Below are 57,671 nucleotides of genomic sequence, written 5' to 3'. Positions count from 1 at the left end.
GACAGCTCGAGCGGCTGGTGCGCCGGTATGCAGTCTGAATCGCTCATTGTTCACGCCTCACGGTCGGTATGCTCATCGTCTTGTGCAGTCTGTGCTGCATTTTCAGGTCCGACCGGGAGCCAACGGCATGCGTTCAAAGCAACTCCACTCCACCTGCCCAGAGGCGCAGTCGCACTGCGTGGCGCTGCTACTCGCCGCTGGCAAAGGGCGGCGCTTTGGCAGCGACAAGCGCCAGGCGCGGCTCGCTGACGGGCAGACCCTGCTGGCCGCCAGCGTGGGCAACGCCCAGGCGCAGTTCGCCGAGGTGTGGGTGGTGATTGGCGCCGACGACGACCCACAAGCCCTGGGCTTGCCGATGTCGGTGCAGCTGGTACGCGCGCCGCGCGGCAGCGATGGCATGGGCGCCAGCCTGGCGGCGGGCATGCAGGCGCTGGCCGGCTCCCCGGCCGAGGCGGTGGCGGTGCTGTTGGGCGACATGCCGTGGATCGCCGGCGCCACCCTCGCCCGCTTGCAGCAGGCCGCAGGCGCCGAGCTCATCGTCATGCCGCACTGTCACGGGCAACGTGGCCATCCGGTGCTGTTCGGCCGCGCGTTCTGGGCAGCGCTGGGCGAAAGCTCAGGCGATCAGGGCGGGCGCCAGGTGCTGCGCGACAACGCCCATGCCTGCCGGGTGATCGAGGTCATCGATGCCGGCGTGCTGCGCGACGTCGATACCCCAGGCGATCTTTCCCCGCCCTGAGCCGACCGCACCTGGCCAGGCAATTGCCCCGCAGGCGTTTCCGAACCTGCCTGGTTTGTATTATCGTGGCGCGTGCGCATCAACCGCAGCCCGCACGCAACGGGCGCTGCAAGACAATCGAGGGTGTCATGAGCAACGAAAGCATTAACTGGGACAAGCTGGGCTTTGACTACATCAAGACCGACAAGCGCTACCTGTCCGTCTGGCGCAACGGCGAGTGGGACCACGGCACCCTGACCGAAGACAACGTGCTGCACATCAGTGAAGGCTCCACTGCCCTGCACTATGGCCAGCAATGCTTCGAGGGTCTGAAGGCCTACCGCTGCAAGGACGGCTCGATCAACCTGTTCCGCCCCGAGCAGAACGCCGCGCGCATGGCCCGCAGCTGCGCCCGCCTGTTGATGCCCCAGGTGCCCAGCGATGTCTTCGTCGAAGCCTGCAAACAGGTGGTCAAGGCCAACGAGAAGTTCGTGCCGCCCCACGGCAAAGGAGCCCTGTACCTGCGTCCGTTCGTCATCGGCACCGGTGACAACATCGGCGTGCGCACCGCCCCCGAGTTCATCTTCTCGATCTTCGCCATCCCGGTAGGCTCGTACTTCAAGGGCGGCATGAAGCCGCACAACTTCCAGATCTCCAGCTTCGACCGTGCAGCGCCGCAAGGCACCGGCGCGGCCAAGGTCGGCGGCAACTACGCAGCCAGCCTGCAGCCAGGTCTGGAGGCAAAGAAGGCCAACTTCGCCGATGCCATCTACCTCGACCCGCTGACCCACACCAAGATCGAGGAAGTCGGTTCGGCCAACTTCTTCGGCATCACCGCCAACAACGAATTCGTCACGCCGAAATCCGCCTCGGTACTGCCGGGCATCACCCGCCTGTCGCTGATGGAGCTGGCGCAATCGCGCCTGGGCCTGACGGTGATCGAAGGCGATGTGGAAATCAGCCAGCTCGACCGCTTCATCGAAGCCGGCGCCTGCGGCACCGCGGCGGTGATCACGCCGATTGGCGGCATCGAATACAACGGCAAGCTGCACGTTTTCCACGACCTGGAAAAAGTCGGCCCGGTGACTCAGAAGCTGTACAACGAGCTGACCGGCATCCAGAGCGGTGACGTCGAAGCGCCAGCGGGCTGGATCGTCAAGGTCGCCTGATTCCGCAGTGCCTGGCGGGGTGCCCTGACCATTGCCGATGCTCGCCATCGGCGGCGGTCACGGCACCCCGCGCTGCATTCGGGCAGATGAATTTTTCTTAAATCGACCAGCGGCTATTCTTTGGCACAATCGACTCTCCAACCCGTTGCCCAGGTATAAGCATGCCCCGCGTACTGACCATCGAAGACGACGCCGTCACTGCCCAGGAAATCGTCGCTGAATTGTCCAGCCACGGCCTGGAAGTCGACTGGGCCGACAACGGCCGCGAGGGGCTGTCCAAGGCCATCGGCGGCGGCTACGACCTGATCACCCTCGACCGCATGCTGCCCGAAGTCGATGGCCTGACCATCGTCACCACCCTGCGCAGCCTGAAGATCACCACGCCGATCCTGATGATCAGCGCGCTGTCGGATGTCGACGAGCGAGTGCGTGGCCTGCGTGCCGGCGGTGATGACTACCTGACCAAACCCTTCGCCTCGGACGAGATGGCCGCCCGCGTCGAGGTGCTGCTGCGCCGCAACAGCGTGCCGGTGACGCAAACTCGCCTGCAGGTCTGCGACCTGGAGCTTGACCTGATCAGCCATGAAGCACGGCGCGGCGAGCAGGCCCTGAACCTGCTGCCCACCGAATACAAGCTGCTCGAATACCTGATGCGCCACGCCGGCCAGGTGATTACCCGGATGATGATCTTCGAGGAAGTCTGGGGTTATCACTTCGACCCGGGCACCAACCTGATCGATGTGCACATCGGCCGCCTGCGCAAGAAGATCGACTCGCCCGGCCAGACACCGCTGATTCGCACGGTACGGGGTTCGGGCTATGCCATTGCCGAACCCGTCTAAGGGCTGGAGTTCGTCCACCAGCCGTCTGCTGGCGCTGTACAGCTTTCTCTTCGTGGCCTGGAGCAGCATCCTCATGGGGGTGCTCTATTTCGAGGTGTCCAGCTACCTGAACAAGCTGACCCGCCATTCCATGCTGCAACGCCAGCACCTGTTCGCGCACATGAGCGGCAAGCAGCTCGACGATGCACTGCTGGCCAGCGAGGCCTTCGAGCAGCGCTCGTTCGATGCCTACGGGCTGTTCGACGCGCAGCTGCTGCCGCTTGGCGGGCGCATTGGTGCCTTCCCTGCCGGCCTGAAACTGGACGGGCGCATCCATGAACTCAAGCAATGCCTGGTCGACACCCCGCACCTGCCGCAAGACAGCTGCGACGCGGTGGCGATCCACATCACCGACGGCCGCTGGCTGGTGCTGATCCGCGACAACGGCTCGTTGTTCGTGGTCACGCGGATCATTCTCGACGCCTTGCTCTGGGGCATTTCCCTGACCTTGATTCCAGGTTTTGCCGGCTGGTACCTGCTGCGTCGCCGCCCGCTCAAGCGCATTCGCGCGGTACAGGCCAGCGCCGAGTTGATCGTTGCCGGCGACCTCACCCACCGCCTGCCGCTGTCGGCGCGACGCGACGAACTGGACATGCTGGCAGCCATCGTCAACGCCATGCTCGACCGCATCGAGCGGCTGATGCATGAGGTAAAAGGCGTGTGCGACAACATCGCCCACGACCTGCGCACCCCGCTCACCCGCCTGCGCGCCCAGCTCTACCGCATGCGCCAGCAAAGCGGTGAAGACGACCCGCTGGCCGAACCGCTGGACCAGGCCATCGCCGACACCGACACCTTGATGGCGCGCTTCCGTGGCCTGCTGCGCATCAGCGAGCTGGAAGACCGCCGCCGCCGCGCAGGCTTCGTCGAACTCGACCCCCACGGCCTGCTGCTGGAACTGCACGATTTCTACCTGCCGCTGGCTGAAGATGGCGGCATCCAGCTCACCCTGGAACAACCCGCGAGCTTGCCGGCGCTCAACGGCGACCGCGAACTGCTGTTCGAGGCGCTGGCCAACCTGGTCGGCAACGCCATCAAATTCACCCCTGAAGGTGGCCAGGTGCGGATTCTTGCCAGCGTCGATGAACAGGCGGTCAGCGTCGCCGTGGACGACAGCGGTCCGGGCATCCCGAGCGAAGAACGCGAAGCGGTGCTCAAGCGTTTCTACCGCAGCGATGAGGGCCATCGCCACGCAGGCTTCGGCTTGGGGTTGTCGATCGTCTCGGCCATCGTCGACCTGCATGGCTACCGCCTGCTGATCGACGCCAGCCCGCTGGGCGGGGCACGCCTGATGCTGCGCTGCGCACGGCCGCTGAGCCCGGCCGCACCGGTCTGAGGCCCGGCGCCGCGGCTCACACGGCGCGGTTCAGGGCCTGTCTGATCTTGTCGAGCAAGTCGGCGATGTGGAAGGGTTTACTCAGCAGGTCCATGTCTTCCCCCAGGAACGCCTGACGGTCCAGCGCCGTTTCCGCATAACCGGTCATCAGCAGCACGGGCAGCCCTGGCCGGTAGGTGCGGGCCATGTCGGCCAGCTCCCGGCCGCTCATGGCCGGCAGGCCGACGTCGGTGAGTAGCAACTCGATGCTGGGGTTCTCGCGCAGTTGATCCAAGGCCTGCTCGATGGTTTCGGCCTGGCTGCACTGATACCCGGCGTCGAGCAGCACTTCGGCCACCGACGAGCGCACCGACGGCATGTCCTCGACGATCAGCACATGTTCACCGTGGCCAGGCTGCTCGAAACGCACAGGCGGCGTGACGCTCTCGGCAGCCTCGCCACTGGCCGGCAGCATGAGGGTCACTTCGGTGCCGCGGCCAACCAGGCTGCGCAGTGCGACATGGCCGCCCGACTGGCGCGCAAAGCCATAAATGGTCGACAGCCCCAGCCCGGTACCCTGCCCCAGCGGCTTGGTGGTGAAGAACGGGTCGAAGACCTTGTCTTGCACTGACGGCTCTATACCCAGGCCATCGTCGCGCACGCTCACCGACACGTAAGGACCGTCCTTGAGGTGCGGATCACCGGAAGCCCAGGCCGCCGAGGTGTTGACCCAGATGGTGCCGCCCTTGGGCAAGGCATCGCGGGCGTTGATCACCAGGTTGAGCACGGCGCTCTCCAGCTGCACCGGGTCGACCAGGGCGATGGCCGGGCGGCTGGACAGCGACAGCTCCAGGCGAATGCGCTCGCCGATGGTGCGGGTCAGCAGGTCTTGCAACGACAGTACGTGGCGGTTGACGTCCACCGGGCGGGTGTCGAGCGGTTGCTGACGGGCGAAGGCCAGCAGCCGGTGGGTCAGCGAAGCGGCGCTCATGGCGGAATTGAGCGCGGCATCGGTGTAGGCCGGAATCTTCTCCACGCGCCCCTCACCGACCCGTTTACGGATCAGTTCCAGGCTGGTGATGATGCCGGTCAGCAGATTGTTGAAGTCGTGGGCGATGCCGCCGGTGAGGCGGCCGAGGCCGTCCATCTTCTGCAACTGCAACAGCTGCGCTTCGGTGCGCACGCGCTCGGCGACTTCGCGCGCCAGCTGACTGTTGGCATCGTCCAGCCGCGCCAGGTGCGAACGCTCACGGTGGCGGTGCTCGGTGATGTCCTCGACGAACACCAGCGACAGCCCCGGCAGGCGATACGGCGACAGCTGCCACTCGGTTTCGCGCGGCTGGCCGTGCTGGGTCATCGCCACGGTGCCGCGCCAGCGCGCACCAGCGCTCAGGTGCACGCGCAGCTCCTGCAATACCGCGTCCTGGCCGGCGCCGAAGCACTCGTCGAGGCTATCGACGTTGCGGTTGTCCTGCACCAGGGTGGCGAAGGCGTGGTTGCATTCATGCACCTTGAGCTGGGCATCGAGCAAGGCGATGGGGGCCGAGACGTTATTGAAGATTTCGCGGAAGCTGGCCTCGCTTTCGCGCAGCGCACGCTCGCTGTCACGCACCCGCAACAGGGTACGCAAGGTCGCCAGCAGCACGTCGGGGTCGACCGGGTGGATCAAGTAGGCATCGGCGCCGTTGTCCAGGCCGGTGATGATGTCGCCGGTCTGAATCGAGGCCGCCGACACATGAATGATCGGCAGCAGCGCGGTATCGGGTGCCTGACGCAGAATGCGCACCACATCGAAGCCGCTCATGTCGGGTAGGTTGACGTCGAGAATCAGCGCGTCCACCACGGTTTCGGCTAACACCGCCAGGCCTTCGGTGCCGGTTCCGGCCTCGAGCACCTCGAAACCGTGCATGGCCAGGCGCCGGCGCAGGGCATAGCGGGTGACGACATTGTCGTCGACGACCAGTAGACGTGCGTCATTGCCCATCGCTGCCCTCCTGCTTCAGGGCCAGGGGAATGGTCACGTAGAACGACGAACCCACATTCGGCTCGCTGTGCACCCCCACTTCCCCGCCTAGCAGCTCGGCGAAGCGCTTGCATAGAGACAGCCCCAGACCGGTGCCACGCAGGCGCTTCTGCAAAGGCGAGTCGACCTGGCTGAAGTCTTCGAACAACGAGGTCAGCAACTCAGGGGCAATGCCAATGCCACTGTCGGTCACGGCGAAGCGGATGCGGTCGTCGCCGACCCGCTGCGCCGACACGCGTATCTCCCCGCGCACGGTGAACTTCAACGCGTTGGCAATGAAATTGCGCAGGATCTGCGAAAGCTTCTTGTCGTCGCTGTAAAGCTGCGGCAAGCCTTGCGGCTCTTCGAAGATCAGGTCGACCGCAGTGGCATTGACGATGGGCCGGAACATGCCACGCAGGGCCGCGAACAGGTCGAGCATGTCGAACCAGGCCGGCGAGATGGTGATGCGCCCGGCATCGATCTTGGCCAGGTCGAGCAGGTCGTCGACCATGTCCGACAGTTCACGAGTGGCGGTGCTGACGAACGCCACCTGCTTGTGCTGTTCGGCTGACAGCGGCCCGTCGAGTTCGTCGGCAAGCAGCCGGGTGATGCTCAGGATCGAACCCAGTGGTGTGCGAAATTCATGGCTCATGTAGGCCAGAAATCGGCTTTTCAGGTCTGAGGCCTGACGCAACTGCTCGGCCTGGTTATCCAGTTCGGCATACAGCGCCAGAACACCCTGGTTGGTTTCATCGAGTTCGGTACGCAAGGCCTCGGTTTCGGCCTGCAGGCGGTTGATCAGCGCCGTCTGGGCGGCGCCGTCGAGGGAAAGCGGGTCAGGCATGGCTGAACTCCAGGTCGATGACCAGCACCGTCACGTCATCGCGGCCGCGACAGAAATCGCGGTGCAACACAGCGGCGATCACGGCGGGATGGCGATGGACCAGACCGGGGTAGTTGTGCAGGTTCCAGCGCGACTGCAAGCCGTCGCTGTACATGATAAGCACGTGATGGTCGAGATGAGCGTAGTCGAACACTTGGCTCTTGCGGTATTGCCCGCCGACGATCCCCGGCAGCGAGGCCAGGCCGTGGCTGCGCTGGGCATTGGCCAGGGTGGCGCCGATGTTGCCGACGCCGATGTACTGCAGCGTGCCCTGCGCCGCGTCGAACCGGGCGATCGCAACCGCGCCGCCGCGGGTGCCGTTCATGTCCACGTGCAGTCGCTCCAGCACGGCCTGCGGCGGGTCGAACGGCGCCTCGGCAAAGCTTCGGGCGCCGGTCAGCGCGGCCTGTTCGGCCTCTGTGCCATGGCCGAGACCGTCGATCACCAACGCACTGAGCAGCGGCCCGCGAACCGCCACTTGCCAGGTGTCACCGCAGGCCGGGTCGTCGTGCAGCGAATGCTGGCTGACGCCAACGCGAACATCGTCGGCGCCCTGCCCGGCCGGATACAGCCGGGCCAGCACCACCGAGCCGTGGGCGTCGCTGTGCAGGTCGAACACCTGCGCCGAACGCGCCACGCTGCCCAGGCCGATACCTTGGGTGCCGCCGGTTGAAAACCCGTCGGTCATGCACTGCGACTGATCGAAGCCGGCAGCGCCATCGACACTCAGCAGCTCGACGCCTGCCACGCCATCGGCGCGGCGCAGCGCACGCAGGTGCAAGGCGCCGCGCTGGGCGTGCTTGAGCACGTTGCTGGCAAGCTCGGTGGCAACCAGCGCCACTCGCCCGGCATCGGCTTCAGCGAAACCCAACTGCCCGGCCAGGCGCTGGGCGATGCGCCGCGCGTGGCCGACCTGGCTGGAATCGTCGAGGGCCAGCACCTGGGTAAGGCTGGCGGTCAGGGTCATATCCATCGCGTGATCGTGATGCGCGTGCCTTGGCCAGGCGCGGTGTCCAGGTCGAACTCATCGACCAGGCGCCGCGCGCCGGTCAGGCCCAGGCCCAGGCCGGAGCCGGAGGTCCAGCCATCGGTCAGGGCCAGGCGGGTATCGGCAATGCCCGGGCCTTCATCGCGAAACAGCATGCGCAAGCCAATGCGCCCGGACTGCTCGATGACCTGCCAGTCCATGTCGCCGCCACCGCCATAGACCACGGTGTTGCGCGCCAGCTCACTGACGGCGGTGACCAGCTTGGTCAGGTCGACCAGGCGCATGCCCTGCTCGCTGGCGATCTTGCGCGCCTGCTGGCGGGCCAGCACCACATCCTGCTCGACCCGCACCGCCAGGCTGCCGCTCTGGTTGACGTTGACGTTCATCGACCGGCCACCCGCTTGCGCAGCACCTGCATGCCACGCTCGACATTGAGCGCGGTGCTGACGCCAGGCAGGGTCAGGCCCAGTTCGACCAGGGTGATGGCCACCGCAGGCTGCATGCCGACCACCATGGTTTCGGCATCCATGATGCGCGACAACCCGGAGATACTGGCGATCATGCGGCCGATGAACGAGTCGACCATGTCCAGGGCGGAAATATCGATCAGCACGCCGCGCGCCGAGGTGCGGCTGATGCGATCAGTGAGGTCTTCCTGCAGGTTGAGGGCAAGCTGGTCGTGCATGTCGACCTGAATGGTCACCAGCAGGAACTCGCCCATCTGCAGGATCGGAATACGCTCCATGGTTCAACCCCGCGCGCTGTCGCCGACATCCAGGCGTTTGATCGCCAGCTTCAGGGCATCGGCCAGGTTGGCCTTGGTGGTGATGCTGCTCAGGTCCAGGCCGAGGTGGACGATGGTCTGGGCGATCTGCGGACGCACGCCGCTGATGATGCAGTCGGCACCCATCAGGCGAATGGCGGTGACGGTCTTGAGCAAGTGCTGGGCGACCAACGTATCGACGGTGGGCACGCCGGTGATGTCGATGATGGCGATTTCCGCGCCGGTGTCGACGATGCGTTGCAGCAGCGACTCCATGACGGTCTGGCTGCGCTGCGAATCGAGGGTGCCGATCAGCGGCAGGGCCAGCACGCCGTCCCACAGTTTGACCACCGGCGTGGAGAGTTCCAGCAGCTCTTCCTGCTGACGGCGGATCACCGCTTCGCGGGTGATCTGGTAGGCGCGCACGGTGTGCATGCCCAGGCTGTCGAGCAGCTCGGAGACCACCAGCAACTGCTCGGCGAGCAGCGCCGGCTGGTCGGCATAGACGCGCTGCAGCAGGCTGAACAGCGGGCCTTTGAGGGCGAAGATGAAGTACGCGGTCTGGTGCGAATCGTGCCCCAGTTGCGCGCGCGAGGCAGACAGTTTTTCCAAAAAGCGGCGAACTTCCTCGGCATTGCCGGTAGCGTCATCGGCCTGCTGCAAGCCGTTTGCGAGCAACTGCAGGAAGCCACTGGTCTGCTGACGCAGCTCGTGCTCCTTGAGGTTGCGGGTAGCGCCGTTGCTTTCGAGGCTGTTGATCCATTGATCCAGTAGCTGGTCTTGATTGTTCTTGATCGCTTCCAACGTACTGCCCTGCAATGTCGCCATAAACCCTGTGCTCCAGAATGGAAGAAAGCCAAAAACCTTCGGCCTGCAGTGACTGACACTGGCAGGCTCGAATAGTTTGTGCAGATTCAAACAGATAATCGCAATGCGCCATCGCGGCTGCGGCTCATTCTAGGTGATCGGCAGGGTTTTGCCGAAGGTTATTGCAGGGCCGTCCATCGTGTAGGAGCGAACGGTCCGCCGCTCCAACACAGATACCGGGCTCAGAACGCCACGGTGGTCGACAGCAGCCAGGTGCGCGGCGCCGACAGGGTCAGTCCTGCCTCGCTGTCGTCGGAGGCGCCGGCCGAGGCCCAGTAGCGGTCGTTGAGCACGTTCTCGACGCTTGCGCGCAGGGTCACGTCGCGGCCTTCGACCTTGAAGGCATAGCGCGCGCCGAGGTCGTAGCGTTCCCAGCCGTCGATCTTCTTGCTGTTGGCTTGGTCGAGGTACTGCGAGCTGGAGTGAATACCACGCGCGGTCAGGGTCAGGCCCTCGACCTGCGGCACGTCCCATTCGGCACCGAGGTTGACGTTGTAGCTCGGCGTGGCCGGGGCGCGGTTGCCGTCGAAGCGGCTGTCGAGGGTGTCCTTGAGCTCGCTGTGGATGTACATCACCCCACCGAGCAGGCGCACGCCCTCGAGCGGTTCGCCGAACATGCTCAACTCAAGCCCGGTGTTCTCGCGCTTGCCATTGGGGCCGAACACCCGGGTGACGGCGTTGGTCTCGTACGCCGGCTGCTTGATGCGAAAGGCGCTGGCGGTCAGCGCGTAACGGCCAAAATCGTACTTGGCGCCCACTTCCAGCTGACGGCTGATGAACGGCGGGAAGATTTCGTCTTCGTTGCTGGCCGTACCCGGGGCGATCTTGCCCTGGCTCAGGCCCTCCATGTAGTTGGCGTACAGCGACAGTTGATCGGTGGCCTTGAACAGAATGCCGCCCGATGGCGAGAGCTTTTCTTCGTCGTAGGCGGTTTCGCCTTTGACGCCGTCTTCCCAGTCATCGACCTGCACGCGCTGCCAGCGTGCGCCGAGGGTCAGCAGCAGGCGGTCTTCGAGAAAGCCCAAGGTGTCGGACAGCGCCACCCCGGTGAAGCGGTTTTCCGTGTAGGTGGAGGAAGACGGCCGGGTCGGCACCCCGGGCTTGGGCGTTGCCACCGGGTCGTACAGGTTGCTGTTGCCGGTGGCGTAACGGGTGTCGCCGTTCTCGAAGTCCATATAGAAGTAGCTGGCCGAAAGGTTCACTTCGTGGCTGACCGAGCCGGTATCGAACCAGTTGCGCAGCCCGGCCATGCCGGTGCGCACGCTCTCGTCGCGGGTAAAGCCGCGGGGCGCGACGACGAAATCGCCGGCATCGTTGCTGATCGGTACGTTGTGGCGCAGGAAGTCGTGGTTGCTTTCCCGCGCGCCGACCGCGCCATAGACCATCAGCGAGTCGTTGACGTCGAACTCGCCGTTGATCATGCCGAAGGTGTCGTTGGTGCGCGCCTTGCTCCACTTCTGCGCGTAGTTGTGGCGCACCTTGTCGGCGTCCGGCACCTTGGCCAGGGCGCCGACCAGCACCCGCTCCTGCGGCGCGTCGGTATCGCGCTCGGTGTGGCCGAAGTCGGTCGACAGGCGCAGCCGCTCACCGCGAAAATCCAGGCCGACCACGGCCATCTGGCGGTCGACGCTCTGGTTGTCCCACGGGGTGTCCCCGGCCTGTTTGACGCCGTTGAAGCGCACCCCGAACTGGTCCTGGTCGCCAAAGCGGCGGCTGACGTCCACCGCCCCGCCAAGCTGACTGTCGGAGGCGTAGCTGGCGGTGAATTCGGTGAGAGGTGCGTCGCCTGCGTGCTTGGGCACGATGTTGATGCCGCCGCCGACGCTGCCGCGCGGCGAGATGCCGTTGATCAGCTGGCTCGGGCCTTTGATGATGTCGACGCGGTCGGCCATTTCCATGTCGATGCTGTAGGTCGGCAATACACCGAACAATCCGCCATACGACACGTCACTGTTGAACAGGCTGAAACCGCGCACGGTGAATTGCTCGAAACGCCCGCCTGCCGGGTTGGTGGTGCGCACCGACGGGTCGCTGGCGACCATGTCGCTCAGGGTCCGGGCCTGCTGCGCCTTGATCGACTCACTGCTGTAGGTGGTCATGCTGAACGGCGTGTCCATGAAGTCCCGCGAGCCGAGCAGCCCCTGGGAGCCGCGCCGCACCACCTGGCCGCCGGCATACCGCTCGCCGTCCAGCGCGGCGCCGGCTTGCAGGCTCTGGATGTTGGTCGGAGCGATTTCCAGGGCCGCGCCCTGGCTAGGCGTCGGGACCAGAGTGTAGCTGTCGGTGCCGACCGCCTGCAATTGCAGACCACTGCCCTGCAACAGACGCGCGAACCCTTCCTGCACGCTGTACTGGCCCGACAGCGCCGGGCTCTGCCGTCCTGCGACCAATGCCGGGTCCACCGACAGGCTGACCCCGGCCTGCCCGGCGAAGCGCGTCAGCGCGCTGCTCAGGCTGCCGGCAGGAATCTGGAAGCTGCGCGGCTGAGTCTCGGCCAGCGCCAGCTCAGGCACGGCGCCCAGGCCCAGAACCAGGCATAACGTGGGCATGGAAATCGAAGACGCCAGGCGCGGGCGTTGGCGCGGGAATACAGACATTGTGCGGCTCTCGTGTGGGGCTCAATTGACCTACATGACAGCCGATATGAAAAAAGGGGACACGAAAACGCTACCTTTTTTACCAACGCCACGCGAAAGCACATTCATGCACCCCGCGCGGCCCATGCCCGACGCCAGAAGCGGGCACGGCTCCTTCCCCTCAGCCACGCCCGCCCTTGTTCTTCACCGCCAGCGCGCGGTGTTGCAGCAGGCAGATATAGCCCAGGCCGAACAGGGTCAGCAGCAGCCAGCCGAGGGCCACCACCAGTTCCACCGCGTAGCGGGCGATGCTCGCCTGCAGGCCGGCGAAGGTTTCGTGCACGCGCACCTCGGTGTCGCCCTCGGCGTGGCTGATCCGCGCGCCGGCCTGGGTGATCTGCGCGTAGTCGCCGTCGAAGTAGATCCACACCCGCGCCTGGGCCTGCGGGCCGATCAGCGGGATGTCGACGCTGCTGGTCGCGGTTTCCATCAGGGTGTCGTTACCGGCCTCATCGCGCACCTGCACCAGGCCCTTGGCTGGCAAGCGGATGCGCACATCCTTCACCGGCGTGTCGCCGGCGTTGTGCAAGGTGATGAACAGGCCGGTACGGTGGTCGACCAGGCCGGCCTCGAAGGGCTTGGCGAACAGCCGCCGGTAAGGCGCCTGGGCCAGGTCGACCAGTTTGTCGAGTTGCTCATGGCTCAGCGCGTTGTCGCTGATGCTGCGCGCGTGGTCGTACAGTTGCTCGTACTTGAGCGCATCGTTGGTCTGGCTGATGCGTTCGCTGAATTGGCTGGGGTAGGTCAGCGTCTGATAGGTCAGGTCTGCCTCGAGCCGGGCATTGTCCTTGAACAGCAGGTACAAGGCGGCGATGCACAGCAGCGCGAGCAGCACGCCGGCGAGGGTCTTACCGACTTTTTCCCAGTTCAAGCGCAAGCTTCCTTCAGGTGGGTAGGTGAAACGGCGCAGCAAGCGTGCCAACTTCGGTGGGTCTGCGCAACACGCATCTGCCGCACTCCGCTATGCCAGGCACTTGGCATGCTCGTCGCCTTCACCGTACAACCCGGACGAACCACCACGGCGCAGCGCCGTCATACAGGGACACCCGGAACCGCGCAGAAGAGGACGCCCGATGTCGCACCCTGATCCGTCGTACGTGAACTGGCTCGAACAGCAATCGATGCTCAAGGTCTCGCAAGACCGCGCCCGCCAGTATTCAGGGCAGTCGCGGCTGTGGCTCAACCCCTATGCCGAAGCCCAGCCGCGGCGCGCCACGCAGATCGCCTCGGTGTGGCTGACCGTCTACCCCGACGCGATCATCGCACCCGAAGGCTGCTCGGTGCTCGCAGCGCTCGGCCATGAAGCATTGTGGAAGCGCCTGTCGGAGATCGGCGTGCAAGGCATTCACACCGGCCCGATCAAACAGTCCGGTGGCGTGCAGGGCCGCGCCTTCACGCCCAGCATCGATGGCAACTTCGACCGCATCAGTTTCGACATCGACCCACTGTACGGCACCGAACAGGAGCTGGTGCAGATGAGCCGCCTGGCCGCGGCGCACAACGCGGTGACCATCGACGACCTGATCCCGTCGCACACCGGCAAGGGCGCGGATTTTCGCTTGGCGGAAATGGGCCATGGCGCCTATCCAGGCCTGTACCACATGGTCGAGATCCGTGAGGAAGACTGGCACCTGCTGCCCGATGTGCCGCCCGGGCGCGATGCACTCAACCTGCTACCGGCGCAGTGCGACGAGCTCAAGGCGCGGCACTACATCGTCGGCCAGCTGCAACGGGTGATCTTCTTCGAGCCGGGGGTCAAGGAAACCGACTGGAGCGTCACCCCTCCGGTGACCGGCAGCGACGGCGTGACCCGGCGCTGGGTCTACCTGCATTACTTCAAGGAAGGCCAGCCTTCGCTGAACTGGCTCGACCCCAGCTTCAGCGCCCAGCAGATGATCATCGGTGATGCCCTGCACGCCCTCGACTGCCTCGGTGCGCGCGGCCTGCGCCTGGACGCCAACGGCTTTCTGGGGGTCGAGATTCGCGCCGAAGGCACCGCCTGGTCGGAAAGCCACCCACTGTCGCTGGTGGGCAACCAGCTGATCGGCGGGATGATTCGCAAGGCCGGCGGCTTCAGCTTCCAGGAACTGAACCTGACCCTCGACGACATCGCGCAGATGTCCAAAGGCGGCGCTGACCTTTCCTATGACTTCATCACCCGCCCGGCCTACCAGCACGCGTTGCTGACCGGCGACACCGAGTTCCTGCGGCTGATGTTCAATGAAATGCAGGCCTTCGATATCGACCCGGCCTCCCTGATCCACGCGCTGCAGAACCACGATGAACTGACCGTGGAGCTGGTGCACTTCTGGACCCTGCATGCCCACGACATGTACCACTACAAGGGCCAGACCCTGCCGGGCAGCATCCTGCGCGAGCACATCCGCGAAGAGATCTACGAACGGCTCTCTGGGGAGCACGCGCCGTACAACCTGCGTTTCGTGACCAACGGTATCTCCTGCACCACCGCCAGCCTGATCACCGCGGCGCTGGGCATCCGCGAGCTGGATCAGCTCAGCGCTGCCGACATCGAGCTGATTCAGAAGGTGCATTTGCTGTTGGTGATGTACAACGCCATGCAGCCTGGGGTTGTGGCGCTGTCGGGCTGGGACATGGTCGGTGCCCTGCCCTTGCCCGCCGAGGCGGTGGCCGAGCGCATGCTCGATGGCGATACCCGCTGGATTCACCGCGGCGGCTACGACCTGGCTGGCCTTGCCAGCGAGGCCGAAGAGTCGGTGCGCGGTATGCCCCGCGCCCGCGCGCTGTACGGCAGCCTGGATGAACAGCTGGACAACCCAGACTCGTTCGCCAGCAAGGTGAAAAAACTGCTGGCCGTGCGCCAGGCCTATGGCATCGCTACCAGCCGTCAAGTGCTGGTGCCGGATGTCAGCAGCCCCGGCCTGCTGGTGATGGTGCACGAGTTGCCGGCCGGACGCGGTATCCAGATCAGCGCGCTGAACTTCGGTCAGAGCGTGATCAGCGAAGAGCTGCAACTGAGCGGCTTCACCCCAGGCACCGTGGTCGACATGATCAACGAAACGGTCGAGGGCGACCTCACCGAAGATGGCCGCCTGATGATCAACCTCGACCCGTACGAGGCGCTGTGCCTGCGCATCGTCAACAGCAGCGGCCACGTTTAAGGAAAAGCGAATGCGCTGCAAACGTGCGGGAGCGTTGGAAGGGGCGCTCCCGTTTTGTTCACGCGCCGTTGTGTGCTGGAGAACGCCGTTCATCCAGTGGATACAACGACTTGGCAATCTTTTTTGAATCCCTCACACCCCCGCCAGTCAGTCATAAGGAGAGGACCACAAAGCAGAGGAGCTTTCCATGAGCCTGGCGATGATCCTTTTGAGCTTGATGAGTGCCTGGGTAGCCGTAGCACTGGCGATGTTGTGGGGTGTGATGCGCATCGTGCGCCGCCACGCGGTCAGTACAGAGCAAGCGCAGCCCGTGCGTCGTGTGTATCGCCCGATCCGTCGGCCCGTACCGTTGATCTACGCCCACGGCTGATGACGCCGCCATTCGAGCGCGCATCGATCAGACTGATTTGAATCAGGGGCGCAAGCCCCGTTCTTTTTTCCCGCCCGCCATTTTCATTCAGGCATCGACTATCGCGCTGCTAGCAGAAAGCTGCGTACCTGCTCGGTCGTGGCCTCGACGTGCTCCTGCATGAAGCAGTGCCCGCCCGGCACTTGGCGTTGCTGCACCTGCGGGTTGATCCGCGCCAAGCGCTGCGCCGAAGGGCCGACGAAGGGGTAACTGGCCTCGCCGTGCAGGATCAGGGTGGCGACGTCGATACGCTGCAAGGATGGCCACAGCCGCCGCGGCATGCTGGCGAACACATCCGCCTCACGGCTGGGCCGGCACTTGAGCACCACGCCTTCGGAACTGTCGCCCAGCGCATGCTCGACGTAGGCCTGCAAGGCCTCGTCCTGCCAGCCTTTGAAGATGCCTCGCCCGCGCAAGCCGGCCAGCGCCGCGGCGCGGTCGGGCCACTGGCTGCGGCGGCTGGCGGCCTTGCGCGCCAGGCCATGGCGACGCTCCAGGCCAAGCAGCCTGGCAGCCTTCATCAGCCCGATCATGCGCCGGCTGAACAGCACCGGATCGAGCAGCACGGCGCGCTCGAACAACTGCGGGTGAGTGGCCACGATCAGGCCGCTCAACACCCCGCCGAAGCTGTGCCCCAGGGCGTAGCGCGGCACCTGGGCATACTCGCCGCGCCCGGCCTGGAACGCCTCGACCGCCAGCGCTGCGGTGCGGTCCCAGCCACGAAACGCGCCGCCGTGGTCGCTGTCGCCATGGCCTTGCACATCGCTCAGCCACAGATCGAAATGCTCGCTCAACTGCAGCAGCAGCGGCTGGTACACCAGGCAGCAGAAGCCGTTGCCATGCAGCACGTGCAACAGCGGCTTGCCGCTGGCCGGCGAGCGCCAGCCGCGCAAGGTAAAGCCTTCAGAGCTGCGGTGGGACCAGGGGATCAAGTGCATGGCCGATGGCGCTCGTGCTCAGGAAAACGCTGATTCTACGAACAGCAGCGGATACAGCGATATCACCAGCAAGGTGGCCATCAGGACATTGAACAGCACCAGCCAGCGCGGGTTGCGCAACACGTTGCGCAAGGCGCTACCACACAGCACCCATACCCCGACGCTCGGCAGGTTGACCAGCATGAAGATCAGCCCGATCAACAGCACGTTGAGCAGATAACCCTGCGCCGGCACGTAGGTGGCGATAGCGCCCACTGCCATCACCCAGGCCTTTGGGTTGACCCACTGAAATGCCGCCGCGCCGAGAAAGCTCAGCGGCTTGCGAGTGCTGCCATCGTCGTCTGACATCGGCCCTGAGGTGGCGATCTTCCAGGCCAGGTACAGCAGGTAGGCGGCGCCGGCGTAGCGCAACACCGTGTAGAGCACCGGCCAGAGCTTGAACACTTCGCCCAGACCCAGCCCCACGGCAATCACCATGACCATGAAACCAATGCTCACCCCCAGCGCATGGGGCAGCGTGCGCCGCGCGCCGAAATTGACCCCCGAAGCCAGCAGCATGGTGTTGTTCGGGCCAGGGGTGATGGAGGAAACGAAGGCATAGAGCACGAAGGCAGTGAGCAAATCATAAGAGCCAAGCATGGCGAGGGGTCCGCGTGGGTTGTCGATGTCATGTCACAGTAACGGAGCGGCACCCCTCTCAGACATGTACAGTTACCTTATATTTCTTCAATACACATGACTGTACTGCCAGCAGAACGCCGCTATTTGCCTGCAAAGCATCGTCAGCACTGCATGGCACCGCTAGAATGGCCCGCCCGCACAGAGGAAGCCTTGCCATGTCCGTCTCGATCCGCCCGGCGCAGCGCAGTGATGCTGCACAGATTCTGGCCTTCATCATCGAACTCGCCGAATACGAGCGGGCGCGGCACGAGGTCATCGCCTCGGTGGCCGACATCGAGCGCAGTCTGTTCGATGAAGGCGGCAACGCGTGCAGCCTGATCTGCGAGCGCGACGGCGTGGCGATCGGCTATGCCGTGTACTTCTACAGTTACTCGACCTGGCTGGGGCGCCGCGGCATCTACCTCGAAGACCTGTACATCACCCCCGAGCAACGTGGCGCCGGCGCCGGCCGTGACCTGTTGCGGCACATCGCCCAAGAAGCCGTGGCCAACGACTGCGGGCGCCTTGAGTGGAGCGTGCTGGACTGGAACGCTCCGGCCATCGGCTTCTACCAGTCACTGGGCGCCGCGCCGCAGGACGAGTGGATCAAGTACCGTCTTGAAGGCGAACGCCTGCACGCCTTCGCCCAAGGCCTCAAGCCACCCAGCCAGTGAACCCGCCGCGTCGACCACCCCGCGAGCGGCGCTGAACCGCTCGCCCCCGGAGCCTGCCATGGCCTATCCCATCGAGGAAAAACTGGTGGTCGGCGTCGCCTCCAGCGCGCTATTCGACCTCACCGAATCAGACCACATCTACGCCACCGAGGGCGTCGAGGCGTATCGCCTGCACCACGAGCAGAACATCGACCAGCCCTTCGCCACCGGCGTGGCGTTCCCATTCATTCGGCGTTTTCTCAGCATCAACCAGGCGTTTCCCCAGCAGTTGCCGGTGGAAGTGGTGTTGCTCTCGCGCAACTCGCCGGAAACCGGCCTACGGGTGTTTCGCTCGATCGAGCACTATGGGCTGGACATCAGCCGCGCGGCGTTCATGTCGGGGCGCTCGCCATACGAGTACATCCCGGCGTTCAATGCGTCGCTGTTTCTCAGCGCCAACGAGAGCGATGTGCAGCGCGCCATCGATGCCGATTACCCGGCCGGGCGCGTGCTGCCCTCGCGCATCTACGACGACGCGCTGGACAACGAGCTGCGCGTGGCCTTCGACTTCGATGGGGTGATCGCCGATGACGAGGCCGAAGCAGTGTACAAGCAGGCGCTGGACTTGGTCGCCTTCCAACGCCATGAGCAGACGCGCAAGGCCATCCCGCACCAGCCCGGGCCGTTGGCCGACCTGTTCCGCAAGCTCTCGCTGATTCGCGGCCTGGAAGACCAGAAGCTTGCCGAAAATCCTGACTACCAGCGCATCCTGCGCATCGCCATCATCACCGCGCGCAACGCGCCCTCCCACGAGCGCCTGGTGACCACACTGAAAGACTGGGGCGTGTCGCCGGATGAATCCTTCTTCCTCGGCGGTATGGACAAGCGCCGGGTGCTGTCGATCCTCAAGCCGCACATGTTCTTCGACGACCAGCGCAGCCACCTGGACTCCGCCGCAGCGGACCTGCCGATGGTGCATGTACCGTTCGGGATCGCCAATCGGGTGGTGAAGGATGGGGATGTGTGAGGGTGGGGTTCGCGGGTAAACCCGCTCCTAAAGGCAGTGCACGCCTGTAGGGGCGTGCTTTAGCCGCGAACCTCACACCGGAAACACGAACGGATTCAGGCTGCTGCGGGCAAAGCCCTGCTGTTCCAGTTCGGCATCCAGCGCCAGCGACGCGAGGTCGTCGGCCACCGGGTCCACCGCCGGGTCGTGCTCGCTGTACATCACCTTCAGGTAGCTATCGCAGTCGCCGCAGCTTTCCGCTTTCACCGCACTGTCCTGCTGGTCGAGCGACCAGTAGTCGAGCTTGCCGGTGGCCTCGCAGTTGCTGCACTTGACCCGCACCATGTGCCAGCGGCTTTCGCACAGGCCGCAGTGCAGATAGCGCAGACCGGCCTGCTTGCCGCTGAGAATCACACTGGCCACCGGCGCGCTGCTGCACACCGGGCACAGCTGGCGCTGCTCGCCCACCGCTGCCTGGGCGCTGACCGGCAAGGCCGCGGCGATCTGCGTGAAGTACACCATCAACGCCGCCCACAGCAGCACCGCCTGGCCGCTGTCGACCTCGGCGTAACGGCCCTGCAACAGGTGCTCGGCACACACTTCACGCTGCCCCGCAGGCATTGCCAACAGCCCTTCAATCACCTCGCCGAGCGCGCCATTGGCATTTGCGCCGAGTTGGCCGAGCAAGTGCTCCAGTGCCATCTGCCAGTAGCCCGAGCGCTGCAGCCGATGCACGTCCAGAGGTGCGCCGTGGCCGATGTTGGCCAGCAGCGGCTGCACGCTCTCGGCACGCAGCGGCAGGCTATCGAGCAACGCTTGCTGGGCCTCGGCCACCTGCGCGGCAAAGCCCAGGTAAGCGCCGTGCTCATGGTCCTCGGCCAGTCGGCGCAGGCGTGCGGCGCGGCGCCCGTAGTGCTGACGCAGGTCAGGCAGCAGCAAGGCGGCGATGTCGCCGACGCCACCACTTGGCTGCTCGACGTTGCTGAGGGTGATGCTGCTCACTGTTCGTCACCTTTGGAGATCTGCTGGTACCAGCGGTCGTGGTGGGATTTGGCCCAGCGCCGCGAGACATAGCCGGTGACCATGCCGCGAATCGAGCCTTTGACCCAGAACGCCAGGTAGGCATGGCCAATGATCAACAGAATCAGGGAGATCCCGGCCAGGGCGTGGGTGAACAGCGCGAGGCGGATCACTGGAATGCTGAAGTAGTGGGCGAACCATGGCCGCCAGATCACCACGCCGCTGAGCAGCAGCACGCTGATCAGCGCCATGATTCCCCAGAACAGCAGCTTCTGCCCGGCGTTGTACTTGCCGATCTGCAACGGCTTGCTGTGATCGCCGGCAAGCACGCCTTTGACGTTGCGAAACCAGATCGCATCCTCGCGCTCGGGCAGGTTGTACCGCACGAACCGGGCGAAAAGGAACATCAGCACCACGAACACCACCACGCCAAGGAACGGGTGGAAGATCCGCGCCAGCTGCGGGGTGCCGAACACGCCGTTCAGCCAGTTCAGCGAGGGGAAGAACCACGACAGTCCGGACAACGCCACCAGGAAGAAACAGATCACCATGAACCAGTGGCTGGCGCGGTCGATGAAGCGGGTGCGCAGAATCAGTTTGTCCTTGTTCATCAGGCGTGCTCCTGCTGGTCTTCTTCGACCTCGTTGGGGCCGACGCCGATGTAGTGGAAAATCGTCCCGGCCAGGGTGGCGAAGAACGCCGCGGCCGCCACCGGTTTGAGCCAGCCCTTCCAGCCCTCGATGGCGCTGCTGATGCGCGGGTCGGTGTTGAGCTTGTGGTACAGCTGCGGCTTGTCGGCGTGCTGCAACACGTAGAACACGTGGGTGCCGCCCACCGCCTGCGGGTCGTAGATGCCGGCGCCGGCATAGCCGCGGCCCTGCAGCTCGGTGACGCGGCCTTCGGCCTGCACCAGCATGTCGGCCTTGCTGCCGAAGTTGATCGCACCGGTCGGGCAGGTCTTCACGCAGGCCGGCTCCTGGCCGACGCTGACGCGGTCGACGCACAGCGTGCACTTGTAGGCCTTGTTGTCCTTCTTGCTGATGCGCGGCACATCGAATGGGCAACCGGCCACGCAATAACCGCAGCCAATGCACTGCTCGGACTGGAAATCGACGATGCCGTTGGCGTACTGGATGATCGCCCCCGGTTGCGGGCAGGCCTTCAGGCACCCCGGGTCGGCGCAGTGCATGCAGCCGTCCTTGCGGATCAGCCATTCCAGCTTGCCGGCCTCGTTTTCGTGCTCGTCGAAGCGCATCAGGGTCCAGGTGTCCGGGGTCAAGTCAGCCGGGTTGTCGTATACGCCGACGTTGTGGCCGACCTCATCGCGCAGGTCATTCCATTCGTTGCAGGCGACCTGGCAGGCCTTGCAGCCGATGCAGATGCTGACATCGATCAGCTTGGCCACCTCGGCCTGATGATCACGGGCGCGCGGCGCCGGGGTGAAGGCATTCGTCGCTGAACGACGAATGATGTCTTGGGATTGCAGGGACATGTTCGGTCGCTCCTCAGGCCTTTTCCACGCTCACCAGGAACGCCTTGTATTCCGGGGTATTGGTATTCGATTCGCCGACCCCAGGGGTCAGCGTGTTGGCCAGAAAGCCCTTGCGCGTCGCCCCTTCGAAGCCCCAGTGGCAGGGAATGCCGATGGTGTCGACCGGCTGGCCGTCGATCTGCAGACGACGTATGCGCTTGGTCACCACGGCCTTGGCCTTGATGTAGCCGCGCTTGGTGCTGACCTTGACCAGATCGCCCTGGACGATGCCTTTGTCCCGGGCCAGCGCCTCGCCGATCTCGACGAACTGCTCGGGCTGAACGATGGCATTGAGCCGCGAATGCTTGGTCCAGTGGCGGAACAGTTCGGTGATCGAATAGGTGGTCGCCACGTGCGGGAACTCCTCGCGGCTGCCCATGCGCGCCCGGTCGCCGTCGTACAGCCGCGCGGTCGGGCTCTTGCTCACTGCCGGGTGCAGCGGGTTGCTCGCCAGCGGGCTTTCGGTGGGTTCGTAGTGCTCGGGGAACGGGCCATCATTCATCGCCCCCACCGAGAACAGCCGCCCTACCCCTTCGGGCAGCATGATGAACGGGCTGGTCTGGGTGCCGGGGGCGACGCCGACCGGGAAATCCGGCACATCGATGCCGCTCCAGCGCGCGCCGTCCCAGCTGATGACCTTGCGCTTGGGGTCCCACGGCTTGCCCTGCGGGTCGGCCGAGGCGCGGTTATAGAGAATGCGCCGGTTCTGCGGCCAGGCCCAGGCCCAGCCCGGGGTGCAGCCCAGGCCGCTGTCGGCGTTGTCGCGCCGGGCCATCTGGTTGCCCGCCTCGGTCCAGCAGCCGGCGAATACCCAGTTGAAGCACTGGGTGCTGCCGTCGTCGCGCAACTGGCCGAAGTTGTCCAGCAACTGGCCCTTGCGCAGGATCAGCTTGCCCTGCTCGTCATGCAGGTCGGCCAGGGCGTAGCCGTTGGATTCCTTGGCCACTTCTTCCGGGTCGGGGTCGTAGGGGTTTTTGTAGTCCCAGGCCATGTTCAGCACCTGCTCTGGGCAGGCGCCGCCCTCCTGGCGATACAGCTCGCGCAGCTTCATGAACAGATGACCGAGAATCTTGCCGTCGTGCCAGGCCTCACCGGGCGGCGCAGCGCCAGCCCAGTGCCATTGCAACCAGCGCCCGGAGTTGACGATCGAGCCGTTTTCCTCGGCGAAGCAGCTGGACGGCAGACGGAACACCTCGGTTTGGATCTGCGCCGGGTCGACATCGTTGGACTCGCCGTGGTTCTGCCAGAAACTCGAGGTTTCCGTGGCCAGCGGGTCGATGATCACCAGGAACTTGAGCTTGGCCAGGGCGGCGGCGGCCTTGTTCTTGTCGGGGAACGCCGCGATCGGGTTGAAGCCCTGGGCGATGTAGCCGTTGACCTTGCCGTCGTACATGCGGTTGGCGAAGTTCAGCACGTCGTAGCTTTCATCCCACTTGGGCAACCAGTCGAAGCCCCAGTCGTTGGCCGCAGTGGCCTTTTCGCCGTACAGGCTCTTCATCAGGCTGACGAAGAATTTGGGCGTGTGCTGGTAGTAGTTGACCTGCTCGGGCAACTGCGCCGCCGGGGTGGTCTGCGCCAGGTAGGTGGCGAGGTCACGCTGCTCGTCGGACGGCAGGTTCATGTAACCCGGCAAGCGCTGGGACAGCAGCCCAAGGTCGGTATAGCCCTGGATGTTGGAGTGGCCCCGCAGCGCGTTGACCCCACCGCCGGCCATGCCGACGTTGCCCAGCAGCAGCTGGATCATGCCTGAGCCACGGATCATCTGCGCACCGGTGGTGTGGTGAGTCCAGCCCAGGGCGTAGAGGAAGGTGGCGGTCTTGTCCGGCACGCTGGTGCTGGCCATGATCTCGCAGATTTCCAGGAAGTCCTCCACCCGCGTGCCGCACAGTTGGCTGACCATTTCCGGGGTGTAGCGGCTGACGTGCTGCTTGAGCAGGTTGAACACGCAGCGCGGGTGGCTCAGGCTCGGGTCGCGTCGGGCATGGCCCTGGGCGTCGAGCTCATAGGCCCAGGAGCTGCGGTCGTAGCGCTTGGTCTTGGCGTCGTAGCCGCTGAACAGGCCGTCGTCGAAACGGTAGTCGTCACGCACGATCAGCGAGGCGTTGGTGTAGGCGCGCACGTATTCGTGCTGGATGCGGTCGTGGGTCAGCAGGTAGTTGACCATGCCCATCAGGAAGGTGATGTCGGAGCCGGCGCGCACCGGTGCGTAGATGTCGGCCACCGAGGCGCTGCGGTTGAAGCGCGGGTCGACCACGATGACCTTGGCGCCGTTGCGAATCTTCGCCTCGATCACCCACTTGAAGCCCACCGGGTGCGCCTCGGCCGGGTTGCCGCCCATGATCAGCACGACGTTGGCGTTCTTGATGTCGACCCAGTTATTGGTCATCGCCCCGCGGCCAAAGGTCGGCGCCAGGGCCGCCACGGTCGGCGCATGGCAGACCCGCGCCTGGCTGTCGGTGCCGAGGATGCCCAGGGCGCGGGTGAAGCGCTGATCGAGGGCGCCGGTTTCACTGCTGGCGGCCGACGAGCAGAGCATGCCGGTGGACAGCCAGCGGTTTACCGTCACGCCCTTGGCATTGGTGGCGATGAAGTTGGCGTCGCGGTCGTCTTTCATCAGCCGGGCGATGCGCTCGATGGCGTAGTCCCAGGTGATGCGCTGCCAGGTGCTCGAGCCCGGCGCACGGTACTCGGGGAACAGCAGGCGCTGTTCGCTGTGGATGTAGTCCACCAAGCCCGCGCCCTTGGGGCACAACGAGCCACGGCTGACCGGATGATCCGGGTCACCCTCGATGTGGAAAATCCGCGCCTTGGCGTTCTTCGCACCGTCGCCCAGGCTGTACATGAGAATGCCGCAGCCCACCGAGCAGTAAGTGCAGTTGTTGCGCGTTTCCTTGGCCCGCAGCAGCTTGTACTGACGAGACTGGCTGGCATTGGCCACGGCTGGCGCGAAGCCTAAAGAAGCCGTGGTGGCCGCTGCCGCACCGGCGGTGCAAAGTTTGAAAAACTGTCTTCGGCCAAGTGCCATGAACCATCCCTCGTGCACACCCGTGACGTTATTCAAGTCGAACGGGCGCGGTGGCAAAAGCCACGCAATAAAGAAGTGCGAAACGTGCAGCGTGAAGTTCAAGGCTCAGTTGAAATCTTTATCAGCGGAGCAGACTGTTTATTTCACGCCGACTAAATTTTCGGGCGAACGATGCGTCAATAAGGCGCGGTCGCCATTCTAATAACCCTACGGAGAACAAGCCAATTTACAGGATCAATTAATTGATAAATAAAACTGATCGATAAAGTGATATGTATATTTTATTTGAAACTGTATTGATCCAGATCAAGTGTAACGCTTATTTATTTAAAACATTACCGAAGCAATACGACCAAGGCCGTATGCCGCTTGAAGGTGATGCACTTGCGTACTGCACTTTTGCCTGTCAGCACGGCAACGCTACGCGCTAGTCCCCTCCCCGCGTCATCTTCCGGTAAATTGCCTGGCAGGCCTCGCCTGCTACTCGGCTGCGCTCAAGCGCTGCCGCGAGACTTCCCGCCATTCGGTCAGCGTCTTCAAGCAATTGCCCGAGCACCACGACGGCAGTGGCGCCTGCCGGGCGCTGCTGGGCAGTGATGGCAGCGCAGGTAGCGCTGCGTCCGGCGCGCAGTCGGGCGATTTCCCCGCGCAGGCCGTCAGCAGCAGACTCAGCAGTAGCGGCGCGGTCTTCGATGTCTTGCAATGTGCGGCGTGCATCTTCTGCCTCCTGGTCGGCCAGCCTTTGCCGGCGTTGTAGTTCTGCAAGCGCCCGTTGCGCAGCGAGGCGCTGGTCCTCGGCCACCGCGCGGCGGTAATCGAGCAACTGCTGCTGGGCCGCGCTGGCCTGGGTCTGGGCGCCCTGAAGGCGCAACTGCTGTACTCCCCCGAGCAGCCCAAGAGCGGCCAACCACAGCGCCCAGGCCGGCACCGCAGGCAACCCGCTCACGCGGCCAACTCCCCGCCGCAGGCACTGAACATCGCCAACAGATCGTCGGCCGCCGACGGCTGGACCGCCCGCTCAGCGGCGTAGATGCCCAGCAACGCTGCCAGCTGGTGCTCACGCTGACCGTAACCCGCCCCCGGCAAGCTGGCCCAGATCGGCGCTGCGTGGACGATCGCTTGGCTGATCCGACCGGCCTTGATCAACGGCAGCGCGCCGCATTCGCCGAGCAGTTTGATCGCGGCCAGATCTTGCGCTTCAGGAATGAAGCGGCCCTTGAAACCGTAGTTCTTGACGATGGCGTCCCAGGTGCGGGCGAGGAACTGGTAGCGACCAGCCGCAGTGCTGTGAATGGCGTACTTGGGTAGCCAGACCTTGATTCGCGGATGCTGGCTGTAGTCGGTGAACAATCGGCCACCGACGATGACGTTATAGCCATCGTCACTGGCGCGCAGGGTTGAAGTACCTTCCGACCAGGCGAGCATGTCGAGAAAGGCGAGTACATTGGGGCCGCCGGCGTCGGCGGCAGAGAGTCGAGCCATGGTTTTCTCCAGGCGTGAAAAAGCCCGCACGGGGCGGGCTTGGAATGGACTGGGCGAACTTCAGCCCGCAGGTTCGTCGACTTCCGGCTCTTGCATCGGCTCGGCTGGATCTTTCGCCGTGATGGACACGCTCGCGCTGTATTCCTTAAGGACCTGGGCAGTGAACACTTGCGCCGAAGGGAACTGGCTGAGAATTTCACGGGCGCGGGCGTCGGCTTCTTCCTGGGTGGCGTAACGGGTTTTATTGAATCCGTCGTAGTTGTTGGTGGCGTTGATTGCGATGTAAGGCATTGTGACTCTCCACTTTTGCGAGTTGGCCTTTACAGGCGTGAAAAAATAATGATTATTGCTGACTGATTTTCGGGTCGATCCAAAACCGCACCCAAGCCGCCTAAGATCGTCTTATCTCAAGCACACGTATATGGTGCAGGCCGAAGCGGCCTTATTGTTGAACTCCCACGAAACCGTCTCACTGTCTTTATCGATACTCACCCTAGGCGTAAAGAACGAGTTAGAGTTGCCGTTGGCATCAGGACTGACTGTAACCCATGAAAAAGGATCACCTGAACCTATTCCTGGAACTACAGCACTCCCTGAAACCTGTCCTGTCTGCACCTCCCCAAGTATCCTGGCAAGTCTGCTGCTCATTGACAGGACGAGCTCACCTGATCCGTTGAATATCTCTATGCCATGCATATTAGTACCCCGTCACGTCAGCAACTACAAATCCACCGCCACTATACGAAAAAGAGCTTCCAGCGGGCGCCGTCCAGCTTGGGAATTCAGCTATTGCAAATCGATGATACTTACTCATGAGGGTCACCCCGTCGGACTCGCATAAAAATCGATGTCCGTACAACTGTTTGATGATTGTGTATCTATTGCCGCCTAAGCCTGAACCATAACCTTCTCTAACATGTGTTACTGCTGAACCGGCAAATTGAGGCAGCATGACTGCGTACTGCCTGCCGCTCGGCAAGGCGAACTTGCCAACGCCTTCTTCGGGCTTGACAATGGTAGCTATTTTGGCGAACTTGGACGATCCATCAAATACCAAAATGCCTTGCTTATCGAATAGCTGGACACCCGAAGTCGACCCAACTGGCGCCTGCTTTCTGAATATATAGAGCGTCACGATCGGCACAGCTTGACCATGGTATTCTACGCTAACGCCTATTAGTCTTTTGCCGTTACGCCACCCGCCCTCCATAATAACGAAGGGATCAGAACAACTTATAAAAGCCAACCCTGACTCTTGTGGGACTTCAAAAATCGAACCATTAAATGCATACGCTCCGAACTGTGCCTGATTCCTCTCATCTAACGTAACGGAGTTTTTGTACCACAACTCATAGTTAACCCAAGTGGCATTGACAACGATATTAAAATCATCACCCACAACCTCGAAACCATCGGCCATTTAATTAACCTCGAAAGAAAGGGCGCCGAAGCGCCCATCAACTACCAGACTCCCATTCGAACCCTGAGCACACCGTCCACCACGACAATGATCCCGTCCTTGTTATAACGCGTATAGGTCTGACTTCTAGTCGGATGACGAAACACCAACGCTCCATCGCCTTCGAAAGTCAGCACCGTCGTCGCAACGCCATCCCAGCTAGTTACTCCCTGGGACACAATGCTCTCCCCTACCAGCGCCTGACTCACCGCCAGCTTTGAAATCAGCGCATCCTTGATAAAGACTTGGCCGTTCTGCACAGCGAAAGGCGAGATAGGCGTGTTGTAGGGATCAAGAACAGCAAATCGATCAGCCATCACCACAAACTGCGATTGCGTTACACCGCCGCTGTTTTCAATGCCCACACCGTACCCCGCGGTGTAGCTAATGCCATTTGCCGTCACCCCGACTTTGACCGTGTTGGTCGCACTCACCTTGCCGTCGAGTGTGGCCACAGCAGTATTCAGGGTCTGGATGCTTGCATCGGCCTTACCCACGCTCGCCTGCACCGTGTCCACCCGCTGGCCCAGCGCCGTGTCGGCGTCGGCCCGTGCGGTCTGCTCGTTCTTGATCGCGGTGTTGGCCGTGCCGATGGATGTGCTCAATCCGTCGATCCGCTTCGATTCTGCCGTGAGGGTCGTGCCCTGCTGGCTGACCGAAGTGCTCAGCGAGCTGAGCGCTGCTGCCTGTACAGCCACTGCCTGCGCCGACGGCCCTGCAACGAAGGCCGAAGGCTTGGCGCCGTCGCCCAGTTGCTTCTCGACCATCACCGAATCGACCCAGAACACGCCTCCCTCTGTACCCGTGGGCTGAAAGAACACCACTGCCGCGGTGGTTTCAGTGGTGATGCTGATCACCGAGGTGTATCGGGTACGGGTCGTGGTCAGCGTAATGTCGCTTGCGCCCCTGGCGCTGCCATCCCACAGGGCACTGCGCAAGGTCAGACCACCCGAGACCGCAGTCGAGGTGGCGTTGGCCCAAAACGACAGCAGGTATTTGCCCGGCGACAGCGGGATGTTCCAGCCAGCCGCGTTGTTGCTCGAGCTGAGCATGAACCATGGATTGGCGGCGCCCGAGCGGACCACCCGCATGCGGTACCCGCTAGGCACCACAGCATCAGCTACGCTGCGCATTTCACCGATGCTGCTAGTAGTCATCGCGGGTAGCGTGGTTGCGCTAAGCCAGCTGTAGGTGTCGGGCAGCAGGTTGCTTCCCGCCCCGCCCAGATTGCCCAAGCTGCTCTGCAACTGGGTAACTGCCGTGCCCTGGGCCGTCAGCGAGTCGCCCTGTTTGCTGACGGTCGACGCCAGAGTCTGCAGCGCGCTGTTGTCTGCCTTGCCCGCAAGCGTGTTGCTCAGTTGTGTGAGCTGGCTGCTCTGGCTGGTAAGACTTTGCTCGGTCAGCGTTACCCGCCCCTCCAACGCCGTGGTAGCAGTAGCCTGGGTGATGGCTTGGTAGCTGGAGGTTCCTGGTGTGAATGAACTGGGAGAAGCGTTGGCCCCTACTTGCTCTTCGAGCATGAAGCCATCCCACCAGCTTTCCTGCGATCCCGGCGCCGGGTTGGTGAAGATCAGCAACTCTGCACGATCCACCAACGCGGCGGGGGTGGTGAACGATACCGCCACACGGGCCCATTGCGTCGTCAAAGGCACATTGGCCAGATGAACTTCCACCTGCGCCCCTGCCGCATTGACATAACGATGACGCAAGCGCGCGATGCGGTCTTGCGACACGCTCTGCCCCCACGCCGAGAAAATATAGCTAGTGCTCGGTTTCAACCTCAGGTTGAGCATTGCGTTGTTGGCGTACAGGCAGAAGTAACCACTGCCGTCGTCCGCTGACTCCGACACTTTGAGCCGGTGCGTCGAATAGGCCGTCGCGAACGGCTCTGCCGTTACCAGCGTGGTCGATCTACGCTGAATGACCGGCAGCTTGTCAGTGAACGAGCAGTACTCGGCCGGGATCAGGTTGGTGCCGACGCCGCCGATACCACCCAAGGTGCTTTGCAGTTGCGTGACCGCGGTGCCCTGTGCCGCAAGCGTGGTGCCTTGCTGGCTGACGGAATTGGCAAGCGTCTGGAGCGCCGCCGACTCTGCCTTGGTGGCAACCTGGCTTAGCGCTGAGGCGGCAGCTGCCGCCGCATCGCTGGCCACCTTGTCGGTTACTGGCTGCCACGCCGAGCCGGTCCAGCGCTTCGGCGTGTTGAGGTTGCCGGTGGTGTCGATCCACAGGTTCTGTGCCAGACGATCAGCCGCTGCAGGGCTGGCCGGCTGCACGATGACCTTGCCTTTGCTGCCAGCCAGATCCGACGCCGCCTGGGCGGCTTGTTGTGCGGCGGTGACGTTGCCATTGGTGGTGGACAGGTTGTTCTGCAGGCTGGTCAGCGACTGCCCCTGCGAGACTAATCCGTCTTCATTCTTCTCGACGCGACTGGTCAGCGCCTGCACCGCCGCGGCCTCGGCCTTGCTCGCCACCTGGCTCAAGGCTGACGCGGCTGCCGCTGCCGCGTCGGTTGCCAGCTTGTCGGTTACGGCTACCCAAGCGCTGCCGCTCCAGCGTTTCGGGGTATTGGCGCCTCCTGCAGTGTCGATCCAAAGGTTCTGCGCCAGCCGGTCGGCGGTGGCCGGAGCAGCGTTTTGTACGATGACCTTGCCTTTGCTGCCGGCCAGGTCAATGGCCGTTTGCGCGGCCTGCTGCGCCGTGGTGACTGTACCGTTGGTCGACTGCAGCGAGTTGCTCAGTTGCGTCAGGGACTGGCTCTGCGAACTCAACCCAGATTCAGTCTGCTGGACCCGGTTGGTCAGCGCCTCAGTGGCAGAAGCCAGTGCGGCCTGTGCAGCGGTGCGCCGGCTCAGGCGAGGATTGGCCACCCACATCTTGAACCCAACTGGGGCACCGCCGTCGTTCGGCACCAGGTAGATCGACACGCGACCGGCAGTGGCGGGGACGGTGTGCTCTATCGACAGCGTCTGCCAGCCACCCAGGGACCAGTTGTAATTGAGCAAACGCTGATTACCGTTAATCGATTGCGTACCGCTGCCGCCCTCCCAGTAGGTGAAGGCGACACGGCCAATGGAATGGCCGTTGTTTTCACACAGCATCTGGCATTCGAAGGACAACACTTCGCCCGGCATCACCGGCGTCTGCTCGGTGCCGTTGCTGGTGATCAGGCTAAATCCGCCCCAACCGTTGAATTCACCCGTCTTCTGGTAGCACAGCAGTCTGTCCGCCGGCGCACCGGCTGGAACGTCGGCGGCGCCACGATCGAAGTAGGAAAGCGTCGACGTAGGAGTCGAGAACGTCTTGAGGTCGCCCGCAGCATTGAAATCCGGGTTGCGCAGCAGGTTGTCCTGGCTGGTATTGCCAACGCGGGTGGCGAGCGCAACCAGCGACTGGCTTTGCGAGCTCAGCCCCTGCTCGGTCTGCGTGACGCGGTTGCCCAACTGACTGACCGAGGAGGCATCGGCCTTGCCATCGAACGTGCTGTTCAGCCGCGTCAGGGCCTCACCTTGGCTGGTGGTGACGCCCTCGTTGCGCGTCAGTCGGGCATCCAGCGCCTGAGTGGCGGTAGCGACGCTGGCCAGCGCTTGCGCCGAGGGACCCGCAACGAAGGCAGAGGGTACGCTGCTGTCGCCGAGCTGACGCTCGAGCATCACCGAATCGATCCAGAACACATCGCCGTCAGACCCGGCCGGCACATAGAACAGCACCGCACCGACGGTCTCGGCACTCACGCTGACCACTGCGGTGTAGCGCGTACGGGTGGTGGTCAGCGCGAAGTCGGTCAGGCCGAAGCTGGTGCCGTCGCGCAAGGCGCTGCGAATCTTCAGGCCATTGGCAACCGCCGCAGAATTGGCGTTGGCCCAGAACGACAGCAGATACCGGCCAGCAGAGAGCGGGATGTTCCAGCCAGCGGCATCGTTGGACGGGCAAAGCATCAGCCACGGGTTGGGGGCCGCCGAACGCACGATACGCAGCCGATAGCCGCTGGCCGCCACCGCATCGGCCGCCATGCGGATATTACTCACGTTGTTGGTCAGCAGCGCCGGCAACGCCGCCGACGACAACCAACTGTAAGCATCCGGGACCAGGTTGCTACCCGCCCCGGCAATCCCGCCCAGCGTAGCCTGCACACGGGTCAGCGCGCTGCCCTGTGCGTTGAGCACCTCACCTTGCTGACTGACACCAGAAGCCAGGCTTTGCAACGCGCTGTTATCCGCCTTGCCTGCAACACTGTTGCCCAGTTGGGTGAGCTGGCTGCTCTGACTGGTAAAACCTTGCTCTGTCTGCGTGACGCGGGCATCGAGCGCGCTGGTGGCGTTGGCCTGGGCGTTGGCCAGGCTTTCGCGCCGGCGCACTCCGGGCGCGGCGATGAACACCTCGCTGGCATCGCCCAGCCCCACGCGCAGCGCCACGGTCATGCGCACGCCATTGACCGGCACCGTGGCCGAGCCGCTAAAACGCGTCCAGCTGGCTGCGGCGCTGCTCACGCGCACGCCGTCACCGCTGCTGCTGGCCCAGCTCTGCGCCAGGTTGGTTCCGCCGGCATCGTAGAACTGAATCCACAGGCCCTGCTGACGTGCCGCGCTGCTGAAGGCGTACAGCTCGAAGTCATAGACTTCGCCTGCAGCCACCGCGAAGTGGGTGGCAATGCGGCCTTCTGGCGCACGGGCGCTCTCCGCGGGCAGCAACGACCAGTACTGGTTTCCAGCCGTGCTCGCAGGCAGTGCCTCATAGAGCACCCGCGCACCCGGCGCACCTGCCGGTACTGCCGCTTCGCTGCGCAGCAGCACGCTGGTACCCGCACGGCTGGCGATGCCAATGCCCTGAGCGAAGGTCGGGTCGGCCAACAGATTGTCACTGCCCAATGCCCCGACACTGGCCTTGAGCGTGGTCAGCTCGCTGCCCTGCGCGCTCAGCGCGGTGCCTTGCTGGCTCACCGTGTTGCTCAACGCCTGGACGCTGGACGCCTCGGCCTTGCTCGCCACCTGGCTCAGTGCCGAGGCCGCAGCCTGGGCGGCGTCGCTGGCGACCTTGTCGGTCACCGCCGCCCACACCGAGCCGTTCCAGCGCTTGGGGGTGTTGGCATTGCCGGTGGTGTCGATCCACAGGTTCTGCGTCAGGCGTTCGGCTACCGCCGGTGCGGCGTTCTGCACGATGACCTTGCCCTTGCTGCCGGCCAGCTCAGCTGCGGCCTGGGCCGCCTGCTGCGCTTTGCCGACATTGCCGTCGGTGCTGCTCAGGCTGTTCTGCAGGCCGGTCATGGCCTGGCTTTGCGATGACAAGCCGCGCTCGTTCTGCTCGACCCGGCCAGTCAGTGCTTGCACGACCGACGATTCGGCCTTGCTCGCCACCTGGCTCAAAGCGGACGCAGCCGCTACCGCTGCATCGCTTGCGACTTTGTCGGTGACGGCCAGCCAGGCGCTGCCGTTCCAGCGTTTCGGCGTGTTGGCGCCAGCGCTGGTGTCGATCCACAGGTTCTGCCCCAAGCGTTCGGCAGCTGCAGGTGCGCTGTTCTGCACGATCACCTTGCCTTTGCTGCCAGCCAGGTCCGAAGCTGCTTGCGCCGCCTGCTGCGCCGCCGTGACGTTGCCATTAGTGTTGACCAGGCTGTTTTGCAGCCCGGTCAGCGCCTGGCCCTGACTGCTCAGGGTGGTGCCCTGCTCGCTTACCCTGGAGGACAGCGAATCGACCACCGAGGCATCGGCTTTGCTGCGCGCCAGGGCCAGCGCATCCGCGGCTGCGGCAGCGGCATCGCTGGCGGCCTTGTCGGTGACCGCCAGCCAGGCCGATCCGGACCAGCGCTTGGGGGTATTGGCATTGCCCGTGGTGTCGATCCACAGGTTCTGCGCCAGACGATCTGCCGCCGCCGGCTGCGAAGACTGCACCAGCACCTTGCCCTTGCCACCGGCCAGCGCGTTGGCGGCATCGGCCGCCGACTGCGCGGCACTGACGTTCCTGTCGGTGCTGACCAGGCTGGCTTGCAGCCCAGACAACTGCGAAGCCTGAGCCGTGAGCGTACCGTTGACCGAGCTGACATCGCTCTCGACCTTCTGCACCCGGCTGGCCAGCCCATTGACGCTGCCGACGGTCTGCCCGACATCCAGCCAGCAACGGGTGTCGGGCGGCGGACTGTTGACCGGCACCGCCTTGATTGCCTGATACAACCTGCCGTCGGCGCCCTGCACGCTCTGTCCGCTGCTGTAGACCTTGCCCTTGGCATAGGGCACTGAGCGGGCAATGGCGTCGAGGTCGGTGATCTGCGTTTGCAGATTGCCGCGCACCTGCTCCAGTTGCTGGCCGACCTGACGCACGTTGGAATCCAGGCTGGCTGCACTGCGCTCGATCTCGGCCTCCAGCGTACCGACGCTATGTTCGAGCTCGGCATCGAGGTCCTGCACGGTCTGCCTGACCTGACTGACGTCGTTGCGCACCTTGCCGACTTCACTCTGTACTTGGGCCTGCACCTCGCCTACCCGGGCATTGACCGAGCCGGCAAGTGTCGCCGGCGCGGAGATCTTGTCGATCTCCTTGAGCAGCTCCTTGCCCAGCTCGCTGGCAGTGATCTGCTCTTTGATCTGCTCGAGTATCGGCCCGGCGTCGGCACTGGCCACGCCGGTGACCAGCTTGCCGTCAGCCGGGAACCAGGCGCCGATGTTGCCCAGGCGGTCGACCAGACGCGCCCAGAAGAAGAAACGTTGCCCGGCACGCAGGCCTTGCAGCACATGCTTGTCCTGCGGGTACGCGAGGTCGGCCAGCTTGCTGGCCTTGGCGCGGTCGCTGCCCTCGCTGTACCACAGCTCGGTGCGCTGGGTATCTTCGGCGCCGTTCGGCAAGGTCCATTTCAGGGCGATGCCGAACAGTTGGCTCTGGGTGGTCAGGCTGGTGACCGCTGGCGGCACGCCCTGCTTGCCCTTGAGCGCGGTCAATGGCGAGTCGCGCCAGCTGGAGCTGATCTCCAGGGCGCTGACCGCACGCACCCGGGCCTGGTAATCGCCGGCGTAGATGCCCACCACCTCGACCGAGGTAGCACCCGTGCGTGGCAGCCGAATCCAGTTGCCGTTGTCCTTGCGCCACTCAACTTCGTAGCCGGCCGCACCGGCTACGGCAGGCCAGGCGATGGTCAGGGTGGTGATGGCGATGCCTTGATCAACCGCATGGGCGGCACTCAAGGCAACGCTGGCAGGCGCCGCTACGGTGCTGGTCGGCAACACGCTGATCGGGGTTGCGTCGAGCTTGGCACCCGTGTCGATGGCGGCGAACTTGCTGGGATTGAACTCCAGTGCGGTGATCTCGAAATCGCCTTGGGTGGTGCGTGTGGTCTTGAGCACACGGAACAGTTGCACCGCAAGGTCGGCATAGTCGATGGCCCATTGCAGGTGCGGCTCGGGCTGCACGCTGTAGGCCACCGTCAGCGTCACTGCACGGCCGCGCACCGAGCGTACGGTGCGCGCCTGGGCGGTGCCATTGGGCAGGTTGACGATCAGGCGGTCGCCGGCCTTGATCGGCGTATCGCGATCAAGGGTGACGACACGCCCGCTGGCAGCGCTGATGCGCCCGCCGTTGGCACGCCCGGCGACCAGTTCATCGGCCACCGGAATGACGTGCCCGGGCAACGGGATACGCCCTTCCATACCGGTGCGGAAGCTGACGGTGCGGTCCTGGTCGTTGCTCAGCAGCGCCCATTTGCCACGGCGCTGAGCCTCGGATGCGCGGGTACAGGCGATGGCCGACAGCTCGATCGGCCGGTCGCGATAACGGCGTTGCAGCGCCGGGTCGGTGACCGCGATGACGTCGGTGTCGTAATTGTTCGCCGGGTTGTCGTAGCTGACCAACGCGCGGCTGTAGTGGCTGCTGCGCTCGGCACCGCCATAGATGAACTCGCCGTCGATGACGTTGGCGCGGGTGAACACATAGTCGACGTCCCGCGCGCGGGGCATGTCAGCCTGCATGAACAAGGCACCATGGGCCCAATAGACCATGCCGCGGTAGATCGCCGACAGATCGCGCAGCAGGGTCCAGGCCTCGGCGCGGCCCTGCAGGTTGAGGTCGCAGAGAAAGCGCGGTTCCTCCCCACCGGTGCCGTCAGGTACGCGCTGGTCGCAATACTGGGCGATGCGGTACATCTCCCATTTGTCGACCATCCACGGCTTGATGCGCTTGCCCAGGCCAAAGCGGTTTTCCACGCACAGGCCATAGGTGACCAGGGCCGGGTTGTTGGTCCAGGCCTGTTTGAAGGTGCCGTCCCAGATGCCGCTGTAGGTACGGGCGATGGGGTCGTAGTTGCTGGGCACCGGCCAGCGCTTGGCCTTGCAGTTGACCGTCACTGCGGGGATGTTCTGGAACTGCTGGGCATCGAACTCCAGGTACAACAGTGCGGTGTTCGGATAGCGCAGCTTGTGATCGATGATTTCGGTGTAGCCGGCGATGTTCATGGTGTCGGCGATACTGCCGCTGTTGGCGTTGGCGGTCAGGCGGCGCACGCGCAGCATCCAGCCGGAACTGGCCGACGGCAGGTTGACCCGCACCGAGCGCTGGTAGCCGTTGTTGGTCTTGCCGTCCACCGCGCCGCGGTGCGCCTCGACGTAGGCACCCCCGTCGGTGGCGATGTCGATGGCGTATTCGATGCGATAGCCATTGGTGTTGCCGTTGCTGTCCTGACGCAGCAGCCGTGGCCAGGCCAGACGCACGCGAACGGCCGACAGTTTCGGGTCGCTGAGGGCGCGGCTGAACGGATTGTCGCTGCGCAGCTCAAGGCCGACGCTGATCTCGTTCTCCACCGCCGGGATGCCCTGGATGTAGGCCTGTTCGACGCTGCCACTGCGCCATTCCCATTTCACCCCAGGGAAGTTGACGGTGCCGTTGGCGTCTCTGATCGGCGTGTTGTCGAGGTAAATGTCGCGATCGGTTGGGGTGCCGTCGAACTCGCCTTCACCGACGGCCAGAAGAATCTTGGCGATGTTGGTCGATTGCAGGCTGTCGGGGGCCTCGACCGGGGCCTTGGGCTGCTTCTGGCCGCCTTTGGCGCCAGTGATGTCCAGGTGAGCTGATCCGCCCATGCTTTCCTCCGGGCAATAAAAAACCGCCCTAGGGCGGCGGGTTGACGAGTCAGGCCTCAGGCCTTGTCCTGCGCCTCGATCGAGGCAGAAATGATTGCACCGCCCCAGCGCCGCTGGCCGATGCAGATCGGCACCGGGTTGCCGCTGGCGGTGGTGTTGCGGGCGCTGCCGAAGGCGTACGACGGCAGGTTGCTGGGTGAGCCGCTCATCGACAGGCCCTTGGCCTGGGGGCTGAGCATCTGCACTACGCCGCCGAGCAGCATGACGGCGCCGGCCTTGTAGAGAAATGGCGACACCCCAGCGAACGGCGTGAAGCTCAGTACGAACGCTGCAGCCACCAGCACCGCGCCGATGACCGTCTGCAGCGTGCCGGCGCGCTTGCTGCCCTGGGCAACCGGCACGATGCGGATTTCGCGGATGCCGCCGCGCTGGAACTCCTCTGCGGTGATGTTGCGCCCGTTGCGAAAGATGGCGAATGTCATGCCCAGGCGGTCGAGTCGGCCGATGGCCTCGTCGAATCCTGGCAAGGTGGCGCTGAGGGCGCGGTAGGCATCGCCGACGTTGCGCACCTGCAGCACCCGCCGATGAACCTTGCCGAAGGCCTTGCCCAGCGCCCCGTACAACTTGATTACGGTGATGGGCTCGTAGTGAGCCGCGGTTGCGTTCATGGTGTCATTCCTGTGATGAAAGCGGTCTAGGCTTTGTCCTGCGCCTCGATGGAAGCGGAAATGATCGCCCCGCCCCAACGCCGCTGGCCGATGCAGATCGGCACCGGATTGCCGCTGGCAGTGGTGTTGCGCGCCGAACCGAATGCATAAGACGGCCGATTCTCGGCTGCGGCGCTGGTCGACAGGCCCTGAGCCTGCGGGCTGAGCAGCTGCATCACCCCGCCCAGGGCCATGGATGCCCCGGCCACGGCCACCGAGCCCCAGCCACCTGCGCTGGCGGCAAATGCTGCGCCCAGGCCGCCCGAGGCGATCGACGCGACGATGATCAGCGCCAGGCCAATGACCGTCTGCATGCCACCGGCGCGCTTGCTGCCACCGAGCACCGGCACGATGCGCAGCTCGCGGGTGCCGGAACGGGCGAAGGCATCGGCACCGACATTCTGCTTGTTGCGGAACACCGCAAAGCGCAGGCCGAGGCGGTCGAGGCGCCTGATCTCTTCCTCGAAGCCCTCGAGGGTACTTTTCAGCGCCTGGAACACCTCCCAACTGGAGCCTGAATCGATTGCCCGTCGATGGGTGCGGCCGAAACGCTTGGCCAGGGAGCCGGAGAGTTTGATCACGGTAAGGGGCTCGTAATGAGCCGCGGTTGCGTTCATGGTCTTTCTCCAAACGAAAAAAAACCGCCTTGCGGCGGCTCGACAGACGTGCGTTCGATCAAAGGCACGACTGGGCAATGGCCTGCAATGGGCAGGAAATGCGCCGTGCTCTTACGCAGTCGATCATGAATCGGTTGTGGCGCTTTCATGCCGCAACATCAACCGCGTCCGCTCCAGCCACGGCCCGCCGAACACGATCAGTTCCGAAGGCCGGCCCAGCAGGTGATGCAGCAGGAACGGCCCCGCGCCATACACCTCGCCGGGTTCGTCGGGCAAACCCGGATCGCTGCCCAGATAGATACCCGCGTGGTTCGGGTGGGCGGTGCGGCCGATAGCCATGACAATCAGGTCGCCGCGCTGCGGCTCGCTGACTCGATGAAAGCCCGCCGCTGCATAGGCCTGTTCGTACAGACTCGGACCGTCAGCGTGCTCCCACCAACCCTCCTCCCTCGCATAAAAAGGAAAACTCAGGCCCCACTCGCGCTGGTACCAGTCGGCGCAGACCTGCCAGCAGTCCCAGGCGCCGTGGACGAACGGGCGGCCGAGCAAGGGCGTATGGCCCGTGGGGTTCAGCGTGCGCAGATCGCCTTCCGGAAAGGACAGGATGTGCCACGGCAGGCCACTGGCTTCGCACATCGCCAGGTCACGGGGCGATGGCTGGCTGGTGGCGTCAGGGTGGGAATGGACGATGGCGATGATCTCGCCGGTGTCTTCTGCCTCGGCGTACTGCTCGGGGCTGATGCGAAATTCCTCGTTGGGGTCGCCGGCGACGTTGTCGCATGGCACGTAGCGCTGCTGCTCGCCGACGGCAACCACCAGCCCGCAACACTCGCGGGGGTACTGCGCCGCAGCGTGCAGCTGCACGGCGTGAAGAAGCTCAGGATGCATGGTCAACTCCGCGCGATCAGCGAGACGGCGGGAAAGCCGCCGAAAGGGATGGGATTGCCGCGGCCCCAGCGCACGGTGCAGCCTGAATCCAGGCAACCGTTGCATTGGTCCTTGGCAGGATCGTCGGTGGGTTTGCCGTCCAGGTCGAAATAGGCACCGGTGTAACCGCAATCAGGGCCGCGGTAGCCGGCGGTCATCGCCCAGTGGCACAGCTGAGTCATCTGCCGGCCAATGCTCTCGCCGCCCACATCGCCGGGGCTGGCCAATTCCCAGCTGACGGTGGTGCCGTTCTCTGAGACTTTCTGATCGATGTACCAGACCTCGATGGCCTCTTCGTTTGGGTCGGCCTGGGTGTTGCCCTCGGGGAAATTGGCGGCGTCCAGGTAATGCGCCAGGGTATGGCGAATGGTCAGGCGAAACTCCAGCAAATTGTCGAAGGCCAGGCACAGTGCGGTAATGCGCCCACCGACGTTGCCGACGGTGAGCGTGGGCCGCACTGCCGTGCCATCGCCATTGGCGGCGATGCCGTCGAGCTGCATCGGCCAGGCGGCGTATTCCTGGCCCTGCCACCAGATCGACTTGGCCGGCAGTTGGTCGGCATTGGCGCCGGCCTGGCGCAGTTCTTCAGCGCTGTGGGGAATGGCATGGCCGTGAAAGCGCAGCACATCGGTGCCGAACTCCGAGCCATCGAGCTCGAACAACAGCACCTCGTTGCCTGGCTCCAGGCTCTGCAGGTCTTTGATCAATGACATGGAGCGTCCTCAAGGGTGAAAAGCGCGAGCGAAGGTGGCGCTGAGCTTGAACAGGCCGGCACCGATCGGTGTCGGGCGCGGATCGGCACAGGTGAACAGACCGGTTCCACCCAGCGGCGGCGTCCACAGAAAGGCCTTGGCGCCGGCATGCCGATCGAGAAATGCCAGGATCGTGCGCAGCTCGGCCGCCGAGCCGGTGAGGGTCACCGGGTAACGGTCTTCGCGGTTGTTCGGGCCGTCACCGACCACTTGCCGGTAGCCGCCTGCGAAGCGTGCTTCGCGGGTGCGGTATTGAATCTCGGCGGCCTCGCCACGCTCGGTCGGCCAGGTAAAGGTTTCGATTGCCATCAGCGCCTCCCTTGACTGCTGCGATGACTCAGGCCGCCCGGTCGCCAGGAATCGGCAACCGCCCGCTCTGCTGCGCTTTTCATCTGTTTCTCCATCTGCTGTTGCAGGGTTTGCTGGTCGAGCTGCATGCCCTGCCCGCTGCGATCCTGGGTATGGACGTTGACCTGCGTGCTGACCTGAATCGCCGTACCACCGCCCGTCGTCATCTGCATCAGCAAGGGCTGGCTGGCAGTACCGCCAGCGGTGTCGATGGCGCCGCCGCCATTGAGATTTTCCAGGTAGTCGCGCATGCCGGGGCGGCTGACGATTTCCTTGCGCAGGACGAACTCACCGCCGTGGACGATGCCGGCAGGTTCGTACTTGCCGCCGTTGCCGGTGTAGCCGCCTTTGGAGAAGGTCGACGGTGAATAGCTCATGCCTGCATCCGGCTTCAGGGCAAAGCTGAAGCCGTCCAGAGAAGAAGGTCCAGTTGGAGCGCTGGTGAACATGTTGATCGCCGCCCCGGCCAGGCTCGACAACAAGCTCGACGCAGCCTGGCGCGCCGCCAGCTTGGCCATGTCGGCCAACACCGACTGAGCGAAGTCAGAGAAGGAAAACTTGCCGGTGGTGGCGAAGGCAACGACGGCGTCTTCCATCGAGGTGAAGGTCCTGGCGAACAGGTCCTCGGTGTCCTTGGCGACGTCCTGTCCCTGGTTGCGGAATTTTTCGAAGGCCTTCGATGCGCTTTCACCCCAGATGCCTGCGATCTCGCCCAGGCTGTGCGCGGTCTTGGATGCGTCCTTCTCATCCTTCTTGTCCTTCTTGTCATCCTTGTCCCCAGACAGGTCCAAGCCTGGCAACGGCGTGAACAGCGGCTTGCCGAGGCGATAGTCGACGTTCTCCATTGGCTCATTCGCGCAGGCTGTGGCTGGCACCTTGGCCGGGCGCGCCGTTTCGCCGGGACAGGTGCAGGGTTTGGCATCCAATGCACTGACTGCGCGCACCTGGGCTGCAGGGCGGGGGGCGACCGACGAGGGCGCTGGCGCTGTGGCCTGGCGTTTGGCGCGGTCGATCTGCGCCTGCAAGGCCCGGTCGCTGCGTTCGAACTGCGCCTGTACATCAGAAGCGATGCCGCCGACCGCGCCTGCCGCCTTGTTGCGTGCTGCATGCAAATCGTCGAGACGGTTCTGCAACCGTTCGACCTGCGTGATCGATGCCTTGGCTTCGCGGGCAATCACTTGCACACCCGCCATGGCCTCGTCTTCGGTGCGCTGTTTCTGCGCTTTGAGTCGAGCCGCCTCCTCGGACTGCTTGAGCTCAAGCTTCAGACGGTCCAGTTCCTGCTCATCAGCCTTACGGTTACTGCCAGGCCCAAAGAACGGATGCGTGGAATAGTTCGCTGGCCGCGCCAGCTTGGCTTCCAGCTTGGCGATCTGCTGGGCTTCGGTGGTCTGGCGCCCGATATCGAGCACGGTGTCCAGTGCCCCGGCCGCTTCGTTCTTGATGCTGCGCCAGGCACGTTGCACGGCGCCGAGGTTCTCGGTGACTTGCGCCGAGCGGCTTTCCAGAGTCTGCGCGTAGGTCTCGGTGAGCAACTGCGCCGCACCGGTTTCATCGCCCTGTTCCTGCAGCGCAGCGATTTGCGAATACACCGAAGCCGTCAGGAAGTGGTACTGATCGTTGAGCGCCTGGGCAGCACTGACCGGGTCCTCGGCGATTTTCACGAACTCGTCGATGGTCGTGGACACTGCCTTGCCGGTGGCGTCTTCCATGGCCAGCGCCGCGCTGGCGATCTGTTCGAAGTTTTCGCCGGCAATCTTGCCGCTGCCGGCCAGTTGGGTGAGTGCCGCAGCAGCTTCGCCCACCGTGGCGCTACCACCACCGAGACGCTCGGCCATGTCGGCCAGGGCATTGGCACTCACCCCCGCGACTTCGCCGCTGAGAATCAACGCCTGGTTGTAGGCCTCGGTCTCCTGCATGCCGGCGACATAACCATAGGTCAATGCCCCGATCGCGGCGACCGCCGCTCCAGCCCCCACAGCGACCGTACCCACGCCCATGGCCAGCGGCGGCATCATCCCACTCACTTCATTGACCGCATCGCGGGCATTCCTGAAGGCGTCGGCTGTGGTGTTGGCGCCTTCGAGCACGCCCATCAGCCCGCCGCCGTCAGTGCTCGCTGCCGGTGGCGCCGTGTTGCCTAGACTGGCCCGTTGCTGGGGCACGTCGAGGGCGGTGAACTGTAATGCTTCGAGCTGCTGCTGCAGGTACTCACTGCTAAGTTGCAGGCCGCTCAGGGTCAGGTCCCAGGCGCGACCGGCCTGGACGGCTGCCTCGCCGCTGCGTTTGACCGCAGCGGTATATTTGTCGAGATTGATGGCCGCCTGGGCGGCCTGTGTGGAGTCAATCCGGATCCCCAATTCGGCAATCGTTGTCATTGTCTACTCCATGGATTGCGTCATGACGGCCAGCGCTTCGGCCTCCATGACTCGCAGGTCGGGGAACAGCGCCGCCAGGTCGCGGCGCCCGATGCCAAGCATCGAGGCCACGACCGGCAGCGCGGTGTAATCCAGACCAGATGGCCCCCTGGGTGCCAGCCGCCACTGGGTGCCCAGCGCTTCGAACAGACGAAACGCCGGCCACCCATCAGGCCAGACCTCGACCTCGTCAGCGACCAGGTCGGACGAGGTCAGGCCAAACGCGGCCAACTGCTCCAGCCGGGGACTCGGGCTGTAGAGCGCGCGGGCGGCGGCCCTCAGTTTCCCAGGCGAGCCGAGCTGTAGGCGCCCTGATAGGCATCGATGACCGCCTTGGGTGCGCCAGCGCAGGTCTGCACCAGCTCACGCAAGGCGGCATCGTCGAACGGATCGTCCAGCTCCCAGCCCAGCACGATGGCCTTGAGCTGTTCGGCCTGGAAGGCGATCTCGTCGGCGGTCATCTCGGCCCAGCGGGTATCGGGTTGCGCTGCACGTGCCGCCAGCGTCTCCCGGGTGCTGTTCCACTGATCGAACAGCTCGGCCAGGGCCAGGCGATCGAGGTAACGGAACTGGAACTGCACCGCCACCGCTTCGCCGCCCACCCGCGGCAGCTGCACGGCAGCGCTGAACGTAGGATTTTGCGCAATGCTGATCTTCGCCATGGGAACTCCTTAAGCTGCCAGGTAGCGCACAGGGCGGTTGGACAGCGCGATGCTGACGGTGCGGGTCATCAGGTTGTTGCGCTCCATGGTCGGCGAGCTGGTGATGGTCACGTATCCGGTGTAAAGAATCTGATCGCCGCTTGGCAGCTTCAGACGCACCACCACCAGCTGGCGAGCGTCACCGTAGCTTTCGATCAGGCCGACATAGGTCGCGGAAGGCTGGTCTTCGACGGTGATCGCCAGGGTGGTCGGGGTGCGGTTGGTGGGGTACTGGCGGTCGTCATCGTCATCCAGGTAGCCGACGGTGAGGTACTGCTGCTCACCGCCACTGGAAGCGAAGGCCGTGACCTTGGAGATCTGCGTCCAGTTGGACGCCGTCACAACTTTGCCGACACCGGCACCTGGGCTGTAACGGGCAACGCTGGAGGTGTCCAGGCCGTCGAGGACGAAGGTATCGGTCGCCACATCGCTGACGCGGGTAGCACGGTTGTTGACCAGCGACCAACCTGAGTTGATCAGCACGATGTCGCCATTTTTCAAGGTGTGGCCTTTGGCGGTCGCCGCCGGTTTGGCCGCGTTGCTCAGGGCGCTGAAGGGGACGGCCTGGCCGAGGGTGCCAGCGATTTCCAGTACGGCGCCATTGGGCAGAGGGAAGCGTTCAGTCATGGTGTTTTCCTTTGGATAGAAACGAAAAAACCCGCACGGGGCGGGTTGTGGGTGTTGCGGTGCAGCGGTGGAACTCAGTGGTCGCGCTTACAGGGTGCGCCGGTGATACGTCGCTCCAGCCAGCGCCTGAACGCTGGCCAGTAAGTGAGCATGAACATGTGCCGCAGACCGGCAAGCGCAAGGGCGATGTGCAAGGTCACCCCTGCCGTGCCGATACCGAACAGTGGGTGCTCGGCGCGGGCCAGCAGCGCATAGCCGCTCAGGGCGATCACCGCATACAGCAGCTTGCCGATGACCCCATCGCGGACCTTGCCGCTGAGCACCGCCCAGGTCGCCCACCAGGCGATCCCGCCTGCGGCAGCGGCATTGCTGTATTCGAGGATCATGCGCTTGGCCCTCCGAACTTCGACTTGATCACCGCCCACAGGTCGGCGGCCTTGATGGCGCGGGTGATGGCGGCGATCAGTGAACCGCCGAAGGTTCCGAGCAAAAAGCCCACACCCGCGACGCTGCGCGGTTCGCTGATCGCGAAATAGCTGCTGACCATGCCAGTGAGGTAATGCGCGCAGGCCATGCCGGTCAGCAGAAACAGCAGCCAGGCCTTGCGATCTGTGAGGTCATCCTTATGCCAGCGGGTGGCGATCAGCGCGCCCATCAGGCCGGCAATGCCCAGGTCGAACTTGTCGAGCAGGCGGTGAAAAAAATCCATGCGCTCGACTCCTGTGGCGGGCAAGAAAACGGTCGGTGGTCACAGCGCATTCTCCATGGGCAGAAAAAACCCGGCGCGGTGGCCGGGTCTGTGTCAGTGCGGGTCTGGAGGTAAATCTGTGACGATGGGGAAATACTGCCACCAACCGAGCTTAAACACAATACGTGATTACACACTTTTTTTCATCGCGTGCATTTTTGCCGCTACGGGGGCCAGCGCCTGCTTGTCCAGGTCCTCGCAGCAGTCGAACGCCAGGCGTACATAGCCGCCCCACTCACGCTCCCAGCGCACTGCGCTCAGGCTGAGCTGGTAGTGCGCTTGCAGCCATCCGCGAAAGGCTTCGGGCGCGGCGAGTGGATCGGCATTGGCCGACTGCCCACCCTGGTGCATATAGCGGTAGCGAAGCAGTACGCCCTTGACCAGAACTTCGAGCTTTTCACGTTTGCTGGCCGTCATGCGCTTGCCGCGCTGCTGAACCAGCATGAATACCGCCAGCTGGGCAGTTTCCTGTTCCCACGCCTCGACATGGGGCGCATAGAGGTAATTGCCGAATGCCCGCAGAGGCCGGCTCAGGGTAGCGATGGCGGCCTGGATAGCGCCGGCCAGCGCCTGATGCACGGCGCGTGCGGCGTGTCGCTGGCCGGTGGTGGTCTGGATGCGGGTGCCAAGTTGGGTCAACTGCGCGGCGAAGGCACTTTGCGCGCCCCAACTGCCATAGGTGCAGTCGTGCCAGGCTTGGCGAGCGGTGTTCAGTTGCATGGCGCGGCCTCCTGTGTGGCGTTGCCACTTCGCAATGCCGAAGGGAGCGGTCGACCGTTCAGGTGACGACTGCTGATCGCAGCTGCAATGTGCGGGTATAAGCTGAGCATGGTGGGCCTCTGATTCATGCCTTGCCCCATCTGAACTGAAGCGCAGGCTGACGGATGGATTCAGGCGCCGGGTCCGAGGTCGAGTGATCTAGGCGCGAGCGCTGAGGCGGCAGGATAATCACTTAATGTGATTCAATCAAACACAATAAGTGAGAACAAGCTATCTCGTTTCGTGATGAAATTCGGCCCCATGAGAGAATCGTTGAGTCAACGCATCAAGCGCCTGCGCCACGCCTGCGGGCTGTCCCAGGCACAGCTGGCCGAGGCCTGTGGCTGGAAATCGCAGTCGCGCGTCGGTAACTACGAGGCCGGCACCCGCGAGCCCACCTTGGCGGATATCTCGGCTATGGCCGCCGCGCTGGGCGTCGATCCTTCAGAGCTGCTGCTGGACACCCCGGCGCCGAGTGCGTCGCCAGCGGCGCCTATGAGCGCAGCCGACATGGTCAGGGAAATGCTCGCCAAGAAAGGCACGGCCCTGTCCAGCCAGGCCCGCGAGCGCCTGCTGGCGGCTGCAGAAGAGCCAGCCACCGGCCATCTGCTTGCCGAGCTCGGCTCGGGCACCAGCCTGGTAGGCGATGAAATCTGGGTCGCCCACTACGACATCCGCGCCGCCATGGGCGGCGGGCAGGTGCCCCACGACTATCCCGAGATGCTGCAGGATGTGCGGGTGAGTCCCAAGCGTCTACGCGAGATGGGCGTGTCGTTCACCGAGCACTATCACCTGAAACTGGTCACCGGCTGGGGCCAGTCGATGGCCCCGACCATCAAGCACCGTGACCCGCTGCTGGTGGACATGAGCATTCGCGAATTCGTCGGCGATGGCATCTACCTGTTCTCCCACCACGACATGCTCTATATCAAGCGCCTGCAACGCAAAGGTCGCGACCACTTCAAGATGATTTCCGACAATACCCATCATCCTGTGGAAGACATCCGCGTCGACGAGACCTACATCCAGGCGCGCGTGCTGCTGGTGTGGAACGCGCATCTGGTCTAGCGCGTCGCACTGTGCAGTCAGAACGGCGGCGGGTTTGCCCTCGTTTCCCATTCAGCGCGGTCGCCATCGTCCCCCCCTGCTGCGCCGCGCTGCCAGCGCACGGTCACCGCACCATCGTCGTGCTGCTGTAGCTGCAATTCCGGGGTTTCCCGCAGTTGCCCAAGCACCTCATGCCAATCCGCCTCGGCGTCCGACTCCAGCGGGTGGATCGTCACCCAGCGCTGCATCTGCGCCACAGGATGATTGATCATCGAGGAAACCCTCAGACTCAGACGCTCGACGCCGGTCATCTCTTCGCGCAGCGTCGGCGTTGAAGTCCATTGCGTAGCCATGCCCCACTCCTTTAACTGTATATCTATCCAGTAATGTGGCGAGCATACCTCACCCCCGCAGAAACGTGAACCTGGTCTGTAGGGAAAATAACTCGGGAATGTAGGCGCACCGTCCAGATGACGGCTGGCCGCGCATCCAGCCTGGACGCAAAGCCAGTACCCCTCTCAATCAGGTCCGTAGTAGCGTCTGCCTTCCAACGAACTTCCAGGCCCACTGCCTGCAAGCCAGCGGGTCTGGACGATTCCGACCAGGAGGTCAAATGCAACAGGTTCACGAAGTCGATCAAGCCGCGCTGGACGCGGCGCTGATAGCGTTCACCCGCTTCAAGATCGGCGAGATCAAACTGTTCGATCTGGAACAGGCCATGAGTTTCGAAGTGGGAGAAGCCCTGTCCAGGAGCGGGCTGGTCAGGTTCTCCATCAGCAAACTGCCTTCAGGTCGCTACCGCATCAGCGACGAAGGAGAAACCGCCATCACCGATGCCGGACGCGCTCGCCTGCAGAGGATTCGCGGGTAGTAGCGCAGCGTGTGGAGTGTCCTGGTTCCGATCCAATGCCTGACTTCAGAGATTGTTTTCCAAGTGGGCTTGCAGGGAATCGGGACACCTTGAAGAGCGATGACATTTCCCCCCCCTTCACTCGATTCGTTCGACTGCATGCGCAGTCCTTGCCCTGCAGTGGATCGCCCCTGGTTTCCTGGGCACTCCCCAAGCGCTGCTCCATCTCACCCCGCATCCGCACTGCATAATCGAAACGATTTTCATTTGATAACAAGTTGCATTACGACTTGATTTTTCCTACCGTGGCCTTCTGATATCTATCGAGGTTTCCATGGACAGCCCTGCCTCTCACCCTGCCTTCCGGACCCAGCCACTGCAAGGCGGTGGCAGCCTGCGCTATGAACATGTCGAGAGCGCCAACGGTCTGAAGCTGTCGATAGGCCTGATCGAAACCCATGTCGAAGAGCATTGGAGCAGCGAAACCTGCGCCGGTATCTGTGCCGGGTTTCTGGTGGGCAGTGGCATCAGTTTCAGCCTGGGCCAGCAACAAGTGATCGATTGCAGCGGCGCGCGCAGTTTCGTCGTCCATGCGCAACAGCCTTGGCAGGCGCGCCATCAGGTCACCCGCAACAGCCGCGTGCAGGCGGTGTTTCTGCAGTTTCCCACGCAATTACTGCACGCACTTCAGCCAGACCTTCTTCACGCGTCACTGGCCATGGTGCATGACTGGGTACCTGATCACCGCCTGATGGGCATGCTGGAGCAGATCGTCTCGTGCCCGTTTCAAGGGGTCGCCCGCACGCTGTACATGCAGGGTAAATCCCTTGAGCTTTTGGCCACGGTGATCGACAGCCTCAGCGAAAAGAGCCGCAAACAGCGGCGAGACAACGCCCTGCCACGTCCGGAAGTCGAACGCCTGCAACAGGCTTACGAGCTGTTGCAGAGCCATCTGGACAAGCCGCCGGGGCTGGAAGAGCTGGCGCGTCAGGTGGGCATGTGCAGCAGTCGGCTGACCGCAGGTTTTCGCCGCCAGTTCGGCCAGTCGGTCACCGAATGCCTGCAGGATCTGCGCCTGGCACAGGCCTACCAGGACCTGCAATCCGGGCGTTTGAGCAGTTCCCAGGCCGCGTACCGGATAGGCTATAGCCCGGCCTATTTCTCGACCCTGTTCAAGCGCAAATACGCCTGCTCGCCCCGCGACGTGGCGCGGGCCAAGCCGTCGCTGTGCCAACCGCTGGCGGATCGCGAAAAACAAACAGCAGATTGCGAAAGATTCTCATTTGAAGCCTCTTGCTGAGCCTGCCACCATCGCCGCACTTCAGATCTGACAGGGGAAAGGCGGCATGGGTGTTCCAATTTCGCGCGGTGCATCGTGGGTATTCGCGGTGCTGCCACTGGTTACGGCACTGGACGCCATCGCCGCGTCCAACGCCACGCAGCAAGACACCGCGCCTCAGGTGGTAGAGCTCGACCCCACGCGCCTGAACGCCAGCCAGCGACTGGGCCGCGAGCAAGCCGAGAAGGCTCAGGCGGCACCGTCGTCGATTTCGGTGGTATCACGCAAAGACATCGACGATGCCGGGTTGACGACCCTGACCGACATCGCCGGACGCACGCCGAACCTGGTGCTGACCAATCAAGGCTCGCAACGCTTTTCGATGACGTCGGTGCGCGGAATCGGCAGCACCGTGCGTGAGGACTATTTCAACAGCACCTTGGGCGTGTACCTGGACGGGGTGCCACTGACCAATGCCGAATACACCCGCCGCCTCGGTGACCTGGAGTCGGTGCAGGTGCTGCGCGGCCCCCAGGGCACGCTGTACGGACCCAACACCAATGCCGGGGTGATCGAGCTGACCAGCCGCGAGCCGGGTGACGAGCCCGAGGCCAACCTGCACGGCAGCGTCGGCAACCACGGTCAGCGCGAGGCCAGCATTGCTGCCAGCGCCCCCTTGGTCGAGGACAAGGTCTTCGGCCAGGTGTTCTTCGATCATGCGCAGAACGACGGATTCACCGACTACGCCGACAACGGTCATGGCATCGACGATCTGGACGCCTGGTCGGGCAGCGGGCGCCTGCGCATCCGTCCGGGCGGTGACTGGTCGCTGGACTTGGCAGCGTCCGTCGAGCGAGTCAATCAGGGCGGCTATGCCTACCTGCCTTTCGATGACTACAAAAAGCGCAAGGTAGACATCCAGCCGAAAAACGACGAAGTGCGCGACGCACATGCCGCCAGCGCCACCCTGAATTACGACCTGGGCTGGGCGCAACTGCGAACCATCAGTGCCTGGCGCGACTACGACATCACCGGGCATCAGGATTTGAGCTACAGCCCGATGGTGGCCCAGACCGGCGGCGGCACGGCAGATTCCAAGGAGTGGGGTCGGCAGTTCTCCCAGGACGTGCGTCTGGAAGGCGGCGAGAACGGTCGCCTGACCTGGCTGGCCGGTGTGTATTGGGAAAAGAAAGACCTGACCTACGACTACCTGATGGATGTGGCCATGTACGGCGGCCCGTTCACCAGCACCAGCAAGTACCAGACCAAGAGCACCGCGGCCTACGGCGAAACCACCCTGAGCCTGACCGACAGGCTGGACCTGACCCTGGGCGCGCGCGTGTCCCATGACAAGTACAAGATGGAGAACAACAACCCGTTCTCCGGCAGCGGCTCGGCGACCATGACCACGCCCAAGGTCGCCCTCGCCTACCACTTGGATGAGGACCGTCAGGTGTATGCCTCTGCCACTCGCGGCGCCCGGTCGGGGGGCTTCGACCGGCTGACCTCCAACGTACGCGAGTACGACCCTGAATACCTGTGGAGCTACGAAACCGGCTTCAAGTCGCAGTGGCTCGACAACACCCTGATGTTCAACGCTGCCCTGTTCTACATCGACTGGCGCGACCTGCAGATCAAGTCCGTCGCCGGACCCGGCCAGGTGGTCACCGACAATGCCGGTAAAGCCCATAGCCAAGGGCTGGAGCTGGAGTCGCGCTGGGCGCCCACCGAAGGCCTGGAGTTCTCTGGATTCCTTGCCGCAACCCACGGCAAGTACGACGACCTGACCGACGCCAACGGTGTCAGCCAGTCTGGCAACCGTCTGGTCTACACCCCCGACATCAGCGCAGGGGTTGCCGCACAGTACAGCTGGCCGCTGCAGAGCCTGCCGGTGCGTGCGCAGGTTCGCGCCGAATATCAGTACACCGGCAGGCAGTATTTCGACATCCAGAACGACCTTGAGCAGAAAGCCTACGGCCTGACCAATTTGAGAGCGGGCGTGAGCAAGGACGGTGTGGGCGTCAGCGTGTTCGTCAACAACCTGTTCGACAAGGACTACCGCACCTTCGCCGCCCTGGACAACTGGGGCTTTGACTACACAACCGCTGGCGAGCCGCGCACCGTGGGCGTCGCGGTGGACTGGAAGCTCTGATGAACGACACCACACAACACCCGCCGCGCCAGCGGACCCGACGCACGTTGATCATGCTGGGCGCGCTGTACGTCTCTCAGGGCTTGCCCATCGGCCTGGGCTTCGTGGCACTGCCGGTCATCCTGCGGGCTCAGGGCGTTTCACTGCAAATGATCGGCATGCTCGGTCTGCTGGTGCTGCCGTGGGCGGTGAAGTTCCTCTGGGCGCCGTGGGTCGACCGCTTCGACGGCGGGCGGCTCGGCCCCCGACGCAGTTGGATCGTGCCTATGCAGGTGGGCCTTGCGGCGATCTTGTTCGTCATCGCGCTGTTGCCCCAAAGCGACGGCGTCGGGGCCTGGATGCTGGCGCTGCTGTTTCTGGCCAACACGCTCAGTGCAACACAGGACATCGCCACCGATGGCTTGGCCATCGAGCTGCTGCAAGGCCGCGCACTGGGCTGGGCCAACGCCCTGCAGATCGGCGGTTTCTCGGTGGGCATGATGCTCGGCGGCGCCTTGACCGTGACCCTGTACGAACACGGCGGGCAAGCCCTGACGTTCGTCATTCTCGGCGCGCTGGTCTTGTTGTGCACCGCGCCTGTGATCGGCGGTCCGGACGCGACCCGACAGCCTTGCGCCGCGGGGCCTGAAGGCAGCGGCGCACGACACGCCAGCCTCTGGCGCATGCTCGCAAGGCCGGGTGCCGGTTGGGCGATCCTGGTGGCGGCGACGTTCTTCTTCGCCACCACCATGAAAGGCAGCATGATCGGCCCACTGATGGTCGACGGCGGCCTGTCGATGAGCGAGATCGGCACCATCAACGGTGCAGGCACGCTGTGCATCGCCCTGTTCAGCGCGCCCTTCGGCAGCCTGTTGATCGAGCGCTTCGGCGTGCGCCGGGTGGCCTGGATCGCCGGTCTGCTCTCGGCCTGCTCGATCCTGCTGTGGCTGTTGCCCGCCACGGGGCTGAAACTGGACTTCAACCTGGCGCTGGCGGTCGATCTGATCAACTCGGTGGCCGCAGGCGTCGCCTACGTGGCGTTCTTCACGCTGTTCATGCGCTGGGCGTCCACGGAACAGGCCGGCACTGACTTCACCGTGCTGCAATGCACCGAGCAGGTGTTCAACATCGGCGCTGGCATGCTGGCCGGCATGCTGGCCGGTTGGCTGGGTTATGCCAGCCTGTTCATCTGCACCGCAGGGCTGGGCCTGGTGTTGATGATCGTCATCGGCATCGCTCTGAAACGCATGCCGCTGCGCGAGGGCAATCACCCATCCGCCAACACCGCACTGGAGGTACGTAATGCCTGATAAGGAAATCATCGAGCAGCTGATTCGCTACACCGTCGAGGGCAGATCCGACGCCGCCCTGCTGGCGTTTTACGCTGAAGACGTGGTTATTCAGGAGAACAACCAGCCACCGCGTATCGGCCGCGCCGCGAGCCTTGCGCGCAATACAGAAGCCGCTGAGTGGACCAGCGCCGTGCATGAAATCAGCGCACCCAGCGTGCTCATCGACGGCAACCTGGTGGTTATCGAATGGCACGCCGAATGGACCCTGAAGAACGGCGAGCGGGTGCGGATCGAGGAGCTGGCCCTGCAATCCTGGAAAGGCAATCAGGTGGTGTTCGAACGCTTTTTCTATGACCCGACGCCGCTGTTGAAGGCAGGCTTTCAGATCAACTGAGTGATCCTAAAGCCCCGGACTGCAAGGGTCCGGGGCTTCGTTGTGTCTGCTTTCCGTGGCGGGTTCGTGTCGCCAGGCATGAACTGCGGCGCGTGCAAGCGTGCTTCGCAAAAGCAAAAGCAAACCCAAGATCAGCGGCAGCGGCAAGCATGTTCCCGCTACTGCTGCGCAGTTGTTTGGTTATGACCACCAACCCAATGGTTCTAAAAAATCCGGATCGGGTTACGCAAAACCGGTTTTGGGTATTGGTCGCCGATGCGAATCATTACTGTTTGTTTTTGCGTGCCGAACAGCGCAAGGGGCTCGGTATCTGCGCCGTGAATCGGCACCGTCACTCACGCAAGCGGGCCTCGTGCCTGGTGCGGTTCTTCTGGAGAGCAGCGATGACGAACACCGACTTCACTTTTTGGCCCGATGCCCAGTGCGATGAATTCGAGCGCCGGGGCCACTGGCAGCCCTTTACCTTGGGGCAATGCCTGCGGCAATGGGCGCAGGCTCGGGGCGAAGCGGTGGCGCTGGTTGAACAGGACACCCGCCTGAGCTATGCGCAGCTCGACCGGCAGGCCGATCACCTGGCCTGGGGGTTCGCCCGCCAGGGCATCCAAAAAGGAGACCGGGTGCTGCTGCAACTGCCCAATGGCATCGCCTTCGTCACCACGCTGTTCGGCCTGCTGCGCCTGGGCGCGCTGCCGATTCTGGCCATGCCTGCGCAACGCCAGAGCGACATCGGGGCGCTGTGCGATCTGGCCGAGCCGGTGGCCTATATCTGCAAAGAGCGCTTCATGGGGTTCGACTACGCAGCACTGGCACGGGAGGTCGCCGCCGAACGACCCTGCATCAAGCATGTGATCCTCGACAGCGATGAGGCCGCTGGTCCGACCCTGACGAACATCGCGCACAGCGGTAGCCAGTGGGCCGGGCAACCGCCGACGCTGCCCGAGCCGCACCACCGCGATCCGGCACTGCTGTTGCTGTCAGGTGGCACCACCGGCACGCCGAAACTCATTCCGCGGACCCACGCCGACTACGCCTACAACGCCCGCGCCTCGGCCGCGCTGTGTGGCCTTGACGAGCACAGCGTGTACCTTGCGGCTCTGCCCGTCGCTCACAATTTCCCGCTGGCATGCCCCGGCGTGCTGGGCACCTTGGCTAGCGGCGGCACAGCGGTGTTGGCCCACACGCCAGGGCCTGATGAATGCTTTGCGCTCATCGAGCGCGAAGGCGTCACCCTCACCTCGCTGGTGCCACCGCTGGTGCAGGTCTGGCTGGAAGCGCGGGAATGGGACGACGCCGATCTTGGCAGTCTGAAATACCTGCAAGTAGGCGGCGCCCGCTGCGAATCGTTGCTGGCCAGCAAGGTCACGCCAGGCCTGGGCTGTGGCCTGCAACAGGTGTTTGGCATGGCCGAAGGTCTGCTCTGCTACACCCGGCTGGACGATCCGCTGGAGCAAGTCCTGCACAGTCAGGGTCGGCCGCTGTGTGCTGATGACGAAGTGCGGTTGGTGAACGAGGACGGTCTGGACGTCGCGCCTGGTGAGACAGGTGAGCTGCTGACGCGCGGCCCCTACACCCTGCGCGGTTACTACCGGGCTCAGGCGCAAAACGCTCGTTCGTTCACCCCGGACGGTTATTACCGCTCCGGTGATCTGGCGCGCTGGACCGCCGACGGCAACCTGGTGGTCGAAGGGCGCATCAAGGAACAGGTCAACCGTGCGGGCGAAAAAATCGCGACCGAAGAGGTCGAGCAGGCGCTGTGTTTCCACCCCTCTATCGTCAGCGCCGCACTGGTCGGCCTGCCGGACGAGCGCCTCGGTGAGCGCAGTTGTGCGTTTCTGATCACCGACGGCCAGCAACCGGACCTTGCGCAGGTGCGGGCATTTCTCATGGCCAGGGGCCTGGCCGGTTTCAAGTGCCCGGACCAGATCGAATTCGTCCATCACTGGCCACTCACGCCCATCGGCAAGGTCGACAAGCGCCGCCTGGCCCGCAGCCTGGAGCAACGCCCAGTCGAAACCCGCGCGCCACTGGACACTTTTATCGAACAGTCATTGCCGCTGACCGCCAGCCCCATGGAGCTGGCCAGTGAATTGCTGCGCCGCCACCTGCAAGATGACGCCACGCTCTACGAGCGCGAGGGGGTCTGGCACGTGGCGCTCGGACGCAAGGCGAGCCTTCAGGCCAGCGGCAACAGCGTCAGCCTGCACCACGGCGAGCAGCACCTGATTCTGCACGCGGACGATCCTTGCCAAATGATCGCCCAGGCATTGGGCACCCTGTCGCTGCAAGGCTGGCGCGCCTACGGCGCCGCCCGCTTCGAAATGGCCAGCGTGATTCACGGCGTCGACAACCCGGCCAGCCAGGAGACCTTGCTGGAACTGGTGGTGCCACAACGGGAGGTGCGCTTTTGCGCCAACCAGGCGCTGGTGCGCGCACTCGACCCACAGACCCTCGCCGCACTCTGCGAAGAGGTCGCCGCGCTTGACCGCCAGCTGAGTGTGCCGGGCAATCTTGCGTCACTGACAGGCCGCGCTTTGCTGGTGCCTGCGATCGAAAGCCACGGCGCAGCGCATTATCAGACGCAAGTGGCACGCGCCGTGGGCGAGATTCACGCCGGGCGTTATGACAAGGTCATCCTGTCACGCAAGGTGCCGGTGCCCGGTGAAGTGGATCTGCTGGCGAGCTACCGCCTGGGCCGCAGCCAGAACACACCGGCGCGCTCCTTCGTGCTCAGCCGCGACACCCTGCAGATCGTCGGCTTCAGCCCGGAAACCGTGGTCGAGGTGAGCGCCACTGGCCAGGTCAGTACTCAACCCCTGGCCGGCACCCGGGCAATGGGCGAGACCCTCGAGCAGACGCTGGAGCTGCGCCGCGACCTGCTGCGCGACGTCAAGGAAATCGCTGAACACGCGGTGTCGGTGAAGCTTGCCGTCGAAGAGCTGCAGGCCATCTGCGAGGCCGATTCGGTGCAGGTCTGCGAGTTCATGACGGTCAGCGAACGCGGTCCGGTGCAGCACCTGGCCTCGCGGGTCAAGGGCCAGTTGCGCGCCAGCACCAACGCCTGGCACGCCTTCGCGGCGCTGTTCCCGGCGGTGACCGCGTCGGGTATCCCGAAACAACCGGCCATCGAGGCCATACAACGCCTGGAAGACCAGCCGCGCGGCCCCTACAGCGGCAGCGTGATGATGGTCGATTGTGACGGCTCGCTGGATGCCGCGCTGGTGTTGCGCTCGTTGTTCCGGCAGGGCGACCAGACCTGGCTGCAAGCCGGGGCCGGGATCGTCGCGCCGTCCACGCCTGCGCGCGAGTTGCAGGAAACCATCGAGAAATTCGCCAGCATTTCCCGTTGCCTGGTGGCCGTCGAGGCGCCTGCCGATGCGCCTGCGCGCAGTGCGCGGACGTTGGCCTCGGCCCCGCAGTGATGGGCCAGCACGCTGTTGTATCGATCGCTGCATTCATTGACTTTCGCACCACCGAGGGACCGAGCACGTGAACACCCGACACACCGCCCCCAGCACTCGCCCGCTCAGCAAAGCGGCCCTGACCGAGCAGGTACAGGCTTTGTTGCCTGCAGCGCAGACCGCGATCGCCGAGCACGACAACCTGATCGAACACGGGCTGGATTCCCTCAGTGTCATGCGTCTGGCCAGCGTCTGGCGCAAGCTCGGCGCAGAGGTCAGCTTCGCCCATTTGATGGAGACCCCGAGCGTGGCCGCCTGGTGGGCGCTGATGGGCCAAGTGCAGGCCGACAGCGCCAAAATCGAACCCTTGCCGCGGGTGACCGGGTTCGATCCACAGGCGCCGTTCGCCCTGACCGATGTGCAGCATGCCTACTGGATCGGGCGCCAGGATCAACAGACCCTGGGCGGCGTCGGCTGCCATGCGTATCTGGAACTGACCGGCCCCACGCTCGAACCCGAGCGGCTGGAGAATGCCTGGCACCGCCTGCGCTGCACCCACGGCATGCTCCGCGCGCACTTCGATGAAGACGGCCAGCAACGCATCGCTGCCCAGGCGTCGCGCCTGACGCTGGTGGTGCACGACCTGCGTGAGTTCGACGAGCCGGCCACCACGGCGGCGCTCACCGAGGTTCGTGAGCGGTTGTCCCATCGCCGCCTGAACGTCGCAGAAGGTCAGGTGATGGGCCTTGAGTTGAGCCTGCTGGGCAGCGGACGCAGTTGCCTGCACGTGGACATCGACCTGCTGGTGGCCGATGTGCAAAGCCTGAACATCGTGCTGCGTGACCTGGCGCGCTGCTACGCCACCGATGCCGATTCAGACACGCTCGAGCCAGACCCGACAAGGTGGCATTTCGGCGAGTACCTCGCGCAGGAACACAGCCTGCGTAGCCAGGCACGAGCACAGGCCCAGGCGTACTGGCAGGCCCGCTTGGACAGCCTGCCGGGCGGCCCTGAACTGCCACTGGCGGTCGCGCCGCGAACGCTCGAGCAGACCCGCTTCACTCGACGCACTCACACGCTGCCGATTCACGTGTGGCAAGCCTTGCGCCAGCGCGCGGCCGAACAGCAGATCACCCCCGCGGTGCTATTGCTCAGCGCCTACGCCGAGGTGTTGGCACGTTGGAGCTCGCAGTCGCGGTTTCTGATCAACGTTCCATTGTTCGACCGCCAGATCGAACACCCCGGCATCGATGACGCCATCGCCGACTTCACCAGCCTGGTGCTGCTGGAATGCGATTGCCGGACGCCGCAAACCTTCAGCCAACGCGCCCGACAATTGCAGAGCCAACTGCACGCGGACGTAGCCCACGGCAGTTACTCGGGGGTCAGCGTGCTGCGCGATCTGGCCCGCGCACGCCCGGATGAACAACTCGCCGCGCCGGTGGTATTCGCCTGCAACCTGGGCACTGCGCTGGTGGGCAGCGACTGCGCTGCCCATTTGGGCGAGCTGTCGTACATGATTTCGCAGACGCCGCAGGTCTGGCTGGATCATCAGGTGTATGAAACCGATCAGGGCCTGCTGCTGGCCTGGGACGCGGTTGAGGCGCTGTTCCCCGAAGCCCTGCTGGATGACATGTTCGCCGCCTACACCCACCTGCTGAACGGGCTGGCAAGCGACGCCGAGGCATGGCGAAACGCGGCCGTTGAGTTACTGCCTGAGCGCCAGGCAATGGTGAGGGCACAGGCCAATGACAGCGGACAGCCGCGCCGCTTGCGCGGCCTGCATACCGATGTCTTCGCCCGCGCCCTGCACGCCCCCGAACGCACCGCGCTGATCGATGATGCAGGCGCGCTGAGCTTTGCCGAACTGACTCAACGCGCCCTCGCCGTCGCCGCCTGCCTGATCGAATCGGGCGTACAGGCGCAGATGCCGGTTGCCGTCAGCCTGCCGCGCGGGCGTCAGCAGATCATCGCGGTCCTCGGCGTGCTGGCCGCAGGCGCCTGCTATGTGCCCATTGGCATCAAGCAGCCGGCCAGCCGCCGGGCGAAGATTCACCGCACAGCGGGCAT

The 57,671-nt window shown here is 64.1% G+C and carries 49 protein-coding genes and 1 pseudogene (1 of these 50 running past the window's edge); 17 read left to right on the top strand and 33 right to left on the bottom strand.

What is annotated here, in order from left to right:
- Positions 1-47 carry the 5' portion of a (2Fe-2S)-binding protein gene (locus H618_RS0104770; protein WP_028693983.1) on the bottom strand. Its footprint begins 472 nt before the window's first position, so the window shows 47 of its 519 coding nt (coding positions 1-47); it begins with the start codon at positions 45-47; the stop codon falls past the left edge of the window.
- Between the two features lie 80 nt (positions 48-127).
- Between H618_RS0104770 and H618_RS0104765 the strand changes: the two genes are divergently transcribed.
- The 4 genes from H618_RS0104765 (at position 128) to H618_RS0104750 (ending at position 4,104) form a co-directional block, all read left to right on the top strand.
- Positions 128-739: a nucleotidyltransferase family protein gene (locus tag H618_RS0104765; RefSeq protein ID WP_050577211.1), complete on the top strand. Its 612-nt coding sequence runs from the start codon at positions 128-130 to the stop codon at positions 737-739.
- Between the two features lie 128 nt (positions 740-867).
- Complete coding sequence (locus H618_RS0104760; protein ID WP_028693981.1) at positions 868-1,887, top strand: branched-chain amino acid aminotransferase; 1,020 nt, start codon at positions 868-870, stop codon at positions 1,885-1,887.
- A gap of 161 nt (positions 1,888-2,048) precedes the next feature.
- Positions 2,049-2,729, top strand: coding sequence for a response regulator transcription factor (locus H618_RS0104755; RefSeq protein ID WP_028693980.1), 681 nt, complete (start codon positions 2,049-2,051; stop codon positions 2,727-2,729).
- Entirely contained in the window at positions 2,707-4,104 is a 1,398-nt protein-coding gene (locus H618_RS0104750; protein ID WP_028693979.1) for a sensor histidine kinase, read from the top strand. Before H618_RS0104755 ends, H618_RS0104750 begins: the two co-directional genes overlap by 23 nt.
- A 16-nt stretch (positions 4,105-4,120) precedes the next feature.
- Here the strand turns inward: H618_RS0104750 and H618_RS0104745 are convergent, their stop codons facing one another.
- From H618_RS0104745 to H618_RS0104710, 8 genes are all read right to left on the bottom strand, one after another.
- Positions 4,121-6,067 carry a response regulator gene (locus H618_RS0104745; protein WP_028693978.1) on the bottom strand — a complete coding sequence of 649 codons (1,947 nt, stop codon included), beginning with the start codon at positions 6,065-6,067 and terminating at the stop codon, positions 4,121-4,123.
- A complete protein-coding gene (locus tag H618_RS0104740; RefSeq protein ID WP_028693977.1) occupies positions 6,057-6,932 on the bottom strand; it encodes a sensor histidine kinase in 876 nt (291 codons plus the stop codon). The genes H618_RS0104745 and H618_RS0104740 overlap by 11 nt, the downstream gene beginning before the upstream one ends.
- Positions 6,925-7,938, bottom strand: coding sequence for an ATP-binding protein (locus tag H618_RS0104735; protein ID WP_028693976.1), 1,014 nt, complete (start codon positions 7,936-7,938; stop codon positions 6,925-6,927). The genes H618_RS0104740 and H618_RS0104735 overlap by 8 nt, the downstream gene beginning before the upstream one ends.
- Positions 7,935-8,345: an anti-sigma regulatory factor gene (locus H618_RS0104730; protein ID WP_028693975.1), complete on the bottom strand. Its 411-nt coding sequence runs from the start codon at positions 8,343-8,345 to the stop codon at positions 7,935-7,937. Before H618_RS0104730 ends, H618_RS0104735 begins: the two co-directional genes overlap by 4 nt.
- Complete coding sequence (locus H618_RS0104725) at positions 8,342-8,704, bottom strand: STAS domain-containing protein (protein WP_028693974.1); 363 nt, start codon at positions 8,702-8,704, stop codon at positions 8,342-8,344. The genes H618_RS0104730 and H618_RS0104725 overlap by 4 nt, the downstream gene beginning before the upstream one ends.
- A 3-nt stretch (positions 8,705-8,707) precedes the next feature.
- Positions 8,708-9,550: an STAS domain-containing protein gene (locus tag H618_RS0104720; protein ID WP_028693973.1), complete on the bottom strand. Its 843-nt coding sequence runs from the start codon at positions 9,548-9,550 to the stop codon at positions 8,708-8,710.
- Between the two features lie 221 nt (positions 9,551-9,771).
- The gene (locus H618_RS0104715; RefSeq protein WP_033727500.1) at positions 9,772-12,186 is read right to left on the bottom strand and encodes a TonB-dependent siderophore receptor; all 2,415 of its coding nucleotides are present in this window, start codon (positions 12,184-12,186) and stop codon (positions 9,772-9,774) included.
- Positions 12,187-12,346: 160 nt separating this feature from the next.
- Entirely contained in the window at positions 12,347-13,096 is a 750-nt protein-coding gene (locus tag H618_RS0104710; protein ID WP_028693971.1) for a hypothetical protein, read from the bottom strand.
- Between the two features lie 202 nt (positions 13,097-13,298).
- Here H618_RS0104710 and treS point away from each other — a divergent pair, with 202 nt between their 5' ends.
- Together treS and H618_RS0104700 are read left to right on the top strand one after the other, a co-directional pair.
- The gene (gene treS, locus H618_RS0104705) at positions 13,299-15,365 is read left to right on the top strand and encodes a maltose alpha-D-glucosyltransferase (RefSeq protein ID WP_028693970.1); all 2,067 of its coding nucleotides are present in this window, start codon (positions 13,299-13,301) and stop codon (positions 15,363-15,365) included.
- Between the two features lie 187 nt (positions 15,366-15,552).
- On the top strand, positions 15,553-15,735 hold the full coding sequence (locus tag H618_RS0104700) for a hypothetical protein (protein ID WP_028693969.1): 183 nt from the start codon (positions 15,553-15,555) through the stop codon (positions 15,733-15,735).
- Positions 15,736-15,833: 98 nt separating this feature from the next.
- Here H618_RS0104700 and H618_RS0104695 read toward each other — a convergent pair whose 3' ends face one another.
- Both H618_RS0104695 and H618_RS0104690 read right to left on the bottom strand, forming a co-directional pair.
- Positions 15,834-16,712, bottom strand: a complete 879-nt coding sequence (locus H618_RS0104695; RefSeq protein ID WP_028693968.1) for an alpha/beta fold hydrolase — start codon at positions 16,710-16,712, stop codon at positions 15,834-15,836.
- A gap of 18 nt (positions 16,713-16,730) precedes the next feature.
- On the bottom strand, positions 16,731-17,351 hold the full coding sequence (locus H618_RS0104690; protein WP_028693967.1) for a LysE family translocator: 621 nt from the start codon (positions 17,349-17,351) through the stop codon (positions 16,731-16,733).
- Between the two features lie 197 nt (positions 17,352-17,548).
- Between H618_RS0104690 and H618_RS0104685 the strand changes: the two genes are divergently transcribed.
- Both H618_RS0104685 and H618_RS21245 read left to right on the top strand, forming a co-directional pair.
- Entirely contained in the window at positions 17,549-18,046 is a 498-nt protein-coding gene (locus H618_RS0104685; RefSeq protein ID WP_028693966.1) for a GNAT family N-acetyltransferase, read from the top strand.
- 58 nt (positions 18,047-18,104) lie between these two features.
- Positions 18,105-19,052, top strand: coding sequence for a 5'-nucleotidase (locus H618_RS21245; protein WP_033727499.1), 948 nt, complete (start codon positions 18,105-18,107; stop codon positions 19,050-19,052).
- Positions 19,053-19,124: 72 nt separating this feature from the next.
- On the opposite strand, the gene fdhE is transcribed toward H618_RS21245, so the two are convergent.
- From fdhE to H618_RS0104580, 21 genes are all read right to left on the bottom strand, one after another.
- Positions 19,125-20,033 (bottom strand): formate dehydrogenase accessory protein FdhE, encoded by a 909-nt coding sequence (fdhE, locus tag H618_RS0104675; RefSeq protein ID WP_028693965.1) that lies wholly within the window; start codon positions 20,031-20,033, stop codon positions 19,125-19,127.
- Positions 20,030-20,662, bottom strand: a complete 633-nt coding sequence (locus H618_RS0104670; protein WP_028693964.1) for a formate dehydrogenase subunit gamma — start codon at positions 20,660-20,662, stop codon at positions 20,030-20,032. The genes fdhE and H618_RS0104670 overlap by 4 nt, the downstream gene beginning before the upstream one ends.
- The gene (gene fdxH, locus H618_RS0104665; RefSeq protein ID WP_028693963.1) at positions 20,662-21,543 is read right to left on the bottom strand and encodes a formate dehydrogenase subunit beta; all 882 of its coding nucleotides are present in this window, start codon (positions 21,541-21,543) and stop codon (positions 20,662-20,664) included. The genes H618_RS0104670 and fdxH overlap by 1 nt, the downstream gene beginning before the upstream one ends.
- A gap of 13 nt (positions 21,544-21,556) precedes the next feature.
- A complete protein-coding gene (fdnG, locus tag H618_RS0104660; protein ID WP_081673707.1) occupies positions 21,557-24,607 on the bottom strand; it encodes a formate dehydrogenase-N subunit alpha in 3,051 nt (1,016 codons plus the stop codon).
- A gap of 427 nt (positions 24,608-25,034) precedes the next feature.
- A complete protein-coding gene (locus H618_RS0104655) occupies positions 25,035-25,553 on the bottom strand; it encodes a DUF2514 family protein (RefSeq protein ID WP_028693961.1) in 519 nt (172 codons plus the stop codon).
- Positions 25,550-26,089: a glycoside hydrolase family 24 protein gene (locus tag H618_RS0104650; protein ID WP_028693960.1), complete on the bottom strand. Its 540-nt coding sequence runs from the start codon at positions 26,087-26,089 to the stop codon at positions 25,550-25,552. The genes H618_RS0104655 and H618_RS0104650 overlap by 4 nt, the downstream gene beginning before the upstream one ends.
- 60 nt (positions 26,090-26,149) lie before the next feature.
- On the bottom strand, positions 26,150-26,380 hold the full coding sequence (locus H618_RS0104645) for a hypothetical protein (protein ID WP_028693959.1): 231 nt from the start codon (positions 26,378-26,380) through the stop codon (positions 26,150-26,152).
- A 406-nt stretch (positions 26,381-26,786) separates the two neighbouring features.
- Positions 26,787-27,509, bottom strand: a complete 723-nt coding sequence (locus tag H618_RS22710) for a hypothetical protein (RefSeq protein WP_154660617.1) — start codon at positions 27,507-27,509, stop codon at positions 26,787-26,789.
- Positions 27,510-27,550: 41 nt separating this feature from the next.
- The gene (locus tag H618_RS21240) at positions 27,551-36,607 is read right to left on the bottom strand and encodes a TipJ family phage tail tip protein (RefSeq protein ID WP_033727498.1); all 9,057 of its coding nucleotides are present in this window, start codon (positions 36,605-36,607) and stop codon (positions 27,551-27,553) included.
- 56 nt (positions 36,608-36,663) lie between these two features.
- The gene (locus H618_RS0104635; RefSeq protein WP_028693958.1) at positions 36,664-37,275 is read right to left on the bottom strand and encodes a tail assembly protein; all 612 of its coding nucleotides are present in this window, start codon (positions 37,273-37,275) and stop codon (positions 36,664-36,666) included.
- Positions 37,276-37,301: 26 nt separating this feature from the next.
- Positions 37,302-37,931 carry a tail assembly protein gene (locus H618_RS0104630; RefSeq protein ID WP_028693957.1) on the bottom strand — a complete coding sequence of 210 codons (630 nt, stop codon included), beginning with the start codon at positions 37,929-37,931 and terminating at the stop codon, positions 37,302-37,304.
- A gap of 123 nt (positions 37,932-38,054) precedes the next feature.
- Positions 38,055-38,819: a C40 family peptidase gene (locus tag H618_RS0104625; protein ID WP_028693956.1), complete on the bottom strand. Its 765-nt coding sequence runs from the start codon at positions 38,817-38,819 to the stop codon at positions 38,055-38,057.
- 2 nt (positions 38,820-38,821) lie between these two features.
- The gene (locus tag H618_RS0104620) at positions 38,822-39,571 is read right to left on the bottom strand and encodes a phage minor tail protein L (protein WP_028693955.1); all 750 of its coding nucleotides are present in this window, start codon (positions 39,569-39,571) and stop codon (positions 38,822-38,824) included.
- 9 nt (positions 39,572-39,580) lie between these two features.
- Positions 39,581-39,919, bottom strand: coding sequence for a phage tail protein (locus H618_RS0104615; RefSeq protein WP_028693954.1), 339 nt, complete (start codon positions 39,917-39,919; stop codon positions 39,581-39,583).
- Entirely contained in the window at positions 39,919-42,336 is a 2,418-nt protein-coding gene (locus H618_RS0104610; protein WP_028693953.1) for a phage tail length tape measure family protein, read from the bottom strand. Before H618_RS0104610 ends, H618_RS0104615 begins: the two co-directional genes overlap by 1 nt.
- A gap of 3 nt (positions 42,337-42,339) precedes the next feature.
- Complete coding sequence (locus tag H618_RS0104605; protein WP_033727497.1) at positions 42,340-42,606, bottom strand: DUF1799 domain-containing protein; 267 nt, start codon at positions 42,604-42,606, stop codon at positions 42,340-42,342.
- Positions 42,607-42,653: 47 nt separating this feature from the next.
- Positions 42,654-43,037 (bottom strand): phage tail assembly chaperone, encoded by a 384-nt coding sequence (locus H618_RS0104600; RefSeq protein ID WP_028693951.1) that lies wholly within the window; start codon positions 43,035-43,037, stop codon positions 42,654-42,656.
- Between the two features lie 9 nt (positions 43,038-43,046).
- A complete protein-coding gene (locus H618_RS0104595; protein ID WP_028693950.1) occupies positions 43,047-43,703 on the bottom strand; it encodes a phage tail protein in 657 nt (218 codons plus the stop codon).
- A gap of 74 nt (positions 43,704-43,777) precedes the next feature.
- Entirely contained in the window at positions 43,778-44,089 is a 312-nt protein-coding gene (locus tag H618_RS0104590; protein WP_028693949.1) for a hypothetical protein, read from the bottom strand.
- Positions 44,086-44,412 (bottom strand): hypothetical protein, encoded by a 327-nt coding sequence (locus tag H618_RS0104585; RefSeq protein WP_028693948.1) that lies wholly within the window; start codon positions 44,410-44,412, stop codon positions 44,086-44,088. Before H618_RS0104585 ends, H618_RS0104590 begins: the two co-directional genes overlap by 4 nt.
- Positions 44,413-44,580: 168 nt before the next feature.
- Positions 44,581-45,171 (bottom strand): hypothetical protein, encoded by a 591-nt coding sequence (locus tag H618_RS0104580; RefSeq protein WP_028693947.1) that lies wholly within the window; start codon positions 45,169-45,171, stop codon positions 44,581-44,583.
- Between the two features lie 300 nt (positions 45,172-45,471).
- Here H618_RS0104580 and H618_RS0104575 point away from each other — a divergent pair, with 300 nt between their 5' ends.
- Complete coding sequence (locus H618_RS0104575) at positions 45,472-46,278, top strand: XRE family transcriptional regulator (RefSeq protein ID WP_028693946.1); 807 nt, start codon at positions 45,472-45,474, stop codon at positions 46,276-46,278.
- Positions 46,279-46,295: 17 nt separating this feature from the next.
- Here the strand turns inward: H618_RS0104575 and H618_RS0104570 are convergent, their stop codons facing one another.
- Positions 46,296-46,610, bottom strand: a complete 315-nt coding sequence (locus H618_RS0104570) for a DUF1654 domain-containing protein (RefSeq protein ID WP_028693945.1) — start codon at positions 46,608-46,610, stop codon at positions 46,296-46,298.
- Between the two features lie 260 nt (positions 46,611-46,870).
- Between H618_RS0104570 and H618_RS0104565 the strand changes: the two genes are divergently transcribed.
- The 8 genes and pseudogenes from H618_RS0104565 to H618_RS0104535 form a co-directional block, all read left to right on the top strand.
- On the top strand, positions 46,871-47,128 hold the full coding sequence (locus tag H618_RS0104565) for a hypothetical protein (protein ID WP_028693944.1): 258 nt from the start codon (positions 46,871-46,873) through the stop codon (positions 47,126-47,128).
- A gap of 313 nt (positions 47,129-47,441) precedes the next feature.
- A complete protein-coding gene (locus tag H618_RS22055; RefSeq protein WP_050577210.1) occupies positions 47,442-48,407 on the top strand; it encodes a helix-turn-helix domain-containing protein in 966 nt (321 codons plus the stop codon).
- Between the two features lie 46 nt (positions 48,408-48,453).
- The gene (locus H618_RS0104555; protein WP_028693943.1) at positions 48,454-50,538 is read left to right on the top strand and encodes a TonB-dependent receptor; all 2,085 of its coding nucleotides are present in this window, start codon (positions 48,454-48,456) and stop codon (positions 50,536-50,538) included.
- Positions 50,538-51,827, top strand: a complete 1,290-nt coding sequence (locus tag H618_RS21230) for an MFS transporter (protein WP_050577209.1) — start codon at positions 50,538-50,540, stop codon at positions 51,825-51,827. Before H618_RS0104555 ends, H618_RS21230 begins: the two co-directional genes overlap by 1 nt.
- Entirely contained in the window at positions 51,820-52,203 is a 384-nt protein-coding gene (locus tag H618_RS21225) for a nuclear transport factor 2 family protein (RefSeq protein WP_050577208.1), read from the top strand. Before H618_RS21230 ends, H618_RS21225 begins: the two co-directional genes overlap by 8 nt.
- Before the next feature lie 383 nt (positions 52,204-52,586).
- A pseudogene (locus H618_RS23100) lies at positions 52,587-54,188 on the top strand ((2,3-dihydroxybenzoyl)adenylate synthase); the annotation flags it as partial.
- Positions 54,189-54,272: 84 nt separating this feature from the next.
- Complete coding sequence (locus H618_RS23095; protein ID WP_245586758.1) at positions 54,273-55,622, top strand: salicylate synthase; 1,350 nt, start codon at positions 54,273-54,275, stop codon at positions 55,620-55,622.
- Positions 55,623-55,689: 67 nt separating this feature from the next.
- The coding region (locus H618_RS0104535; RefSeq protein WP_033727496.1) for a condensation domain-containing protein at positions 55,690-57,671 on the top strand (1,982 nt) is incomplete at its 3' end.

This window comes from Pseudomonas cremoricolorata DSM 17059 = NBRC 16634, assembly GCF_000425745.1.
GTDB classification, from domain to species: Bacteria; Pseudomonadota; Gammaproteobacteria; order Pseudomonadales; family Pseudomonadaceae; genus Aquipseudomonas; species Aquipseudomonas cremoricolorata.
This window is presented reverse-complemented; position numbering and strand designations above follow the sequence as displayed.

Bases quoted from the DNA above. Each gene is read 5' to 3' on its own strand.
- H618_RS0104620 (WP_028693955.1), bottom strand. From the start codon at position 39,571: ATGTCATTGATCAAAGACCTGCAGAGCCTGGAGCCAGGCAACGAGGTG.
- H618_RS0104570 (WP_028693945.1), bottom strand. From the start codon at position 46,610: ATGGCTACGCAATGGACTTCAACGCCGACGCTGCGCGAAGAGATGACC.
- H618_RS22055 (WP_050577210.1), top strand. From the start codon at position 47,442: ATGGACAGCCCTGCCTCTCACCCTGCCTTCCGGACCCAGCCACTGCAA.
- H618_RS0104755 (WP_028693980.1), top strand. From the start codon at position 2,049: ATGCCCCGCGTACTGACCATCGAAGACGACGCCGTCACTGCCCAGGAA.
- H618_RS0104610 (WP_028693953.1), bottom strand. From the start codon at position 42,336: ATGACAACGATTGCCGAATTGGGGATCCGGATTGACTCCACACAGGCC.
- H618_RS21230 (WP_050577209.1), top strand. From the start codon at position 50,538: ATGAACGACACCACACAACACCCGCCGCGCCAGCGGACCCGACGCACG.
- H618_RS21245 (WP_033727499.1), top strand. From the start codon at position 18,105: ATGGCCTATCCCATCGAGGAAAAACTGGTGGTCGGCGTCGCCTCCAGC.
- H618_RS0104650 (WP_028693960.1), bottom strand. From the start codon at position 26,089: ATGGCTCGACTCTCTGCCGCCGACGCCGGCGGCCCCAATGTACTCGCC.
- fdxH (WP_028693963.1), bottom strand. From the start codon at position 21,543: ATGTCCCTGCAATCCCAAGACATCATTCGTCGTTCAGCGACGAATGCC.
- H618_RS0104750 (WP_028693979.1), top strand. From the start codon at position 2,707: ATGCCATTGCCGAACCCGTCTAAGGGCTGGAGTTCGTCCACCAGCCGT.
- H618_RS0104590 (WP_028693949.1), bottom strand. From the start codon at position 44,089: ATGATCCTCGAATACAGCAATGCCGCTGCCGCAGGCGGGATCGCCTGG.
- H618_RS0104730 (WP_028693975.1), bottom strand. From the start codon at position 8,345: ATGAACGTCAACGTCAACCAGAGCGGCAGCCTGGCGGTGCGGGTCGAG.
- H618_RS0104685 (WP_028693966.1), top strand. From the start codon at position 17,549: ATGTCCGTCTCGATCCGCCCGGCGCAGCGCAGTGATGCTGCACAGATT.
- H618_RS0104575 (WP_028693946.1), top strand. From the start codon at position 45,472: ATGAGAGAATCGTTGAGTCAACGCATCAAGCGCCTGCGCCACGCCTGC.
- H618_RS0104725 (WP_028693974.1), bottom strand. From the start codon at position 8,704: ATGGAGCGTATTCCGATCCTGCAGATGGGCGAGTTCCTGCTGGTGACC.
- H618_RS0104720 (WP_028693973.1), bottom strand. From the start codon at position 9,550: ATGGCGACATTGCAGGGCAGTACGTTGGAAGCGATCAAGAACAATCAA.
- H618_RS0104615 (WP_028693954.1), bottom strand. From the start codon at position 39,919: ATGGCAATCGAAACCTTTACCTGGCCGACCGAGCGTGGCGAGGCCGCC.
- H618_RS21240 (WP_033727498.1), bottom strand. From the start codon at position 36,607: ATGGGCGGATCAGCTCACCTGGACATCACTGGCGCCAAAGGCGGCCAG.
- H618_RS0104760 (WP_028693981.1), top strand. From the start codon at position 868: ATGAGCAACGAAAGCATTAACTGGGACAAGCTGGGCTTTGACTACATC.
- H618_RS0104630 (WP_028693957.1), bottom strand. From the start codon at position 37,931: ATGAACGCAACCGCGGCTCATTACGAGCCCCTTACCGTGATCAAACTC.
- H618_RS0104740 (WP_028693977.1), bottom strand. From the start codon at position 6,932: ATGCCTGACCCGCTTTCCCTCGACGGCGCCGCCCAGACGGCGCTGATC.
- H618_RS23095 (WP_245586758.1), top strand. From the start codon at position 54,273: ATGGAGCTGGCCAGTGAATTGCTGCGCCGCCACCTGCAAGATGACGCC.
- H618_RS0104585 (WP_028693948.1), bottom strand. From the start codon at position 44,412: ATGGATTTTTTTCACCGCCTGCTCGACAAGTTCGACCTGGGCATTGCC.
- treS (WP_028693970.1), top strand. From the start codon at position 13,299: ATGTCGCACCCTGATCCGTCGTACGTGAACTGGCTCGAACAGCAATCG.
- H618_RS22710 (WP_154660617.1), bottom strand. From the start codon at position 27,509: ATGGCCGATGGTTTCGAGGTTGTGGGTGATGATTTTAATATCGTTGTC.
- H618_RS0104765 (WP_050577211.1), top strand. From the start codon at position 128: ATGCGTTCAAAGCAACTCCACTCCACCTGCCCAGAGGCGCAGTCGCAC.
- H618_RS21225 (WP_050577208.1), top strand. From the start codon at position 51,820: ATGCCTGATAAGGAAATCATCGAGCAGCTGATTCGCTACACCGTCGAG.
- H618_RS0104690 (WP_028693967.1), bottom strand. From the start codon at position 17,351: ATGCTTGGCTCTTATGATTTGCTCACTGCCTTCGTGCTCTATGCCTTC.
- H618_RS0104595 (WP_028693950.1), bottom strand. From the start codon at position 43,703: ATGACTGAACGCTTCCCTCTGCCCAATGGCGCCGTACTGGAAATCGCT.
- H618_RS0104565 (WP_028693944.1), top strand. From the start codon at position 46,871: ATGCAACAGGTTCACGAAGTCGATCAAGCCGCGCTGGACGCGGCGCTG.
- H618_RS0104635 (WP_028693958.1), bottom strand. From the start codon at position 37,275: ATGAACGCAACCGCGGCTCACTACGAGCCCATCACCGTAATCAAGTTG.
- H618_RS0104745 (WP_028693978.1), bottom strand. From the start codon at position 6,067: ATGGGCAATGACGCACGTCTACTGGTCGTCGACGACAATGTCGTCACC.
- H618_RS0104600 (WP_028693951.1), bottom strand. From the start codon at position 43,037: ATGGCGAAGATCAGCATTGCGCAAAATCCTACGTTCAGCGCTGCCGTG.
- fdnG (WP_081673707.1), bottom strand. From the start codon at position 24,607: ATGGCACTTGGCCGAAGACAGTTTTTCAAACTTTGCACCGCCGGTGCG.
- H618_RS0104580 (WP_028693947.1), bottom strand. From the start codon at position 45,171: ATGCAACTGAACACCGCTCGCCAAGCCTGGCACGACTGCACCTATGGC.
- H618_RS0104700 (WP_028693969.1), top strand. From the start codon at position 15,553: ATGAGCCTGGCGATGATCCTTTTGAGCTTGATGAGTGCCTGGGTAGCC.
- H618_RS0104715 (WP_033727500.1), bottom strand. From the start codon at position 12,186: ATGTCTGTATTCCCGCGCCAACGCCCGCGCCTGGCGTCTTCGATTTCC.
- H618_RS0104695 (WP_028693968.1), bottom strand. From the start codon at position 16,712: ATGCACTTGATCCCCTGGTCCCACCGCAGCTCTGAAGGCTTTACCTTG.
- H618_RS0104555 (WP_028693943.1), top strand. From the start codon at position 48,454: ATGGGTGTTCCAATTTCGCGCGGTGCATCGTGGGTATTCGCGGTGCTG.
- H618_RS0104670 (WP_028693964.1), bottom strand. From the start codon at position 20,662: ATGAACAAGGACAAACTGATTCTGCGCACCCGCTTCATCGACCGCGCC.
- H618_RS0104735 (WP_028693976.1), bottom strand. From the start codon at position 7,938: ATGACCCTGACCGCCAGCCTTACCCAGGTGCTGGCCCTCGACGATTCC.
- H618_RS0104625 (WP_028693956.1), bottom strand. From the start codon at position 38,819: ATGCATCCTGAGCTTCTTCACGCCGTGCAGCTGCACGCTGCGGCGCAG.
- H618_RS0104645 (WP_028693959.1), bottom strand. From the start codon at position 26,380: ATGCCTTACATCGCAATCAACGCCACCAACAACTACGACGGATTCAAT.